Consider the following 54,650-nt stretch of genomic DNA (forward strand, 5'->3'; position numbering starts at 1 on the left):
TAGTGAATAGTGAATAGTGAATAGTGAATAGTGAATAGTGAATAGTGAATAGTGAATAGTGAATAGTGAATAGTGAAAGAAGGGCGCTCTCACTGCCGAATACTGATTATTCACCATGGACGGAGCGAACAATGAACACCGACGAAGTGCTGGGCGTTTTCCGTGAAGCCGGTGCCGTTCTCGAAGGGCATTTCATCCTGACATCGGGCTTGCGTAGCCCGGTCTTCCTGCAGAAGGCGCGGGTCTTCATGCATGCTGACAAGACCGAGCGCCTGTGCAAGGCGCTGGCCCAAAAAATCCGCGCTGCCGTGTCCGGCAGGATCGATTACGTCGTCGGCCCGGCGATCGGCGGGCTGATCCCGGCTTACGAGACCTCGCGCCATCTTGGCGCACCGGCGATCTGGGTCGAGCGGGAAGCGGGCGAGTTCAGGCTCCGCCGCTTCGAGATCGCCAGCGGGTCGCGCGTCGTCATCGTCGAGGACATCGTCACCACCGGCCTGTCGATCCGCGAGACCATCGACTGCCTGCGCGCGCTTGGCGCCGAGGTGGTTGCCGCTGCCTGCATCATCGACCGCTCGGCCGGCAAGACCGATGTCGGCGTGCCGCTGATCGCGCTCGCCGAATATGAGGTTCCGGCCTACCCGGCCGACAGGCTGCCGCCCGAGCTTGCCGCCATACCGCCTGTCAAGCCGGGCAGCCGCAACATATAAGGCATGTCGCCCAAAAGCATGCCCTCCTTGGGCTTGAACCGGGGCTTGAATCGAGGGTTCGCAGCGGTTTGGGGACACGACCTGCCAAAACAAACATTAACTGAGGCGCTACGTTGATTGCCGGTATCGATCATTTCGTGCTGACGGTTAGCTCCGTCGAGGACACCTGCGCCTTCTATCAGCGCGTGCTCGGCTTCAATCGCCTCGACGAGCCGGACCGGCCGACGGCGCTGCTGTTTGGAACGCAAAAGATCAATGTGCATGAGGCAGGCCACACTTTCGAGCCGAAGGCCAAGGCGCCGACGCCGGGCTCCGCGGATTTTTGCCTGGTCGCCGCGCGCCCGCTCGCAGAGGTATGCGCCAGCCTGGCTGCCAACGGCGTTGCGGTCGAAGTCGGGCCGGTCGAGCGGATCGGAGCCCGTGGCCCGATGATGTCGGTCTATTTCCGCGATCCGGACGGCAATCTCGTCGAGATCAGCTGGTACAACAGGTAACCGGGATTTTCGGCGAGAACGAAGTGCATTGGCAAGGTCGGCTTGCGGGCAACCGTGTTCACGCCTGCCGCAGCCATCGTCCAGGTGCGACGCGCTTTAGTTTGCCAAAGCCACAGCTCAGGCCAGTTCCGCTTCCACAGGGCAGTCGAGGCAAGCGGTATAGTTGCAGAGCCGGCAAATACGGTATGCATGGTCCTCGGTGCTGACGAGCCCACGCAACAGCTTGGCGGCAAGATTACCGAATTCCTGCAACTCCTCCTGACTTAGAACAGCGAGCGCTGACGCGAGCCCTTTCTGGCGAGCAGAAAGAATAGCACTGCAGGTCGTCTCGCCCAGAGGAGTGAGCCTTAGCGCTACCGCGCGATGGTCGTCAGGCGCCGAGAACCGAGCCGCCAATCCATCCGCGACCAGTCGATCGACCAGTCTGACGGTGCCCGAATGGGACAGTGACAATGCGCGGCGCAGCCTCTCGATCGACAGGCCCGGTACGTGGCCAATGAGGGTGATCGCGGAAGCCGCCGGGCCGGGCTCCGGTGCTTTGGCCTGAGCGTCCCGCTGCAACGTGTCCGCAAAGGCGAGCGCTAGAGCGCCAATCACATTTTCAATCCTGGAATCGGTCATCGCCAAAAAATATATGCTCGGAGCATATACATCAAGGTCGAATTATTATATGCTTGGAGCATACAAATCGAAAGGAGAAGGCCATGTTTACCTCTGCAACCGCCAACGCTCCGTTCGTGGCGCGCATCAATCAAGCTGGCTACCACCTTGCTGCCGTCGGTCGCGCGGTAACCCTTTTGGGGGTGGTGCTTCCTCTGCTGTTGATCGGCATTTTGAAATTTACTGCAATCGAGATCGAGGCGCTTAGGCCATTCGTCGAGAATACGCCTTGGCTGGCATGGCTCTATCCCGCATTCGGATTTGCGGGAGCCTCCTACTTCCTGGGCGTGGTCGAACTGGTCACAGCGCTTCTGCTGATAGCATCTGTCCGTAGCGTCTGGACTGGCCTCGTGGGGGGTGCCATCGGTTCAGTCATCTTTGCGCTGACATCCTCGACAATGCTCACCCTGCCGATCTGGGAAACGGGATCCGGAGGGTTTCCTTTCCTCAACGGGTTAGGTGCCTTTCTGATCAAGGATGTCGCCTTGCTCGGAGTGAGCCTGGTCATATTGGGGAGCAGCCTTCAGCAACTCGTATCCGACCTCGGCCGAAAAATTGATCATGGTGATGAACAACGAATCGAGAGGTGAGAGCATGTCTCTACTCGCTATCTGGCGCAGGACGGACGAACCAGGGCACGATGTCGTGCAGCTAAAGCAGACAGACCTCGGCTGGCACTTGAATGGAGCCGCTGTATACCTGTCGGATGCGGGCCCGGCACGCTTGGACTACACTGTGCAACTGGCCGAAGATTGGACGACCAAATCCGGCAGCGTTCGCGGGTTCATCGGTTCCCAGTCAGTTGATCTCACAATCATCCGCAATGAGACCGGCATCCGCAACGAGACCGGCATCCGCAACGAGACCGGCATCCGCAATGATACCGGCTGGACTGTTAATGGGCAGCCGCAGCCGGCGGTTCAGTCGATGGTGGATCTGGACTACGGCTTTACGCCGGCAACGAACCTGCAACAAATTCGCAGAATGAACCTGAAGGTCGGCGACAAGGCGGATTTTCCGGTGGCCTGGCTGGTTGCCGGCGCGTCGAGTTTGGTTGTTCTGCAGCAAAGCTACCATCGTGTGAGTGAGACCGAGTACACCTACGAGGCTCCCACAGTGCCATACCGTGCTACGCTGCTCATTTCCGAGGCTGGCTTTGCTCAAGATTACCCCGACGGCTGGGTTTTCGAGACCGGCAACGCCGGCGGTGCACTGTAGGATTGCGGCTGAAGCTTGGCTGCTCGCAAGTTGGCATCCATGCAATTTGCTGCTTCGGGGCGAGGCGAACCCGTCGCATTTGCTTACCTCCTGTGGCAGACCATCGCGGCAGCGATTCGTTGTCTTAGGGCCTGGGTGTCGCTATATCGAAGCCTTGATTGCCTTCCGGCGTGCTTGCAGCGCAAGATGTGAAGTCACGCGGCTACCGGGTGGCCGGGCCGGCGTAGTGGATCAGGACAGGGACAGAGTGCTTTTTCGACGCCGCAAGCCTGATGGTCTTCTCGACCGGGTGCGTACCTCTCTGTGGCCACGCCGCTGTTTCTCGCGCTCCATGCGCCTGACGAACAGAGCTGGAATAACCGGACGGGAAGTTGCCGCCCAATGATCATTGGCATCGGCAGTGACCTGATCGATATCAGACGCATCGAAAAATCGCTGCAGCGCCATGGCCAGCGCTTCATCCAGCGCATCTACACCGAGGTCGAACAGGCCCGCTCCGAAAACCGCGGCGCTCGCACTGCCTCTTATGCCAAGCGTTTTGCAGCCAAGGAGGCCTGCGCCAAGGCGCTGGGCACCGGTATGGCGCAAGGGGTGTTCTGGCGCGACATGGGTGTCGTCAATCTGGCCAGCGGCAAGCCGACCATGGCGTTGACTGGCGGGGCGGCGGCGCAACTGGACAAGATCCTGCCTGAAGGGCACAGGGCCGCGATCCACCTCACCATCACCGATGATTTTCCGCTTGCTCAAGCCTTTGTGATAATCGAGGCGGTGCCCGTCGAATAAGCGCCATATTGATCGCATCTGACCACCGGCATGACGTTGCCCAGCGCGCGCCGAGACTCTATACCAACCAACGCATAATCGAGGACGACATGAGCGTGGCTGAAAAATCCCAGAAGAAATCCGGCGGGCTTGGCGAAACCGTCAGCGTCATCGTCCAGGCGCTGTTGCTCGCTCTGGTCATCCGCACGCTTCTTTTCCAGCCATTTTCTATACCGTCCGGGTCGATGCGACCGACCTTGCTCGAAGGCGACTATCTCTTCGTCACCAAATGGTCCTATGGCTTCTCGCGCTATTCGCTGCCGTTCGGGCCGGATCTGTTTTCGGGCCGCATCTGGGGCGCCGAGCCGAAGCGCGGCGACGTGGCGGTGTTCAAGTTCCCGCCGGACCCCTCCGTCGACTACATCAAGCGCGTCGTCGGCCTGCCGGGCGACAAGATTCAGGTCAAGGATGGCCAGCTCTTCATCAATGGCGCCGGCGTGCAGCGCCAGAAGGTCGGGCAGATCGACAATCGCGACATCACCGAGGAGAGCGGGCCGGTCGACGTCTATCGCGAGACGTTGCCGAATGGCGTCAGCTATGACACGCTCGACCTGATACCCAACTCGATCGGTGACAACACCCAGGAATTCGACGTGCCGCCCGGCCACTACTTCATGATGGGCGACAACAGAGACAATTCCTCGGACAGCCGCTTCACCGTCGGTTTCGTGCCCGACGAGAACCTGGTCGGTCGCGCCAACCTCATCTTCTTCTCGATCGGTGGCAGCGCCAGCCCGCTCGAAATCTGGAAATGGCCGTCGCAGATGCGCGCGTCGCGCCTGCTCCATTTCGTCAAATAGGTCATGGTGGCGACAAAACGGCTGACCGTCGACGCGCTCGCCGAAGCGCTCATGCAGCGCACCGGCCACGCCTTTGCCGATCGACAGCGCTTGCAGCGCGCGCTGACCCATGCCAGTGCCCGCAGCAGCCATGCCGGCATCGACTATGAGCGTTTCGAATTCCTGGGCGACCGCGTCCTCGGCCTGGTCGTCGCCGACATGCTGCTCGCGGCGTATCCTGATGCTGCCGAAGGTGAGCTGTCGCTCCGGCTCAACGCGCTGGTCAATGCCGAGGTGCTGGCGGAGATCGCCGAGGAGATCGGCCTGCCGGAGCTGATCCGTGCCGGCTCGGACGTACGCGGCCTGGACGGGCGCAAACGCGTCAATCTGCGGGCTGATGCGCTGGAATCGCTGATCGCCGTGCTCTATCTCGACGGCGGGCTGGAGGCGGCCCGCGCCTTCATCCACAAATACTGGTGGCCGCGCTCGCAGGCCATCGGTGCCGCCCGCCGCGATGCCAAGACCGAACTGCAGGAATGGGCGCATCAGGCGGCAGGCGCCGTGCCGGTCTACATAATTGACAGCCGCGAGGGACCGGACCACGATCCGCTGTTCACTGTCAGCGTCAAGGTCGGCGCCTATCCGCCGGCGACCGGCAGCGGGCGCTCCAAGCGCGAGGCCGAGCAAACCGCCGCGACTGCACTGCTGTTGCGCGAAGGCGTCTGGCTGAATAAGGGGAGCGCGGCATGACCGCCACCGAAGACGTCCCGCCGGCAACAGAAGCCGCCACCACGCATTCCGGCTTCGTCGCGCTGATCGGCGCGCCCAATGCGGGGAAATCGACGCTGGTCAACCAACTGGTCGGCGCCAAGGTGTCGATCGTCACCCACAAGGTGCAGACGACGCGCGCCATCGTGCGCGGCATCGCCATCCACAACAACGCACAGATCGTCTTCGTCGACACGCCGGGCATCTTCAAGCCGAAACGGCGGTTGGACACGGCGATGGTGACGACCGCCTGGGGTGGCGCCAAGGACGCCGACATCGTGCTGCTGCTGATCGACGCCGAGCGCGGCATCAGGGGCGACGCCGACGCGATCCTCGAACGGCTGAAGGATGTCCGCCAGCCGATGGTGCTGATCCTCAACAAGGTCGACCGGGTCAAGCCCGAGGCGCTGCTGGCCCTGTCCGCGGCAGCGAATGAAAGAGTGCCCTTCAAGCGCACCTTCATGGTCTCGGCGCTGACCGGGTCGGGCTGCAAGGACCTGCTCGACTATCTCTCGGAAACCCTGCCTGCCGGCCCCTGGTATTACCCGGAAGACCAGATCTCCGACCTGCCGATGCGTCAGCTGGCGGCCGAGATCACTCGCGAAAAGCTCTATCTCAGGCTGCATCAGGAACTGCCCTATTCCTCCCATATCGAGACCGAGAAATGGGAAGAGAAGAAGGACGGCTCGGTGCGCATCGACCAGACCATCTATGTCGAGCGTGACAGCCAGAAGAAGATCGTGCTCGGCCACAAGGGCGAGACGATCCGTGCCATCGGCCAGGCGGCGCGCATGGAGATATCCGGTATCCTCGAACAGAAGGTGCATCTTTTCCTGTTCGTCAAGGTGCGCGAGAACTGGGGCGACGACCCCGAGCGCTATCGCGAGATGGGGCTGGAGTTTCCGCATTAGAGCATGTTCCCGAAAATGGGAGCCGGTTTTCGGAAAAGATCATGCTCGAACCAGAAGTCACTATCGACACAGCCCTCGTGAGCCGGTTGGTCGCCACGCAATTTCCTCGATGGAAGGATCTTGCAGTCCGGCCGGTTGCATCAGGCGGATGCGACAACAGGACCTTTCATCTCGGAGACCATATGTTGGTGAGGCTGCCGAGTGCGGCGGCCTATGCCTTGCAGGTCGAAAAGGAACATCGCTGGCTGCCAAGGCTTGCGCCTCTGCTGCCGCTGCCTGTCCCTGTCCCGCTGGCGATCGGAGCCCCGGTCGATGACTATCCCTGGCATTGGTCCGTCTATCGCTGGATCGAAGGCGAGACGGCGACGCTGGAGCGTATTGCCAGCCTGCCGCAATTCGCGGCCGGCCTGGCCCAGTTCCTGGTCGCCCTGCAACGGATCGATCCCGCCGGTGGACCGGCGCCAGGGCAGCACAATTTTTTTCGCGGCGGACCACTGAGCGTCTATGATGGTGAAACCCGGCAAGCAATTGCAGACCTCGACGGCAAGATCGACACAGGCGCCGCGAGCGCGGTGTGGGAAGTAGCGCTTGCCGCGACATGGCACGGCGCGCCCGTCTGGTTCCACGGCGACGTCAGTTGGGGCAACCTGTTGGTCAGGCAAGGTGCTTTGAGCGCGGTGATCGACTTCGGAACTTCGGGCGTGGGCGATCCTTCGTGCGACTTGGCAATTGCGTGGACGCTCTTGGAAGGGAAAAGCCGAGAGGTGTTTCGCGGCGGCCTTCAGGCCGATGAGGCAACCTGGGCGCGAGGCCGTGGCTGGACGCTATGGAAAGCGCTGATTACGGTCGCCGGCCATATAGACATCAATCCAGTCGAGGTTGAAAAGTCGCGACGCGATGAAGTGCTTGCCGATCACCTCCGCGCGGACCGCCGCGGAGGGCACCGACACAGCGCCTGAAAAACTTGATTTCGCCACCGAAGCGGTGACAAGCTGCGTTCATGGAATGGCGCGACGAGGGAATTATTCTCGGCACCCGCAAGCATGGCGAAACCAGCGCCATTCTTGAGGTCATGACGCGTGCGCATGGCCGCCACCTCGGCCTTGTGCGCGGCGGCCGCTCGCGCAAGCAGCAGCCGGTTCTGCAGCCCGGCAACCGCGTCGACCTGTTGTGGCGGGCGCGGCTCGACGAACATCTTGGCATCTTCCAGGCCGAGGCGATCGAGATGAACGCCGCCCGGCTGATGGACAGCGCCGTCGCCATCTATGGGCTGCAGACCATGGCGGCGCATCTGCGCCTGCTGCCCGAGCGCGACGCGCATGACGGCCTCTACGAGACGCTGGCCGTGATGATCGCCCATCTCCACGATGCGGACGCCGCCGGCGAGCTGGTGGCGCGCTTCGAATTGCTGATTCTCGACGAACTCGGCTTTGGCCTCGATCTCAGCCAGTGTGCCGCGACCGGCGCCAGGCAGGACCTTGCCTATGTCTCGCCGAAGTCCGGGCGCGCCGTGTCGCGCCAGGCCGGCGCGCCATGGCGCGACAAGATGCTGGTGCTCCCCGCATTCCTGCAGCGCGGCTCCGGGCTGCGCGCCGATCCGGCGGCGATCGAGGACGCCTTCCGGCTGACCAGCTTCTTTTTTACCCGCCATGTCTACGAGCCGCGCGGTATCGAGGCGCCCGGTGCCCGCGCCGGCTTCCTCGCCGCCTTGCGCAAGCACCACGCGGCGGGCAAGGAGATTGGCGCCGAGACCGCCGCCGGAGAAATCATTACATGAGCGACGTGGAACTCTATCCAGGCCGGGTTTCGCCGCCCGGCCTCGGCACCATTCCACACGCCGACATCGGCTGAATATACCGGCCTGGAGTTGCTCCAGCGCATTATCGACAGCAAATACAAGGCGCCGCCGCTGGCTTTCGGCACCGAAACGTGCTCGATCTTTCCGGCCGCCAATCTGGCGGAGGGCTGACTCGGCTGGCCGTCTGGCCGCCGTATTTGTCGGTCACTACTGGCTTGGTTTGGGGGAACCGCCATGTTCGAAAGCCTGATCGGCCTCGTCGCGATCATCGCGCTGTTCGTCGTTATCTCGCGCCAGCAGAGCCGCATCGGCCTGATCGAGCGCGAACTCGGTGCGCTGCGCAGCCTCGTGCTTTCGGGCGTCCATGTGGCCCCGCCGCAGGCCAAGCCGGTAGAACAGGCCGCAAACGACAGCATGCCGGCAGACGCGGCAATTGCGGCCGTGACCGACATTGCCCCGCCATCGGCGGGCGAAGCTGCTGCTGAGGAAAAGCCGCCCACGCAGGTTGAAGCCGGGGAGGCTGCATCCGGACCGTGGACTGCGGGTGAAGCGGCGCCGGCTGGGCCTGCACCTGCGCAACCGGTGGCCGCGACGGCGAAACCGGCCCAAAAACCCGATATCGAAACGGCGCTCGGCACCCGCTGGGCGGTCTGGGTCGGCGGCATCGCGCTGGCGCTGGGCGGGCTGTTTCTGATCCGCTACACCATCGAGGCCGGCATTTTCGGTCCCGGCGTGCGGCTGAGCATGGCAGCAATGCTCGGGCTGGTGCTGGTCGCCGTCGGCGAGTTCATCCGCCGTACCGGCTTCAAGGTGCCGGTGCAGGGAGTCGCCGGCGCCTATATTCCGGCGATCCTGACGGCGGCCGGTGCTTTCATCCTGTTCGGCACGGTTTATGCCGCGCATGGCGTCTACGGCTTCATCGGGCCGGCGCTCGCCTTCACGCTGCTCGGCGCCATCGGTGTGGCGACGATCGCAGCAGCCCTCGTCCATGGCCAGGCACTGGCCGGCGTCGGCCTGCTCGGCGCAGTGGTGACGCCCATGCTGGTCGCCTCGCAGGCGCCGAATCCTTGGGCGCTGTTCGGCTATTTGGCGATTGTGCTCGCCGCTACCGGCGTGATCGCCCGCCTGCGCGACTGGAAATTGCTGATGGCGGCAGCGTTCGTCGGCACCGGCCTGTGGACCATTCTTTACATGACCGACGCGTCGGGCACCAACCTGCCTGTCGTCCTCTTTATCAGCGCGGTGACCCTGGCCGTGCTCGCCCTCGTCTGGCTCGGCCGTCGCGGTGGCGAAGCAGGACCCGCCAGTGGCTTCGACTGGCCATCGGTCGCGCCTGGCTTCTTCGTCGGCCTTTCGGCGATGGCGCTGTTCGTCGACCCCGCATACGCTGCCGGCGATGCTCTGCCGGGAGCAGCCCTTATCGCAGCCCTGGTCGCGGTAGCGCTCTACCGACCGCTGGCGCTGGCGCTTCTGCACGCCGCAGGGCTGGCGACGGTTCTGGTCTATCTCGGCATCATTCCGCCAACCTCCGTCGTTTCAGACTTTTCAGGTGGCGCTCTCGGCGTCGATGGCCTGCCGGCGGCAGTTGCCGATACGCTGGTGCTCAGGATCGGCATCTTTCTCGGACTTGTGTTCATCGCAGCCGGCTTCTGGGCAGCGCGCAAATTTGCTTCATCGGCTCACATCCGTGCCGCCTCATGGGCGGCATGGGGCGTTGTCGCACCGCTGGTCATTCTGTTGGCGCTCTGGTTCACCTTCGGCAATCTCGACCGCGATCTTGTCTACGCGGCGGTTGCAGCCCTTCTGGTGGTGGTCTTCGCCACCGGCGGCGAGTGGATTGCGCGCGGTGAACAGCCGCCGCTGCAGGGCGGTGCGGCCATCTCGTTCGCGCTTGGCGGGGCAGCAGTCGCTGCCTTGCTGATGCTCTATATGGCCTTTGGGTCCGGCTGGACGACCATGCTTCTGGGTGCCGCGGCCATCGTGCCGGCGCTGGCCACCCGCTGGCGCGCCTACCCGGTGCTCGGCTGGATTTCGGTCGCTGCGGTCATCGCGGTGCTCGGCCGCATCGCCTTCGATCCGACAATCGTCGGCGCTGAATTCCTGTCGAGGACGCCGGTGTTCAACTGGCTGCTGCTGGGCTACGGCGTGCCGGCGCTTGCCTTCGGCTTTGCCGCCTGGCAACTCGCCCGCACCACAAATGGCCGGCCACGCCTCGCCATGGAAGCGGGCGCAGCACTGTTTGCAGTGCTCACGGTTGCCATATTGGTGCGCCATGCCATGCATGGCGGCGTCATCGACACGGGTGCTGCGACGCTCGCCGAGCAGGCGATCTACACGCTGATCGCCATCGGCGCCGGCGCCATCCTGGTCGCCATCGACATGCGCTCGCCAAGCTTGGTGCTGCGCTATGGTTCGCTTGCCGCGGGCGTCGTCTCGGTCGCCTTCATCGTCATCCAGCATTTTGTGGCGCTGAACCCGCTGTTTACCGACGAATCAACCGGCCGGATCCCGGTGTTCAACCTGCTGTTCCTCGCCTATCTCTTGCCGGCCATCGCTGCCGGCGGGCTCGCGCTCTACGCCCGTGACAAGCGGCCGAAATGGTATGCCGCGATGCTGGCGCTGATGGCGGCGCTGCTCGCCTTCGTCTATGCGACGCTATCGGTGCGGCGGCTGTTCAAGGGCGAGTTCATCGGCCTGTGGAGCGGCCTCGGCCAGCTCGAGACCTACACCTATTCCGCGCTGTGGCTGATCATTGGCGTGGCGCTGCTCACCGCCGGCGTCTGGCTGAAGTCGCAGGTGCTGCGCGTTGCGTCGGCCGCCCTGATCTCGGTCGCGGTGTTGAAGGTGTTCCTCTTCGACATGTCGGAACTGGAAGGCGTTCTGAGGGCGCTGTCCTTCATCGGCCTCGGCGCGGTGCTGATCGGCATCGGCCTGTTCTATCAGCGGCTGCTGACAAGAGCAGCGAGAGGAACCTAAAGGTCTGTTGTTTGGATATTCAAAATGAAATATTTGAATATCCCGAAGGAGACTTTCAAGTGCCGCTCTATATTCGCGATGACGAAGTGGATGCGTTGGCCACGAAACTGCAGCGAGAGATCAACGCCGCCAGCAAAACGGAAGCCGTGCGGATTGCGCTTTTGCATGAACTTGAGCGTAACCACGCCTGCAAGCCTTTACGTGACAGGATTGCGGTGTGGCAGGAGAAGTGTGCCGCGTTGGGGCCATCCGATCCCAACTTCGACATGAAGGCATTTACTGACGAGGCATGGGAAGACTGACGCTGGCGAGCCCGGTCTGGGCGGTTCAACTGTGAGTCCCAATACGGCGTGGGATATTTCGCAGCGCTGGAGGGGTGCGAAGGAACTCGGCGGCTCGCTGCGCCTTCCGCACATGCCACGGCGGGTTATCGGGGCCCGCGATGAGAGGACTCTGCGTTGCCTCTCAATCCCACCGGGAATAAACCGGTCCGCGCCAGCGTTATTGCATTGCTTGGGTGGCCGGGCGGCGGACCGCTTCGCGCTGGCCGCTTGCGCCGCGCCGTGAAGGCGCGTTCAATCGGATGAACAAGGGCGACCTCAGAACCAGCGGTCATGGACGAAAAGAAGGCAGCAATCCTTGGCGAGATACCACGCCTGCGCCGTTACGCGCGCTCGCTGCTGCGCGATCGCGATTCCGCCGACGATCTCGTTCAGGACTGTCTCGAACGGGCGCTTGTGCGGCTCGACAATTGGCAGACTGGAGAAAGCCCCAGGAGGTGGCTGTTTACGATCATGCATCATTTGTTCATCGACCAGATGCGCAAGGTGAACCGGCGCGGCGAAGCAGCGATCTTGCCGCTGGAAGCGCGCGAGGCGCAGGCAGCGCCCGCTGAGCAGGTGGAGAGCATCGCCTCGCGCGAGATCATCGACGCGTTGCAGGCGATCAGCCCCGATCGGCGCGCAGCACTGGTCATGGTCGCCATCGAAGGCTTTTCCTATGCCGAGGCCGCCAACATCCTCGGCGTTCCGGCCGGCACGCTGATGTCGCGCATCGCGCGCGGGCGTGACGAGTTGCGCGGGTTGCTGGATGATGCCGCGCGTCGCCGGGCGATAAGGATCGTCGAGAAATGACCCGGCGCGACTTTTCCGAACGCGACATCCATATGGCCCTCGATGACGAGCTGCCGGTTGACGAGCGCGTGGCTTATGACGCCTGGCTCGAGGCCAATCCTGAAATGAAGGCGAGGAGCGTCCGCTATGTCGCCGACCGCGCAGCACTTCGTGCCGCCTTCGCCGGCGTGCTCGACGAGCCGGTGCCGGCGCGGTTGCAAAATATCGTGTTCGGCGAGGGGCCGGTCAAGACGGCGGCATCGAGCTCGCGCTGGTGGCGGGCGGCCGCCGCAGCGGCGATGCTGGCCATCGGCGGTGTTGGCGGCTATGTCGCCGGCATCGACCATCTCGGTCTGGAAGATCCGGCCGAGGACCAACTCGCCGAACAGGCGATCGCAGCCCATGTCCTCTATGCCGCCGAGCAGCGGCATGCGGTGGAAGTGCCGGCCAGCGACAAGGATCATTTGCAGACCTGGCTGTCCAATAGGCTCGGCCTGAAGCTGGTCGCACCGGATCTGGCGGCGCAAGGATTCCAGCTCATCGGCGGTCGGCTGCTGCCCGCTGGCGAGAGCAAGGCCGCGATGTTGCTTTATGAGGACGCCAAGGGCGAGCGCATCTCGCTGTTCGTCACAGCGGAATCGGCCGAGAAGACCAAGGGCACTTATGGATCGGAAGAAGACGGCCCCGAGGCGATCTACTGGTTGGACAAGGGCTATGGCTGCGCCGTCGTCGGCTCGCTGCCGCGCGCGCAGCTGACTGCAGTGGCGAAGAGCGCCTACAGCCAGCTTGTCGCCGGGCTTGCCAGCTGAGCTGCGCTGTTTTTCAAAGCTTGCGTCTACAGCGCCGCGTCTTTGGACACGCAAAGGCTGCGGCACTTAATTTTTGCGCATGATACTTTCCGAAAATCGATTTCGATTTTTTTGGGGGTCATGCGCCGCCGAAACTGTCACAATTCAGCCCGAATCGAGGTGCGATAGCGCTTGACGGATGCTGGCGCTTCGGCTGTGTTGTCGACACTTCTGACCAGGCCTTTCCAAGAATCCAATCGAGGTTTTCCAAGCCCGCATGCCTGCCGAGATTCGCACGGCCCGCGCGTCCGACGTCGATGACCTCGCGGCGATCGAAAAAGCTGTTTTCTCTGGCGACCGCATTTCCCGCCGTTCCTTTCGTCAGTTGATCGAACGCGAGACCGCCGAGATGCTGGTTGCCGAAAACGACGGCCGCATCGCCGGCTATGCGGTCGTGCTGTTTCGCAAGGGCAGCGGAGTCGCGCGGCTCTATTCCATTGCCACCGGTCCGTTTTCCGGCGGGCTCGGCATTGGCCGCATGCTGCTGGAACGGGCCGAGGAAGCCGCCTTCGAGCACAACCGCATGATGCTGCGTCTCGAGGTGCGCGAGGACAACAGCCGAGCCATCCGCATTTACGAGCAGAGCGGCTACCGCAAGATCGGCCGCGAACCGGGCTATTACGAGGACGGCGCCACGGCGCTGCGCTACGAAAAGACCCTGCGCGGCGACATTCCGGTCGCCACCAGGGTGCCGTTCTACCAGCAGACCTGCGATTTCACTTGCGGCCCGTGCTGCCTGATGATGGCGATGGCCAATTTCGATGCCGGCTTCGTGCCCGACCCGGTGATGGAAATCCGTTTGTGGCGCGAGTCGACCACCGTTTTCATGATGTCGGGGCCGGGCGGCTGCGAGCCGTTCGGCCTCGCCGTTGCCGGCCACGAAAGTGGGCTGTCTGCCGAGATATATGTCTCCTTTCATGGTGCGCTGTTCCTGCAGTCGGTGCGCAGCCAAGACAAGCGCCGGGTGATGGAACTGGCGCAGGTCGACTTTCGCCGGCGCGCGGAACGTTACGGCATCCCGGTGAATTACCGTCCATTCGCCATAGACGATATCCGCACCGCAATCGCAGAAGGAAAACTGGTGTTGGTCCTGATCAGCGGCTTCCTTATGTTCGGCAAGAAGGTTCCGCACTGGGTGCTGGCCATCGGCGACGATGGCGACCATATCCTGATCCACGATCCCTGGGTCGAAGACGAGAGACAGGAGACCATCCTTGATGCCGCCAACATTCCGGTGCCTTACGGCATCTTCATGAACATGGCGCAATTCGGCCGCGATGGATTGCGTGCCGCCATAATCCTCGGAAAGCGCTGAAGACAATGACCTGGGTCATCCTTACCGGCCGGCAGAACGATCTCGATCAGGTGGCGACACCGCACAAGATCATCACCAATCGCGACTATCTTGCGCATCCGGCGCTGTTTCGCGGCCAACGGCCGAAAGTCATCAACCTGTCGAACAATTACGGCTACCAAAGCCGCGGCTACTATGCCTCGCTGCTCGCCGGTTCGCGCGGTCACAAGGTCATTCCGACGGTCGAGACGATGATCGACCTGTCCGAGCGCAAGCTCTACGAGCATGCGCTGCCGGAACTGGAACTCGCGCTCAACAAATGCCGCAAGGATCTGGGCGGAGCCTTTCCGCAAAAAGTCTGCATCTTTTTCGGCATCGGCTCGTCGAAGATTTGGGATCGCTTCGCCAAGCTTTTGTTCGACTGGTTCCGGGCGCCGGCGCTGGAAGTCCATATCACGGACAACGCCGAATGGGCGTCGATCCGCAAGATCGGCTTCCATCCGCTGGCCAGGATGACCGAGGACGAAGAAAAGCGCTTTCTTCAGTGCCTCGAGACCTACACCAGCCGCGAGTGGCGTGACACCAAGGGCCGCACGCCGGCGCGCTACACCTTCGCCACGCTGGTCGATCCGCATGAGGAGTTGCCGCCATCGGAGATCTCGTCGCTGCGCTATTGGGCCAAGATCGCCGAGAAGATGGGCGTCGAAATCGAGCCGATCACCAAAAAGGATCTGGCCAAGCTCGCCAACTACGACGCGCTGTTCATCCGCGAGACGACTTCGATCTCCAATCACACCTACCGCTTCGCGCGCCGCGCCCAGCAGGAAGGCATGCCGGTCATCGATGATCCGCTGTCGATGATCCGCTGCACCAACAAGGTCTATCTCAACGAGCTGATGACCTACAACAAGGTGCCGGTGCCGCCGACGGTGATGATCGCCGGCATCTCGGACCTTGAAGTGGCGGCGCAGACGCTGGGCTTTCCGCTGGTGCTGAAAATCCCGGACTCGTCGTTTTCACGCGGAGTCAAGAAATGCGCTACCTTTGAGGAGTTGAAGACGCTTGCCACCGAATGGCTGGAGGATTCCGATCTCCTGATCGCACAGAAATTCATTCCGACCCAATATGACTGGCGCGTCGGCGTGCTCGGCGGCCAGCCGCTGTTTGCCGTGCACTACCTGATGGCCAAGAAGCACTGGCAGATCGTCAACCACAAGGCCAACGGCAAGCCTGACCAGGGCGGCATCAAGACCTTCACCTTGAAGGAGGCGCCGGCCCATGTCGTCGAGACGGCGGTGAGGGCGGCGCGCTGCATCGGCGATGGCCTCTACGGCGTCGACCTCAAAGAGACCAAGGACGGTGTCTTCGTCATAGAGGTCAACGACAATCCCAACCTCGACCATGGCTGGGAGGACTCTGGCGAAAAAGATGAGGTCTGGGTGCGGCTGACGCAGTGGTTCCTGGAGCGGCTCGACCGACAGGGACGGTAGCAGGGGTTCTATCCGATCGAAGCCCCAGCCTTCTATCCGTCGCGGCAGGCTCACACCTTCGGCTCCCCGCCCGAACACGGCGCTGTATCCCCTCAGCGTTTTTCAGTCGGCCGGCTGCACTGTTTGGCGCCGCGATTTCTCGATTGCCGCATACCGTTTGAGAAACGCGTTTTGCGCCCAGGTCACCGAACGCGGGGTGAAATCGAAGCGGTCGGCATTGAATCCGCGCGGCCGGCCGAAGAATTCGGTCGCCTCGGCGGTCGAAAAACCGGCAAGCAGCGTCGCCTCGAAATAGGCGGCGATCTGGTCGGCGCGCTTGATCTCCTTGCGCAGGCCCGCAACCGGTTCGACCGGCAGCAAAAAGCGCAGATGGATGGCACGCTGCAGCCTCAGCTCGCACTCCTTGTAGCTGCCGCCCATGACCGATTTGAACGGTGAGATCATGTCGCCGATGACATATTCCGGCGCGTCGTGCAGCAAAGCCGCCAGCCGCGCATCGGCTGGGGCGTCCGGCACCAGCTCGCCGAAAAGCGCCTCGACCAGCAGCGAATGCTGGGCGACGGAAAAGGCGTGATCGCCGATGGTCTGGCCATTCCAGCGGGCGACGCGGGCAAGCCCATGGGCGATGTCCGAAATCTCGATGTCGAGCGGCGAGGGGTCGAGCAGATCGAGCCGCCGGCCCGACAGCATGCGCTGCCAGGCGCGCGGCGGCGCGCCGGGACGGTCAGCCGCCATCAGGCCTCCTCCGCGCCGACGGGTTCCTGCGGGAAGATGAATTTCGCCCAGGCCGGGATGGTGAGCGACACAGGGACGTCATCCGCCATGATCGGCTGGCCGGAGTCGAGCGCTGCCTTGACGCGGTCGATGCGGGCTATGGCGAGGCCCGCCGTGCCGGCGGCCGTGCCAAGCGTGCCGACCGGTCGCCCTGCAACTGTCAACTCTGTGCCAGGAGCGGGCAGGGGCCGTTCGGCCGAAACGATCAGCACCCGCCGTCTGGCGGTGCCGCGATGCTGCATCCGCGAAACCACTTCCTGGCCGACATAGCAACCCTTCCTGAAGCCGACGCCGCCGGTCTCGTCGAGCAGCACATCATGCGGGAAGGCGTCGCCGAGCTGATAGTCGCTGCCACTTTCGGCAATCCCATGGGCGATGCGCAGAGCTTGCCATGCGGCCGGGTCGCCGCCAGCGGCAGCGGCGCCATAAAAGCGATTGACGACTGCGTCGCGGAACCGTGCATCGGCAACCGGCGTTGAATCAAACTGCGAAGCAGTTGAATCATCCCCCCAAACAACAGCGACAAGTCCCTGATCTGCCTTGGCGATCTCGACCTTGGCGCGCAATTTGTAGAGCATCAGCCGGCGTATGAAATCGTCTGATATATCGGATCGGCATTCGAGGCGGAACAAATTCTCGCCAGCGCGGGAGATCAGGAAGTCGAACAGAATCTTGCCTTGCGGCGTCAGCAAAGCGCCCGGCTTTGCCTCGCCGGCAGCCAGCGCGTCGAGGTCGGTGGTCTGAATGTTCTGCAAAAAACTCTCGGCATCCGGGCCTGACACGGAAACGAGCGCGCGGTCTTTCAACTGGGCAAAGGGCATGGGCGGAAAAGAACCTGATCTTGCAAAACGGTCGGCCATTACGTAAGCCGCTGGCACTCCCCCCGCAAGAGACCGGATCAGCATGGCCACGACCTACGACCTCATCCTGACAGGCGGCACGGTGGTCAACCACGACGGCAAAGGCCGGCGCGACATCGGCATCAACGGCGGGCGCATCGCCGCTATCGGCGATCTCGGCCAGGCTTCCGCTGGCGAAACGGTCGACTGTCGCGGCCTGCACATCCTGCCGGGCGTCGTCGACAGCCAGGTGCATTTCCGCGAGCCGGGGCTGGAGCACAAGGAAGATCTGGAGACAGGTTCGCGGGCAGCGGCGCTGGGCGGCGTCACCGCCGTCTTCGAGATGCCCAACACCAACCCGCTGACCACGAGCGAAGCAGCGCTTGCCGACAAGGTTCGGCGTGCCACCGGCCGCATGCATTGCGACTTTGCCTTCTGGGTCGGTGGCACCCGCGAGAACGCAAAGGACGCCGGCGACCTTGAGCGGCTACCCGGTGCTGCCGGCATAAAAGTGTTCATGGGCTCGTCGACCGGTGACCTTTTGGTCGAGGACGATGAAAGCGTCGCCTCGATCCTGAGGAATACGCGCCGCCGTGCGGCCTTCCATTCCGAGGACGAATTCCGGCTGCGCGAGCGGCTCGGCGAACGCATCGAGGGCGACCCGGCCTCGCATCCTGTGTGGCGCGACGAGATCGCCGCCTTACGCTGCACCGAGCGCCTGGTGCGCATTGCGCGCCAGGTTCGCGCCCGCATCCACGTGCTGCACATCTCGACCGCCGAGGAGATTGTTTTCCTCGAACAGCACAAGGACGTCGCGACCTGCGAGGCGACGCCGCATCATCTGACGCTGAGCGCGGACGATTATGCGCAGCTTGGCACGCTGATCCAGATGAACCCGCCGGTGCGCGCATCGCGCCACCGCGACGGCATCTGGCGCGGCATTGCGCAAGGCATTGTCGATGTGCTGGGTTCCGACCACGCCCCGCACACGCTGGCCGAGAAGGCGAAACCCTACCCGGCCTCGCCGTCGGGCATGACCGGCGTGCAGACGCTGGTGCCGATCATGCTCGATCACGTCAATGCGGGCCGGCTGACGTTGCAGCGTTTCGTCGACCTGTCCAGCCACGGCCCGCAGCGTATCTTCGGCATGGCCAGGAAAGGCCGCATCGCCGCCGGCTACGACGCCGATTTCACGATCGTCGATCTGAAGCGCCGCGAGACCATCACCAATGCGCAGGCAGGCTCGAAGGCCGGCTGGACGCCCTACGACGGCCGGCAAGTCACCGGCTGGCCGGTCGGCACGATCGTGCGCGGCCGGCGCGTGATGTGGGAAGGCGAGATCGTCACACCCGGACAGGGCAGTGCGGTAGAGTTTTCCGAGACGCTGGCGGTATAGAGCGGCGGACTTTCAAATCGCATCGTCCCGCCGCTTATCTTCTGTTTGAGCATCGGATTTTCCCAAAACCGGTATCCACTCCGATGCTCTGCGCGGGCTTGAGGATAGGAGAGGCTATGCCGCTCAGTCTCCGGCGACGAAGAACGTCCACTGTCCATCCGGGGTGATGCCGACGCGGTAGAAGATGTAGGCGCCGAACTGCTTCATGCTGTCGTAGTCGCCGGCGGTGACGATCTTGAACAGCTCGACCCGCTGCCTGGCGTTGAGCTTGTCCAGCGGCAGCGCGAAGAAATATGGCCAGACATAGAGCTCCTGCGGCGTGCCGACATCGACATGGACATAGCCGGCACTGAGCACCTCTTCCAGGATGGCGAGGATTTCCTGGCCTTCCGCGTCGCCCGAAAGCCCTTTCAGGAAGGTGATCGGATCGCCTTCGATCTCGGCCAGCGACAATTGGGTCATCGCATCGCCCTGGCCGATCAGCGGCCGGAGTTTTTCGATGTCGCCGCTCTTGCAGGCCCCGATAATCAAATTGTGCATGCGCCTGACCGGCTCCGGCAGCTTGCCGAGATCGTAGACGACCTCGGGCAAGGGTTCATCCGGGTCGACTTGCGGATTGGCTATGCCACCATCGTCTGTTGGCCCGCCCGGTTCGACCTGTTCCCGTTCGTCGGGTGGCGTCGGTTGGCTCGCCGCAGGCGGCGTCGCGCCGAGCGGGCCGGGCGTCGGCACCGCGGTTCCGGGCGGCGACATGTCGTCGTCGGCGGGCGGCGTGACTGGCGAGGGCAGGTCCTCGCGCTTGATTTCACTCAAAGCATAGGCGGGGCTGATTGCGAGGCAAAGCGCCAGCGGAAACGCGGCGCAAAAAGCGGCAAGCCGGATGCTGAGGGCCAAGCCACGCGGCTGGCCTGACGTCGAAAAATTCACCGCCTGCCTCTCCATGATTCCGTCCAGCTGCCCGGGCCCTTACAGGTGCCCAGGCCCGCCCAGGTGCCCGGGGCATGACGCCCAAGCGGCACGCCGTCATCGAAGAGCCTGATGCCAATCAGTGCCGCAGCCGTCCCGGCTCGAAGGCCCCAGCTATCACCTTTTCACGCATGCGGTCGAGCAAGGCAAGGGCTGAGGTCTCGCCATTGGCGCGCAGCATCTCGCCGAACGCGGTTTCGAGGGCCGCCTCGGCGATGATTTCCGTCTCGATTCCGGCCGAAAGCCCTTCCGCCCAGGCCTCGCTGTGGCTTTCCACTGCAGTCAGGCGCTTTTCTTCCCTGACCAGCGCGTCGATGTCGTTGACGCCATGTTCCATTGCGATGTCCACCCTTTTCAAGCGGCGATCCGGCGGATGCGGATCAGGCTTGGGCTGTCCCTTTTACTCGCAGGTTAAGTAAGTACTTGTAAATACGACATTTCTGGGGTCGTTTCGACAAGGGTTCGTCACGTTTTGCAAACCTGCGTTCGATCCGATTCAAAACTTAGCCGATTAGGCCGGCGAGCGGGATGAAAACCTTCAGTTTGAGTTAATTCCACATCCGCGCCGTAACGTTTTGTTAACACCGTTGCAGAAGTGCAACACAACATTTGCACCAAGACGCCACCAGACACAAGCGGGCCGGGACACAAGCAGGGGGAGCCAGGCCAGGCTCAGTTGCCGTAGCGCGAGGCGATGTCGCGCGACAGCGTCTCGCCTTCCTTCATGTAGCGGCTGATGGCTTCGGTCGCCGAGGCGGTACACTGTGTGTAGGTGCCGCCAAAGGAGCGGTAGCCGCGGTTGAAGCTGGCGATGAAGCGGGCGCGCCGCTCCGGGTTCGGGTTTTCCGAAGCAATCAGCTTCTCCATCTCGACCCGCCATTGGTCGCCCTTCTCGCCGCACAGATTACGCAGGAAATGCAGCGAGCCAAGCACCTCGGCCAGCCGCATCAGCCCCGGCTCGAACGGCGACTCGGTGGCCATGGCCGGCCGCGTCCCGATTGCCGTACTGGCGGCGAGGCAAGCTGCAAGGAAAACCGATGCGCGGATCATAAATCTATGTGGCCAAACAATTTGTCGCCTGCAAGGCGATTTTGGAGGTTACGCGCCTGTATTCCTGAGCAATTCGTCGGCAACGGCAAATACCGAAGCGGCAAGCGGCAGCGCCGTCATTTCGCTGAGTGTATAGAAGGCGGCGGTCTCGGCGTCGTCGCTGGCCACGGGCTCGCCGCCGGCATAGGTGGCGCCGAATACCGTCAGCAGATAGTCGACCGGATGCCCGTCGCTGCCGCCGTCGATGTGGATTTCCCGAAGGCGGCGGTAGTTGTGCGCATGCAACCCGGTTTCCTCCAGCAATTCGCGCTGCGCGGCTTGTTCCAGCGTTTCGCCGGCCTCGACCTTGCCGCCTGGAAACGCGTAGAATCCTTGCGAAGGCTGCCGCGCCCGCTTGACCAGCAGCACCGTGTCGCCCCGGACAATGGCGACCGATACAGCCGGGAGTATTTTGCGCATCTCGTCCATGGATCTTCGATCGCCATTTGCCGCAGCCGGTGTGGACCGGTCGGCGAGAGCAAGCATTAGCGGTTGCGCAACGCCGGTTCCATCGCCACCTTCACATCCGACCAATCCAACGAGTTTCAGCATATGTGCGGACGCTTCGCCTTGACCGCCACGCCGGACCGGGCCGCCGCTTTTCTCGGTCTGCCAGAACTGGAGGATTTCCCGCCCCGCTACAACATCGCACCGACGCAGCCGGTGCTGATGGCGATTGCAGGCTTGCCGCGAGCGCCAGGCGCGAACCTGCCAGACTCGAACCTGCAAGACCGGCAGCCGATGCTGGTGCGCTGGGGGCTGATCCCGGCGTGGGTGAAGGACACGCGTGCGTTTCCGTTGCTGTTCAACGCGCGCGCGGAGGGAGCAGCGCAAAAGGCCTCGTTTCGCGCCGCCATGCGCCATCGCCGCGCTTTGGTGCCGGCTTCCGGCTTCTACGAATGGCGTCAATCAGGCGACAAGCGAGGACAGCCCTATTGGGTGCGGCCGAAGCATGGCGGGCTTGTCGCCTTCGCCGGACTGATCGAGACCTATGCCGAGCCGGGCGGCTCGGAGATGGACACGGGCGCCATCCTGACCGTCAACGCCAATGCCGACATTGCCCATATCCACGACCGCATGCCGGTGGTGATAGATCCGCAGGATTTCGCCCGCTGGCTGGATTGCCGCACGCGCGAGCCGCGCGACGTGGCCGACCTGCTCAGACCGGCACAACTCGATTTCTTCGAGGCCGTCCCGGTTTCCGACCTCGTCAACAAGGTCGCCAACACCGGGCCGCAGATTCAGGAAAGGTGGCCGGAGCGCAAGAAGGCCAGGCGCCGGAAGCCGGGCGCCGACGACAGTCAGATGAGCTTGTTTCAGCAGTAGCTGCTATTTTCTGGGGCGCCTCAGCGCCTTCATTGCCGGCGCTGCCATTTCCTGGCGAACGGCCGGCCGCACGTCACATCAGGCAGCGCGCGGCGAGGTGATCTTCTGCGCCGGCTTCTTCTTCTTCGCTGTGTGGAGAAGGGCGGCGACGATCGCGGCCGGGCCGATCGCCCGGTATTGGGTGGCGAGCGCCGGTTGCTTGGCGCTGCTGGAGTCCTGCTTGGCTCGAGGCATCTTTCTCTTCCCTGGTAACGTCTTCGTGTCCGCGTTTGCTGGTCGAATCCGACCAAATCGTGACATCTGCTGATCTAGCCGGTGAATGTTTCATGACTGTGCCGAGATGTTTAATAAAATGTTTCACCGCGTCATTACCTGTGATCCAGCGGCTCTTTTGCCGAAAGTTGCGACTTGACGGCAACACTGGCTGAGGCGATAAAGCCGCTCATGAGAACGTCTTTCGCCATTTGTGGCATCTGCATTATTGGCTAGCTTCGCGCTGGTCCGGACGTTTTCGCCTATCTTCCTTCTAGAGTGGACAAACGCCCCGGCCAGCAGGCTGGTGGCTGATTTGCGTCTCGGCGCAAGTGGCCCCAACCAAAAAAGTAACGCACCGGGAAGGCACGAATGTCTGACACATCGAAGGGCCTGCGCCTCTACAACACGCTGACGCGGACCAAGGAGGATTTCTTCCCGATCGATCCGCGCAATGTGCGCATGTATGTCTGCGGCCCGACGGTCTACGACTTTGCCCATATCGGCAATGCGCGACCGGTGATCGTCTTCGACGTGCTGTTTCGTCTGCTGCGCCATCTCTACGGGCAAGCGCACGTCACCTATGTGCGCAACATCACGGATGTCGACGACAAGATCAACGACCGCGCGCTGCGCGATTTCGGCACCGAGATTGCCTCGGGAAAGCTGTCGCTGAACGAGGCGATCCGGCGGGTCACCGAAAAGACCGCTGACCAGTTCCACAAGGATGTGGCGACGCTCGGCTGCCTGCAACCTACGGTCGAGCCGCGGGCCACTGAATTCGTCGAGCCGCGCGCAGATGGCAAAGTCGACATGATCTCCTTGATTCAACGCTTGATCGAACGCGGCCATGCCTATGTTGCGGCAGGCGAAGTTCTGTTCGACACGGCCTCGATGCCGGACTACGGCCAATTGTCGAAACGCAATCTCGACGAACAGCAGGCCGGCGCTCGCGTCGCCGTCGATCCGCATAAGAAGAGCCCTGGCGATTTCGTGCTGTGGAAGCTGTCCTCGCCGGAAGAGCCGGGCTGGGACAGCCCGTGGGGCAGGGGCCGGCCGGGCTGGCACATCGAGTGCTCGGCGATGTCGGCCGCCTATCTCGGCGAGGTCTTCGACATTCATGGCGGCGGGCTCGACCTGATCTTCCCGCACCACGAGAATGAAATTGCACAGTCGCGCTGCGCCCATGGCACCGAGGTGATGGCCAAGGTGTGGATGCACAACGGCTTTCTGCAGGTCGAGGGGCAGAAAATGTCCAAGAGCCTGGGCAACTTCCACTCGATCAACGAGTTGCTGGAGACGGAGACCTTTGGTGGCCGCAAGTGGCCAGGCGAGGTGCTCAGGCTGGCGATGCTGATGACGCATTATCGCGAGCCGATCGACTTTTCCGTGCGCAAGCTGGAAGAGGCGGAAAATACGCTGCGCAAATGGAAGCGGGCGGCGGACCTGGCACCGGCGGCGGCCAAGCAATTGCCGGTCGAAGTGGTGGAAGCCTTGTCGGACGATCTCGCAACCTATTCCGCGTTCCAGGTGCTGACGCAACTGGCCGGCGAGGCTGTGGATTCCAATGCTGCCGGTGGCGGCAACGCCGCCGCGGGAAACCATGCTGCCGCTTCGCTGAAGGCGGCACTGTCGTTCCTCGGCTTCGACGTTGCGCCGGCCAAGGTTGATGAAGATGCCACCGCCAGGGCCATCGCCAGGCGCCTGGAACTGATCGCCGCCAAGAACTGGGCCCAGGCCGACCGCATTCGCGACGAGCTTCTGGCGCAAGGCGTGCAACTGAAGGACGGCAAGGATCCCGCCACCGGCACCCGCATCACCAACTGGGAGGTAAAGCGGTGAAGGTGGCGCGAGGCACCCCCCTCTGTCCTGCCGGACATCTCCCCCTCAAGGGGGGAGATTGGCAGCTTCGCCGGAAGCGCCCAATCACCAACGACGGCGATTGGCGAAAGCCGAAGTGCCGTCCAATCTCCCCGCTGGAGGGGGAGATGTCCGGCAGGACAGAGGGGGGCGAACCGCGATGACGCATTTCCCAGTACCCGCCAACAACCGCAGCAATGCGCGCAAGATGCGCAGCGCTATGACCGAACCCGAGCTGAAGCTTTGGAATGAGATTAGAGCGCACAGGCTGATGGGACTAGCCTTCAGGCGGCAGATGCCTATCGCCCACTATATCGTCGATTTCGCCTGCCCCGCCAAAAAGCTGATTGTCGAACTGGACGGCTCCCAGCATGCCCGGTCTGAACCTTCGGCATCCGATCTGGCAAGAAGCGCGAAGCTAGAGGCGCTGGGCTGGACCATCCTGCGTTTCTGGAACGACGACGACATTCGCGACATCGACAACGTCTGCCAGCACATTGTCATCGAAGCCGGCCTGGCCGCTGCCGGAATGCCGGCCGGCGAAGCAGCGAGGGAGGTAGTTCCATGATCGACCATCTTGGCATCACCGTTTCCGATTTCGACGTTTCGAAAGCTTTCTACGACAGGGCGATGGCGCCGCTCAGTGCCTCGCTGCTCTACATGGTGCCGCAGGAATACACCGGTGGCGCCAAGGTCGGCGGCTATGGCCGCGACCGGCCGGTGTTCTGGCTGCATCAAGGCAAGGACAAGCCGAAGGACCGCCAGCATGTCGCCTTCACCGCGCGCAGCCGCGCTGAAGTCGATGCCTTCCACGCCGCCGCCATCGCCGCCGGCGGCAAGGATAATGGTGGGCCGGGCCTTCGTCCGCACTATCACGCGAACTACTATGGCGCCTTTGTCTTCGACCCCGACGGCAACAATGTCGAAGCCGTCTGCCATGCCCCGGAGTGAAGTGATGAGCCTGGATAACAGACCGGTCTACACAGGCGGCTGCCAGTGCGGCGCCGTGCGTTTCCGTGTCGAAGGCGCGCTGGGCGACGCCTCCGTCTGTCATTGTCGCATGTGCCAGAAAGCAAGCGGCAATTTTTACCTGCCGCTGGTGTCGGTGCGTGGCGCAAAACTCGACTGGACGCGCGGCGTGCCCAAACGCTTTCGTTCCTCCAACGCCGCCTGGCGCGGTTTTTGCGCCGATTGCGGCACGCCGCTGACTTTCGAGGCGCCCGACGGCATCGCACTCGCCATCGCGGCCTTCGACCATGCGGAGGAGATCGCGCCGACCATCCAGTGGGGCACCGAAGCAAAACTCCCCTATGTCGATCACATCCACGAATTGCCTGGCGAGGAGACGATGGCCGATGTTTCGTCGTCCTCCTATCTCGCCGATCTCGTTTCTTACCAGCACCCCGACCACGACACCGAACAATGGCCGCCGGAGGAAAGATCATGACCGAAACCGTTCGAACCGGCGGCTGCCAGTGCGGCGCCGTGCGTTTCCGCATTCGTGGGGCGCTTGGACGCCCTTCCATCTGCCATTGCCGCATGTGCCAGAAACAGTTCGGTTCATTCTTCGGCGCGCTGGTGACGGTGCCGAATGACGGTGTCGAATGGGTGCGCGAGGAGCCGAGCTATTTCCAGTCGTCGGTCAACATCGATCGCGGCTTTTGCAGCCGCTGCGGCACGCCGTTGACCTACAGGCAGCCTGGCGGGCTTGAGATCGCCATCGGCGCCTTTGACGATCGCTCCGACCTCGCACCGCAGATCCAGATCAACTATGCCGCCCGGCTGCCTTGGGTGGAGAAGATCTTCGACGCGCCGGTCCATGACGATCCTGACTACTACACCCGGCAGGAATCGATCATCTCCTTCCAGCATCCGGATCACGAGACGGCCAATTGGCCGCAGCAGGGCCTGAAATTATGAGCAATGACCTGCGCACCCTCTATCCGGAGATCGAGGCCTTCGACTCAGGCATGCTCGATGTCGGCGATGGCCATCAGGTCTATTGGGAGCGTTCCGGCACCAGGGGCGCCAAGCCGGCCGTGTTCCTGCATGGCGGACCGGGCGGCACCATTTCGCCAAAGCACCGACGGCTGTTCGATCCGAAGCTTTACGATGTCATCCTGTTCGACCAGCGCGGCTGCGGGAAGTCGACGCCCAACGCCTCGCTCGAGGCCAACACCACCTGGCATCTGATCGCCGACATCGAGCGCCTGCGCGACATGTGCGGCTTCGACAAATGGCTGGTGTTCGGCGGCTCGTGGGGGTCGACGCTGGCGCTGGCCTATGCCGAGACGCACCCCGAGCGGGTCAGCGAACTGGTCGTGCGCGGCATCTACACGCTGACGCGCGCGGAGCTCGACTGGTATTACCAGTTCGGCGTCTCGGAAATGTTCCCCGACAAATGGGAGCGCTTCCTGGCGCCGATCCCCGAGGGCGAGCGCGGCGACATGATGGCCGCCTATCGCAAGCGGCTGGTCGGCAGCGACCGCAAGGCGCAGGTCGAGGCCGCCCGCGCCTGGAGCCTGTGGGAAGGCGAGACGATCACGCTGTTGCCCGATCCGGAAACCAGCAGCCGGTTTGGCGAAGACGATTACGCCGTGGCCTTCGCCCGCATCGAGAACCATTATTTCGTCCATGCTGGCTGGCTTGAGGAAGGGCAGCTGCTGCGTGATGCCTTCAAGTTGAAGGACATCCCCGGCACCATCGTCCATGGCCGCTACGACATGCCGTGCCCGGCGCGCTATGCCTGGGCGCTGCACAAGGCGTGGCCGAAGGCGGACTTCCATCTGGTCGAGGGCGCCGGCCATGCCTATTCGGAGCCGGGCATCCTCGACCGGCTGATCCGGGCGACGGATAAGTTTGCGGGGAAATGATCATGGGCCGCGAGCGCCTCTATCTCTTCGACACCACACTGCGCGATGGCCAGCAGACGCCGGGCATCGACTTTTCGGTCGAGGACAAGATCGCCATCGCCGGGCTGCTTGACGCGTTCGGCGTCGACTATATCGAAGGCGGCTATCCCGGTGCCAACCCGACCGACACCGCCTTCTTTGCCAAGCACCGCACGGCAACCGCCAAATTCGTCGCCTTCGGCATGACCAAGCGGGCAGGGGTGTCGGCTTCGAACGATCCAGGCCTTGCCGCATTGGTCCAGTCGAAGTCGGACGCCATCTGCTTTGTCGCCAAGAGCTGGGACTACCATGTCCGCGTTGCGCTGGGCTGCACCAACGAGGAAAACCTCGAGGCGATCAAGGCGTCAGTCGAAGCGGCGATTGGCTCGGCCAAGGAAGCATTGGTCGACTGCGAGCATTTCTTCGACGGCTTCAAGGCCAATCCCGATTATGCGCTGGCTTGCGCCAGGACCGCTTACGACGCCGGCGCGCGCTGGGTGGTGCTGTGCGACACCAATGGCGGCACGCAGCCGTCGGAAGTGCGCGCCATCGTCGAAAAGATCATCGAGGCAGGCATACCGGGGGACCATCTCGGCATCCATGCCCATGACGACACCGGCCAGGCGGTGGCAAATTCGCTGGCCGCCGTCGAGGCCGGCGCGCGCCAGGTCCAGGGCACGCTGAACGGCATCGGCGAGCGCTGCGGCAACGCCAATCTGATCTCGATCGTGCCGACGCTGGCGCTGAAGCCGGCCTTTTCCAGCCGCTTCGAGACAGGCATCTCGGCCGAAGCGTTGGCCGGCATATCGCGCCTGTCCCGCGCCTTCGACGAATTGCTGAACCGCGCGCCGGAAGCGCAGGCGCCCTATGTCGGCGCTTCCGCCTTCGCCACCAAGGCCGGCATCCATGCCTCGGCGCTGGCCAAGGAGCCGGCCACTTACGAGCATGTGCCGCCGGAAGCGGTCGGCAACCGCCGCCGGGTCATGGTCTCGGACCAAGGCGGCAAGGCCAATTTCCTCGCCGAGTTGAAACGGCGCGGCATCGAAATGCCGAAAGACGACCACCGGCTGGACGCGCTGATATCAGTGGTCAAGGAGCGCGAGGCCGAGGGCTATGCCTATGAAGGCGCCGATGCCAGCTTCGAGCTGCTGGCGCGCAAGATGCTGCATGGCCTGCCGGAATTCTTCAGCGTCACCTCGTTCCGCTGCATGGTCGAGCGCCGCTTCGACGCCAATGGCCAGCTGAAGACGGTCTCAGAGGCGATCGTCAAGGTGCTGGTCGATGGCGAGGAGAAGATGTCGGTGGCGGAAGGGCACGGCCCGGTCAACGCGCTCGACATCGCGCTGCGCAAGGATCTTGGAAAATTTCAGAACGAGATCGCCGACCTCGAGCTCGCCGACTTCAAGGTGCGTATCCTCAATGGCGGTACCGAGGCGATCACTCGCGTGCTGATCGAATCGCACGATGCAACCGGCGCCCGCTGGTGGACGGTCGGCGTCTCAGAAAACATCATCGACGCTTCATTCCAGGCGCTGATGGATTCGATCGTCTACAAGCTGATGAAGAACCGCGAGATGGCCGGGCTGGTCGCGGCGGAGTAGGATTGAACCATCAGCGAAAGTCCATTGATCCATCAGAACTTTGCGATGGTCTTGGCCCGGCGGCTGGCGCATAGCGTTGGGCGATGGCCACGGACGCAATTCAGCTCGAAGCAGACTCAAAGGCCCGGCGTGGATTCCTGCTGGCGCTGGGCGCCTATCTCCTGTGGGGGTTGCTGCCCTTCTATATGAAGGCGGTTGCACATCTGCCACTGGCCGAAGTCATCGCGCACCGCATCGTCTGGTCGGTGCCGATCGCGGCGGCAGTTTTGATCTGGGCCGGCCGCACGGCGGATTTCAAAGCGGCGTTGCATTCGCCGCGCATTATTTCCATGGCGGCGCTGACGGCGGCGCTGATTTCGGTCAACTGGGGCATCTATGTCTGGGCCATCGCGGTCGACCGTACCATCGAGACTGCGCTTGGCTACTACATCAACCCGCTTGTCAGTGTCGTCGTCGGCGCGCTGCTGCTCAGCGAACGGCTCGACCGGCTGCAAATCGCGGCGGTGGTGCTGGCGGCCATCGCGGTCGCGGTGCTGACGATCGACGCCGGCAAGCTGCCCTGGGTGTCGCTGGTGCTGGCGTTTTCCTTCGCCGCCTACGCCTTCTTCCGCAAGACGCTGCCGATCGGTCCCAGCCAGGGTTTCTTGCTTGAAGTGCTTTTGCTGTCGATGCCGGCGCTCGGCTACATCATCTTCCTCATCGTCACCGGGCAGGACCATTTCGTCTCCAGTTCCCTGAACGATACCGCACTGCTGATCGGCTGCGGCCCGGTCACCGCCATACCGTTGCTGCTGTTTGGCTTCGGGGCCAAGCTGCTGCGTCTCTCCACCATCGGCATCATGCAGTATATCGCGCCGACCATTGTGTTCCTGATCGCCGTGCTGATTTTCGGCGAACCCTTCGGCAGCACCCAGGCCATCGCCTTCGGCCTGATCTGGGCGGCGCTGGCGATCTATTCCTGGTCGATGTTCCGCGGTCGCGAGATCCGGCCGGCAATGCGTTAGAGCAAGGATTTTCGATGTACGTGCTGCACATAGCAAACAAGAATTATTCCTCGTGGTCGCTGCGGCCATGGGTGCTGATGCGGACATTGGACGTCGCCTTCGAGGAGCGGCTGACACCGTTTCCGACCGGATCGAGTTGGAGCCTCTACCGGCCGTTCTCGCCCAGCGGCCTCGTACCGTGCCTGATTGACGACGGCTGGGCAGTCTGGGATTCGCTCGGCATCACCGAATATCTGGCCGAGCGCCACGCTGGCGTCTGGCCTGCCGAGCCGAAGGCGCGAGCCTGGGCGCGGTCGGCAGCGGCCGAAATGCATTCGAGCTTCACCGCCTTGCGCGGCTCCTGTCCGATGAACTGCGGTGTCCGCGTCGCGCCGGTGCCGATGTCGGATGCGCTGAAGCACGACCTTTTTCGCCTCGGCGATCTCTGGGACGACGGGCTTCGCCGCTTCGGCGGACCGTTCCTGGCTGGCGATCGCTTCACTGCCGTTGACGCCTTCTTTGCCCCGGTGGCGTTTAGGGTTCAGTCCTACGGACTGTCCTTCGAGGGCGCGGCTGCCACCTATCCGGCGCGATTGCTGGCTCTGCCGGCGATGCGCGAATGGTACGCGGCAGCCCTTGCAGAGGAGTGGCGCGAGCCGAACCACGAAGCGGAGGCGCGCGCCGCCGGCACTGTCATCGAGGATTTTCGCGCGACCTTGTAACGGTTGCCGCTACATCCCGCGCCCCAGCCGCCTGACGAACAGATAGACGACCACCGCGACGGCGAGCGATATCGCCGACGCCACCCAAAAGCCCACCGGCGTGTCGACCAGCGGCAGCCCGCCGACATTCATGCCGAACAGGCCTGAGACGATCGTCATCGGCAACAGCACCGCGGTCATCACCGACAGCATGTAAAGCAACTGGTTCGACTGCGTCGTCAGCTTGGCCATCAGCTCGTCCTGCAAGAGCCGGGCGCGGGCCCGCAATTGCTCGCCGTCATGATGCAACGTATGGGCGCGGTGCGAAAGCCGTGCCGCCATGTCGTTGATTGCGTCCGGCAGGTCATTGCGATGCGAATGGTCGAGATGGCGGAACAGGCTGGTCAGCGTCGCCATCTGCCGATGGATCACCACCAGTTGCCGGCGCGCATCGACCAGCGCCTGCCGCTCATTGTGCCATGCATCGCAGACGATGCGGTCCTCGATGCCATCGAGCGTGTCGCCAAGGCCAGCGAGTTCCGTCGTCATGCCGTCGAGCGACTGGCCCATGACAGCCTCGATCAGTTCGGCCGGAGAGCGGAACTTTCGCGATCCGTTGTCGATCGCCTTGCGGATTTTGTCGACCGATTGCAGCGGTTGCTTGCGGCCGCCGATCAGCATCGTGTCGTTGAAGGCGAAGCGGAAATGGCCAAGCCCGCGCGCCTCCGCCGAATAGTCGTGGCGCAGGTCCGGCAAATCGCCATACAGCCAGTCGCCCTCGAGGTCGATATGGCAGCCATGGCCGGCCGACAGGAAGGCATCGCGCACCGGCGGCGGCAAAGCCGGCTCGGTGGCGATCTCGTGGCGCGCGCGCATGTCGGAAAGCTGGTAGCTGCGCCATGTCCAGCGTGTGGCGGTCGCGTCTTTGGTTCTCGTGCCTTCGGCGGCGAAGTGATAGACGAAGAACAGCCCGTGCTCGTCCGGCAGGTAAGGCGACAGATCGCTGCCGTCTGGATTGAGAGGGATGTTCATGATCGCGTCGCCAGTCTCTCGAATACGCCGCGTGGCGGCGACCTAGACTGTGATTATTAGCACGGGCGAACCGTTTTCGTGTGACTGTTTTGACGGTCATCCGAGGCGGCGTACCAACGCCGTTGTTTGGAGCCAGTTTGGAATAATACGTCGTTGACTCGCGTTTGCGTAAAGAGCACGACGCAATCCATGCGGAGGACGTCCGATGCATGCCGGCTTCCCACGAAGCCTACTCATAGCGGTATTGGGAGCCGTCATTGCCGGCTGCGCTGGCTTTTCGGCGCAGAAAACGGGGGCAATAATCGGCTATGGCCCCAACCCAACCTTACCGAAACCAAGACCGACGCTGATCCCGACCGTCAACATCGCCGAGGCGAAAGGCTGGCAGAAAGGTGGTATGCCGACCCCGGCGAACGGGCTGACGGTGAACCCCTACGCCACCGGCCTCGACCATCCGCGCTGGCTGCACGTGCTTCCGAACGGGGACGTGCTGGTTGCCGAAACCAATGCCCCTGCCAAGCATGACGAAGGCTTCAGCCTTAGAAAGGTCTTTATGGACCTCGCTATGAAGCGCGCCGGGGCCGCGACCAAAAGCGCCAACCGCATCACGCTCCTGCGCGACACCAATGGCGACGGCATTGCGGATGTGCGCAGGACGTTCGCAGAAGGCCTCAATTCTCCCTTTGGTATGACGCTGTCCAAAGGCATTCTCTATGTAGCGAATACCGACGCGCTTGTCGCTTTCCCCTACTCCAATGGCCAGACCCAAGCCACAACGCCGCCGGAAAAGATCGTCGACTTACCGGCCGGAGATCTCAACCATCATTGGACCAAAGATGTGATCGCAAGTCCGGATGGACGCAAGCTCTATGTCACCGTCGGCTCCAACAGTAACGTTGGAGAAAACGGCATGGCCGCGGAGAAGAACCGCGCCGCCGTCCTTGAAGTGGACCGGTCGACCCGCCGTACCCGGGTCTTCGCGTCAGGGCTGCGCAACCCGAACGGGCTCTCCTGGAACCCTGAAACCGGCAAGCTTTGGGTCGCCGTGAACGAGCGTGACGAGATCGGCGACGATCTTGTGCCGGACTATATGACCTCGGTTCGTGACGGCGCTTTTTACGGCTGGCCCTACAGCTATTTCGGACAGAACGTCGACGAACGCGTCAAGCCGCAGCGCCCCGGTCTCGTGGCTAGGGCGGTCAAGCCCGACTACGCGCTGGGTTCCCATACCGCCTCGCTGGGACTGACCTTCTCCAAAGGGGCGTCGCTCGGCCCAGCCTACGGCAACGGCGCGTTCGTTGGTCAGCACGGCTCGTGGAACAGAAGTGTGCTCAGCGGTTACAAGGTGATCTTCGTGCCGTTCCGCGGTGGTAAACCGAGCGGTCCCCCGAAAGATGTGCTCGCTGGCTTCGTCGGGCGTGACGGCAGGGCGATGGGCCGTCCGGTCGGCGTTGCTATCGATCAGAGCGGCGCACTGCTCGTCGCCGACGATGTCGGCAATGTCATCTGGCTGGTCAGTAGGGCAGTAGGGCAGTAGGGCAGTAGGGCAGTAGGGGGCAGTAGGGCAGTAGGGCAGTAGGGCAGTAGGGCAGCGCCTCATGAGCGCGGCATGCACTACATACTCCACTATACCCTAAAGCTTGTCGATCACCGACTGCACGCCTTCGGTCGGTGCGTCGACCGACGATCCCGCGACCATGATGGCAGCGACGATCGCTTCCGGATCGTCGACCACCAGCGGCCTGACCCGCTGCGCGGTGTGGATGAAGCCTTCGGCCATCATATGGTCGAGCAGCGCCAGCATCGGGTCCCAGAATCCTCCAACGTTGCCGAAGACGATCGGCTTGCGATGATGGCCGAGCTGGCCCCAGGTCATGATCTCGATGATTTCCTCGACAGTGCCGATGCCGCCCGGAAGCGCCACAAACGCGTCGGATTTCTCGAACATCGTATGTTTGCGCTCGTGCATGTTTTCGGTGATGACGAGCTCGTCAAGCCGGTCAAGCGCGGTTTCGGTGGCCTCCCTGTTGATCAGGAAGCGCGGAATGATCCCCGTCACCTTGCCGCCGGCCCGCATTGCGCCCTCGGCGACGGCTCCCATGATGCCCCTGGTGCCGCCGCCATAGATCAGACGCAGGCCGGACTTGGCGATCGAACGCCCAAGCAGGTGTCCGGCCTTGGCATAGGTTACATCGCGGCCCGGCGACGAGCCGCAATAGACGCAGATGGATCGAATCGTGTTCATGAGATGATTGGTGATTGGGTCTTTATTCGCGGTCAAGCCCGGGCGGGTTTTTTCTTGTCGGCCCCGTTTATTCGTGTCGGCCCTTTTTCCTGTCGGCCCCCCTTGTTCTTGTCGCCTTGGGCAAAACAGGCTAGACCGCATTAGGTGGCTAAGGGCAGGGAAATATGGCAATTAATCCTTTGAAGGCGTTTTTGTTCGTCGTCGGCGGCTCCGTCGCCGCGGCGGGAACCGCCTATGTGTCGGGCGCGCTCGATCCGTATCTCACTCGCACGCCGCCGGCGGGAGTGGCATCGCTGACGCCGCCGGTGGAGACGCCGGCCGAACCAGTGACCGATGCACCGCCGCCGCCGGCGCCTGCCGCTGGTGCGATGGCACCGGCAGCGCCGGCGGCGGCCGATGCGATTGCGCCGACTTTCGACATCGTTCGGGTCGAGATCAAGGGCTCTATTGTCGTCGCCGGCAAAGCCGCACCCAACGCCAAGGTCGAGATTCTCAACGGTTCGACGGTTCTCGGCTCGACGGTCGCCGGTGCCGATGGCGCTTTTGCCATCGTTCTCGACGATGCGCTGAAACCCGGCGATTACACGATCGCGCTGCGCTCGATGACCGGCAATGTCGTGACCCCCTCGGCGCAGACGGCTATCGTCTCGATTCCCAAGAGTCCTGCTGGCCAGGTGCTGGCGATGATCGAGGAGCCGGGCAAGGCCTCCGAATTGCTCACCGTTCCTTCACCCGAGACAAAGCCTGAATCGCCGCCTGCCGGCGACAAGGCGGCCGCCCCGGCTTCCGAGGACTCCGCTGCCGGGGACCCCGCTGCCGCAGCACCAGCCGCACCGGCTGCCACCGCGCCGGCCACCGTCGAAGCCGTCCCCGCGCCCGCTCCGGGCGGGCCGGCCGCACCAGCGACACCAGCTGCAGGGCCAAAGGTCGTCGTCGAAGCGATCGAGATCGACGGCAACAAGATCTTCGTCGCCGGCCTCGCCGACCCCGGCCGCAAGGTGCGCGCCTATGCCAACGATATCTTGCTCGGCGACGCGAAGACTTCGCCCGACGGCCATTTCCTGGTCGAGGCGACGCGCAACATTCCGGTCGGCACCTACACGATCCACGTCGACGCGCTCGATGCCGACGGGGTCAAGGTGGTGGCCCGTGCCGCCGTGCCGTTCGAGCGCGAGCCGGGCGAGTCGATCGCCGCCGTGGCGCCTGCCGAGGCAAAGCCGGCCGCGCCGACAACCACGCCTGCGGCGCCCGCGGCCGAGGCGCCAGCCGATATGGCGGCTGCGACGCCCCCGACCGGAGTGCCCGAGACCGCGGCGCCGAAGCTCGAACACGCCGACAGCGCCGTTATCATCCGCCGCCGCGATACGCTGTGGCGGATTTCGCGGCGCGTCTACGGCCAAGGCGTTCGCTACTCGACCATCTACCTCGCCAATCAGGATCAGATCAGGAATCCCGACCGCATCTGGCCGGGGCAGGTGTTCAAGGTCCCCGGAAAATCGCAGGAAGGCGAAGCCGCCAACCTCAAGGCGATGGGCGACCAGATGACGACGGCCCCGACAAAGGCCAACTAGAAATCCTTTTCTTCTCTAGCGGGCTCTTGCGGAAAGTTCATTCATCGTCTATCGCCGATAGACGATGAACGCTCCCTTGACCGAGAAGACCTGCGGCTTCGCCGACAGCCAGGCCGTCGCCGCGAAGCTCGCCGCGCTTTCGCATCCGGCCCGGATCGAAATTCTCCGGCACCTTTCGGCCAGCCGCTCCTGCTGCTGCCGCGAGGTCGTCGACCATCTCGACCTAGCGCAGTCCACCGTTTCGCAGCACCTGAAGATACTGGTCGAAGCCGGGCTCGTCCGCTACCAGCCGGATCGGCAACGCTCGCGCTATGAAGTCGACAGCGATGCGCTCGAAGATGTTTCCGCATCGCTGGCCGCTCTGGTCAATTCGTGCTGCTCCGGCCGCTAGACCATCATCCCGAACCGAAGGACCGTCTCAGCGAAAAGTGGAAGCCGGTTTTCGGAAAAGATCGTGGTCAAGCAATAAGAAATACGAAAAGGCGATAAAATGGCCGAAAAAACCGTCTCCGCCGATTCTGGCTCGACCTTCAAGACATTGCGCAATCTTTGGCCCTATATGTGGCCGGCCGACCGTGCCGATTTGCGGGCGAGGGTGGTGTGGGCGACCGTGCTTCTGGTCGTCGCCAAGCTGACGCTGGTTGCCGGTCCCTACTTCTTCAAATGGGCGACCGATGCGCTGGCTGGTGACGCCAAGTCGGCGCCGCCGCTGCCGGCCTTCATGCTGGCGCCAGTCATGCTGGTCATCGCCTACAATGTCGTGCGGCTGGTGCAACTCGGTTTCAACCAGCTGCGCGACGCGCTGTTTGCCCGCGTCGGACAATACGCGGTGCGCCAACTCGCCTTCCGCACTTTCATCCACATGCATCGATTGTCGCTGCGCTTCCATCTCGAGCGCCGCACCGGCGGCCTGTCGCGCATCATCGAGCGCGGCACCAAGGGCATCGAGACGATCGTCCGCTTCACCGTGCTCAACACCTTGCCGACCATCCTCGAATTCGCGCTGACAGCCGGCATCTTCGCGGTCACCTATGGCTGGAAGTACGTGGCTGTGGTGGCGGTGACGGTCTGGCTCTATATCTGGTTCACCATCAGGGCGAGCGACTGGCGCATCGTCATTCGCCGCGACATGAACGACAGCGACACCGATGCCAGCACCAAGGCGATCGACTCGCTGCTCAATTTCGAGACGGTCAAATATTTCAACAACGAGGGCATGGAAGCCGAGCGCTTCGACCGTTCGATGGCGCGCTACGAGACCGCTGCCACCAGGATATGGACCTCGCTCGGCTGGCTGAACTTCGGCCAGGGCGTCATCTTCGGTCTCGGAACGGTTATCGTCATGTGCCTTTCGGCGCTGGAGGTGCAGGCCGGCACGCAGACGGTTGGCGACTTCGTGTTCATCAACGCCATGCTGATCCAGCTTTCGGTGCCACTCAACTTCATCGGCTTCATCTATCGCGAAATCCGCCAGGGCCTGACCGACATCGAGCAGATGTTCGGTCTGCTGGATGTGCCGCAGGAGATCGTCGACAAGCCGGGGGCCAAGCCGCTGGTCGTCGGCTCCGGCAAGGTCGAGTTCCGCGACGTGCAGTTTTCCTACGATCCCAACCGCAAGATCCTGAAAGGCATCAGCTTCGAAGTGCCGGCCGGCAAGACGGTTGCCATTGTCGGGCCATCGGGCGCCGGCAAGTCGACCATTTCGCGGCTGCTGTTCCGCTTTTACGACATCCAGGGCGGCAAGATTCTGATCGACGGCCAGGACATTCGCGACGTGACTCAGCAGAGCTTGCGCGCGGCGATCGGCATGGTGCCGCAGGACACCGTGCTGTTCAACGACACCATCGCCTACAACATCCGCTACGGCCGCGTCGATGCCAGCGAGGAGGATGTGCGCAAGGCGGCAGAACTCGCCCAGATCGGGCCGTTCATCGAGCGGCTGCCCGACGGCTACCGTTCGATGGTCGGAGAGCGCGGACTGAAATTGTCCGGCGGTGAGAAGCAGCGCGTGGCAATCGCCCGCACCATTTTGAAGGCGCCGCCGATCCTGATGCTCGACGAGGCGACCTCGGCTCTCGACAGCCATACCGAACAGGAGATCCAGGCGGCACTCGACCTAGTCAGCAAGGGTCGCACCACCATCGTCATCGCCCACCGGCTGTCGACGGTGATTTCGGCCGACGAGATCATCGTGCTGCAGGACGGCCAGATCGCCGAGCGCGGCACGCATGCCGCCTTGATGCGCAAGGCCGGCCTGTACGCGTCGATGTGGGATCGCCAGCGTGAGGCAACCGAGGCCGAGGAGCGGTTGCGCATTGCTCGCGAGCGCGACGAGTTCGGCGTTGTCGTCCGCCGCCGCCCCTCCGAGGTGTCGTAGCCCCTACGGCCAGCCAGCGCCCGGCGCGGAAGCTTCGATGCTGAGCACCTGGCCGGTGCGCGCATCGCTGATCATGTGCTCGAAGCCGCGCCATTCGGCGGCGACGATGAACAGCGTCTTGCCGTCGGCGCCGCCGAGCATGCAGGCAAAGCAGCCGCGATCGGCATCGACACTGTCGAGCATCGCCCCGCCCTCGCGCACCCGCACGCAGTGCCGGTTGGGGACGTCGGCATACCAGATGGCGCCTTCGGCATCGAGGCAGATGCCGTCGGGAAAGCCGTTGCCGAGGTCGGCCCATCGCCGCCGGTTGGCAAGGCCGCCATCGGCGGCGATGTCGAAGGCGGTCAGCCTGTTGGCGTGGGACTCGGCGACGATCAACGTCTTGTTGTCAGACGACACCGCCATCCCATTGGCGAAGGCGATCTTGTCCGCCACCTGCCGCACCGACCCGTCCGGTGCAATCAGCACGATGGTGCCGGGGCCGAAATGCTGGCCGGGAACCGGCGCTGGCCCACCGCCATTGACGTAGATGTTGCCGCGCCCGTCGACGACGATCTCGTTCCAGGCGTTCCGTGAGAGGTGTCGCAGATCGGCGTGGGTGACCAGCGTCCCGTCTGCTTCCTGCCGCAGCACCAAGCCCTCACGCCCGCAGACGACGACCAGGCGACCGTCCGGCAGCCAGTCGACCGAATAGGGCAGGGTGGCCGGCACGGTGAGCATGACCTCACTGTTGCCGTCGGAATCGACGGCGATGATCTGGCCGGTTCCCCAGTTGCAGATCCCATGCCAGCGCGGCGATTCGCCGAACGCCAGACCGTTCATCACGACCCGCGCTTCCTTTGCTGCTGATTTCCGTGACAGCATTTGTTGCCTCCAGCTTTCGTTCGGCGGGCGCTTTGACAAGGCCCGTATCTCCAAGGACGCATGAGGCCGGTTCGCCCCGACACCAGTCATGCTTTTTTGGACAGGCTCATTGGACCCCTTCCAACGCCCGCGATCGGCTAATGCGGACGAGAACGCCGGATCCGGCGTTCCCTCATTGTCGCGTTGCGGCCACAGGGTGTTTCCGCTATTGAGGCCGGACCTGAAACTAGGCTGTTTCCATTCCATGGACCTCGTCGACACGATCAAGAAAACGTTGGTTCCGATCCATCGCGAAGGCTATCCGTTTATCGCCGCCTTCGCAGCGGTGACGCTTTTCCTCGGCTATTTCTCTTCGATCCTGTTCTGGGTCTGCCTCATCCTGACGGCCTGGTGCGTCTATTTCTTCCGCGATCCCGAGCGCGTCACGCCGGTCGACGACCGGCTGGTGGTGAGCCCGGCCGACGGCATCATCACGGCGGTCGGTCCGGCAGTGCCACCGCGCGAACTTGGCCTCGGGGGCGGCGAGATGACCCGCATCTCGGTGTTCATGGACGTCTTCTCCTGCCACGTGAACCGGGCTCCGGTGCGCGGCCGCATCACAAGGATAGAGCATCGGCCCGGCCAGTTCCTCAACGCCGCACTTGACAAGGCGAGTGCCGACAACGAGCGCAATGGCCTGGTCATCGACAGCCCGAACGGCACGGTGGCCGCGGTGCAGATCGCCGGCCTGGTGGCGCGGCGCATCGTCTGCTGGGCCGAGACCGGCGGCACGATCGGCATCGGCGAGCGCTTCGGGCTGATCCGCTTCGGCTCGCGCGTCGATGTGTTCCTGCCGTCGACCGCAACGCCGCGTGTCGCCGTCGGCCAGACTGCAGTCGGCGGTGAAACCATACTGGCCGAATTCGGCGGCGTTGCCGCAACGCCGCTCGTGCGGGTGTCCTGAGCCGTGGGCGCGCCGTTCAAAAAATTCGAGGCGCATGGCAGCGGCGGCCCGCGCATCCGTGAAATTCCGATGCGCATGGTGCTGCCCAATCTTGTCACAGTGCTCGCCATCTGCGCCGGCCTCTCGGGCATCCGCTTCGGCTTCGAAGGCCGTTTCGAGCCGGCAGTGGTGATGGTGCTGCTGGCCGCCTTCCTCGACGGCATCGACGGCCGTCTGGCACGCATGCTGAAGGCGACGTCCAAATTCGGCGCGCAGATGGATTCGCTGGCCGACATCGTCAATTTCGGCGTAGCACCCGCGCTGGTGCTCTATGCCTTCCTGCTCGACCAGGCCGGCTCGCCGGGCTGGATTGCCGCGCTGCTGTTCACCATCGCCTGCGGGCTGAGACTCGCTCGCTACAACGTGCTCGACGAAGAAACTGATCGCCCGCAGTGGCAGACCGAGTATTTCGTCGGCGTGCCGGCGCCGGCGGGCGCCGTGCTGGTGATGCTGCCGCTTTACCTGTACTTCCTGCGGCTTGGTGTGGAGCCGTCCCGCCCTGCCGCCTTCATCGCCGCCGGTTTCACCGTTCTGATAGCCTTCCTGCTGGTCAGCCGGCTGCCGGTCTATTCCGGAAAAAGCCTGAAAGTCCCGGGCGACAAGGTGCTGCCGATCATCCTCGGTGTCGTCCTCTACATCCTGCTGTTGATGACCTATCCCTGGTACACGCTGACGGCGTCGGTTGCCGGCTATCTGCTCTTCCTGCCGCTCAGCATCCGCGCCTATTCCAGGCGCGCCAAGCGCGAAGGCGAGAAGGTGCCGCCTTCGGACTTCGGCTGACAGATCTGTCGCCAATTCGCTGATAGTTCAACTAGTTCAAGTCGGACGCATCCCGCTCTAGCGGGAACCTGCCGGCGTCTTGACCGTTCTGTCTCAGCGGGCGAGGCGAGCGACGTCGCGAACGCCTCGCTATCAGTCCTTGAAGCTGCTGTCCCAGGCGCAGGAGCTTGAAGAAGAGTGAGGAGAAATGGCTGTCGTCCTCATTGGCGCGTTGCTCATTGTCGCTGGCATTGTGTATATGGCCGGCGCAGCCCTTTGGCGTGGGCGGCTCAGCGATCCGGCGCCTGCTCGCGCGGCGCCGGATCGCTCGACGCCAAATCTTGCAACGCCAGGCCCGACACTTGAGCCGCGGCGGCGCGGCCTCGGTTTCCTCGGCCTGTCGCAGAACTGGCCGGGCCTGCTGATGATGGCGGTCGGGTTCATCCTGCTGTTGTCGGTGGTGGTCCTCTAATGCATGTCGCCCAAAAGCATGCCCTCGGGCCTGACCCGAAGGTGCGCAGCGGTTTTGGGACAACGAGATGCATTCAAGCAAGAACTTAAAGCGCGTCGCATAAATCCCTCCAGACGCGACGCGCTTTAGGCGCTAGGCCGCCGCGCTGAGCCCCAGTCGGTCAATCGCCAGTTTGCGGGTCGAGACGTAGTCGGTCTTGCCAGAGCCCAGCACCGGGATTTCCTCGACCTTGACGATGTCGTTCGGCACCATCAGATCGGCGGCGCCGGCTTGTCTGCCGAATTTGCGCAATTCATCGGGGTCGGCGTCATCGGCGGTGGTGACCAGCACGATACGCTCGCCGCGGCGCTTGTCCGGCACCGCGACCACAGCGTGGTGCTCTTCCGGCCACAGCGACTGCACCAGCATCTCGACCGCGCCCAGCGACACCATCTCGCCGGCGATCTTGGCGAAGCGCTTGGCCCGGCCGCGAATGGTAATGAAGCCCTCGCGGTCGACAGAAACAATGTCGCCGGTATCGTGCCAGCCGTCGAGCGGCTGCAATTCCCCGGGCCGATCTGAGGTCATGTAGCCCATCATCAAATTCGGCCCCTTGAGCAATAACCGTCCGGCGCCGCTGATGCCCTCGACCGACTCGAGCTTCATGCGCATGCCCGGCAACAGTCGCCCGACCGTGCCGTCGCGGCCGTGGATGGCGGTGTTGACGGCAACGACGGGCGCTGCCTCGGTCAGCCCGAAACCCTCGATGATCTCGGCCTGGAAGCGCTCCCGGTAGACGCGGCGCGTCTCCGGTTTCACCGCCTCGGCGCCGGCGACGATGAAGCGCAGGCTGGAGAAATCGCCGTCCTTGGCGGTGCGCGCATAGTTGGCGAGGAACGTGTCGGTGCCGAACATGACCGTCGGCCTTGCCTTGCGGGCGATCTCGGGGATCAGCTTGTAGTGCAGCGGCGAGGGGTAGAGGAACAGTTTCACGCCGGTGACCAGCGGCAGGATGGTGCCGCCGGTGAGCCCGAACGAGTGGAACACCGGCAGCACGTTGAGCAGGATGTCGGCCGGCGAGATGGTGATGCGGGCCTCAGCCTGCATGGCGTTGGCGAGAAGATTTCTGTGCGACAGGACCACCGCCTTCGGCGTGCCTTCCGAGCCTGAGGTGAACAGGATCACCGCTGGTTTGGCCGCATTCTGCGGCTGCAGCGGCCAGCGCCACAGCAAGGCGGCGGCGAGCTTGTCCAGTACGGTTACGCTGGCCCGCACATCCTCCAGCCACAACAGCCTGGCGCCGCCTTCCTCTACCGCCGCGACGATGTCAGCGAGGCTGGCCTTGTCGACAAAGGCGCGCGACGAGACCACGGTGCGGATCTCCGCCGTGCGCACGGCGGCGGTGACGCTGGCCGGGCCTGCGGTGTAGTTGATCATCGCCGCCACCCGGCTCGCCGACAACAGGCCAACGAGTGACAGCACGACACCGTTGGCGTTGGGCAGCAGCACTCCAACCGCTTCATTCGGCGCCGTCACCGCCTCGAAGCGGCGGCCCAGCACCCGCGCGCCGATGAACAGCTTTCTGTAATCCAGCGTGCCGCTGACCACGTCTTCGACGATAGGATGCGAGGCGCCGACTCGGTCGGCGGCGTCGCGTATGGCGAGGAACAGGCCGCGGTCAAGATCGCTGCCGAAAAGCCGGGCTTCGGCGAAACGGTCGAACAGCGTATTGGTGTTCGAGGACTGATCAGGGTTTCGCGCCACCAGCTCGGCGATGGTCATCGGCTCCAGCACGCTGATCGACAGGAGCGGAAACCAGCGCCGGGGCGCCTTGTCCGCCGCAGTCAGCGATACCGGCAGAGTGCGCGCGCCGGCGACGAAGATCGGCACGATGCGGGCATCGGCCTGCATGGCGATGCGGGTGACGGCGCGAAACAGGCGAAATGTCTTGATATCAGGCTCCACCGCATCCGGCAGATAGACGGCAAGGCGGCCCTTGCCCTTCAGCACCCGCACCAGCCGGCGGCTGACGAAGACATGCTCAGCGTTGAAAGCGATAGTGCGGCCAAGCTCGCGCCATGGTTCGAGCCAGGGCGATCGCGCCGAGACCCCGTCGAGGATGTGCAGCGTGTCTTCCGGCAGCAGTGACAGCATCAGCGCCGGTTCGAGGCGCGACTGGTGCGAAATGACGTAAATGACCGGGGCGGCTGTTCTGCGGGCGATCTTGATACGATCGTCGGCAATCCGGTAGGCGAGCTTGAACGGCACATAGAGCAGCGCCTGCGTGAAGCGCAGGCCGAGGCGGAATTTTTCAACCACGCCGATCAGCAGCCAGGCCGCGACGAGACCCGCAAGCAGCGCCAGTGTCAGGATCATGCCGCGTCTCTCCCAACAGATTTTAACCTCGCGGCTCTTCCTGACCGCTTCGATGAGAACCTAGACGAAGTGGGCTCAACGTCAATGCGGAGGTGCGGTACCTTCGCATTACTGGCCTGGCCGGCCATGAAAAGTGCGGTGTCTATGTTTCCTTGCGGCAGAGAAAGCGCCTGCGGCATGAGCCTGGATTGATGGGGGCGGATCACGCCGCCTTCAATCTCCCGCTGATGAAGCGGAATTCCTGTGTCTTGCCACCATAGCCATAGGCGGCGGCCGGGACTTCATGCACGAAGGCATAGCTCTCCTCATGCACCTTGCCCAGCAGGCTGCCAAAGCCAAGGAAGAGCGCCTTGAGATAGGCCTCCAGCTCAAGCTTGGTGTTGGTGCCGTCGACCACCTTGATGTCGAGCCAGAAACTGTTGGCGTCATGCTCGGCCAACGACTTGCCGCCGGCGAACCAGTGCTCGGGGTCATGGTAGGAAATGGCCACCGCTGTGATCGTCGCATCCTTGCGCAAATGCGTGGCGGTCAGTTCGGTCACCTGCCTGGCGATGGCGGCGGACAAAGCGGCATCGGGCTTGCCCGTGACGCTGACACTGATGATCGGCATAATTTCTCTCCTCGGGTTACGCGGCGTCTCTTCGCCGTCGGAGATCATTGCCATCGCTCTTGCGTTATGAATATCGAATGGTTTTCAGAAAAAACTTTGATACTATCGAATTATGCTCGACCCCGACCTCCTCAAAACCTTTCTCGCCTTCGTCGATAGCGGCTCGCTGGCGCAGGCGGCGTCATTTGTCGGGCGCTCGGCGTCGGCGGTGACCACGCAGATGCAGCGGCTTGAGGATAGTGTCGGCGAACCACTTCTGGTGCCGCAGGGAAGAGGGCGCGTCCTGACGCCGGCGGGCGAGGATCTGGTCGGTCATGCGCGGCGCATCCTTGCTGTGCATCGCGAAGCGTGGCTGGCCCTCAAGGGCGTGCGAGCGGATGGGCGCGTGGCGATCGGCACGACACAAGATTTCGCCGACAGCGGCCTCCCAGAGCTGCTCAGGGCCTTTGCCGCGAGCTATCCGCGCGTCAGGATCGAACTGCGCGTCGGCCGCTCCGCCGAATTGGCCGAGGCACTGCAAACCGGCACCCTCGATCTGATGGTCGCCATGCGACAGGCTCCGGCGCCGGACGAGATCGGCGTGCTCCGCGAGCCGATGATGTGGCTCTGTTCGCAAAGAGGCTTGGCCACACGCCAGGACGAACTGCCGCTGGCGCTGCTCGATCCGCATTGCGGCTTTCGCGAAGCGGCGATCGCGGCACTCGACAGGGCAGGCCGCCGCTACCGCATCGCCGCCGGCAGTGCCAGCCTGGCCGGGCTGCGTACGGCGGTGAATGCCGGCATCGCTCTGACGCTGCGGACGGCGCGCTTTGCCCATTCCGGCATCGTCGAGGCACCGCGCGACTTTGGCCTGCCTCAGGTTCCCATCGCCGAGTTCGCCATCCGGCTGCGCCAGGATGCCGAGCCCCCGGCCCAGGATCTGGCTGCGCTGTTCAGCGGCAACCTTGCCTTGCCAGGCGCACCCAGCTGATTTCGCAAAAGAAAAAGCCGACCTTGCGATCGGCTATAGGTTAGACGGGCCGAGGGGTTTGGGGGGACTTGGATGACCCGTCAAAGCCAACAATGCCTGAACCTGTTGATGGTTCCATGACCTTGCTAATTTATTTGCACCCGCAGTTTTATTTTCGGGGGCAAATTTTTCTCAGGCAGAGCGCTGCCTGGCCGCTTGCCAGTCGCGCCCGCCATGGGCGAACACCGCGCAGAGCACGATGGCGCCGCCGATCATGCTGGCGGCTGGCGGGACCTCGGCCAGGAACAGGAAGGCGAACAGGATCGCGAACGGTACTTCAGCCGAGCCCAGCAGGCCGGATTCGGCAGCCGGAATGAGCCGCGCGCCCTCCGTCCACAGAATAGAGGCCAGCGCGAACGACGTGCCGAAGGCGACGAGCAACACTGCGTCCCTGGCCGAGACGGCCAATGGATCGGTGACGGACCAACCGAGCACGAACAAAAGGAATGCCGACACCGCCCCGGCCCACACCACCGGCGTGTCGCGGAAAGCGCGCACCATGATCATGTAGAGCGCGCTGCCGATTGTCATCAGCAGCGCCAGCCCGTCGCCGAACAGATGGCCGGCGCCGAAGCCGGACCAGACCATGATCGCCACGCCGCTGAGCGACACGGCGGCGGCGGCAAGCGTCTGCAGCCGGAAGCGCTCACGAACCAGAATGAAGGCAAGCAGCGCGGTGACGAAGGGCGCAGTGGCGTAGATGATCGCAACATTGGCGACGAAGGTGAACTTGAACGCCGAGATGAAGGCGATGCTGGCTAGCGCGCCCTCGCTCGCCAACAGCCAGCCGCGCCAGCCGAGGCGCAGGCTTTCACGCCCACCGGATTGACGGCGCCGCCAAAGCACATAGAGGGTGATCAGGATCGACCCAACGAAGCCCCGCCAGCAGGTGATGGTCAGCGGATCGGCATGGATCGATTTGGTTAGCACGCCGGTGAGGCCGAAGACGGCTGCCGACGCCGAAACCAGGATGATGCCAAGGGTGCGCTCGGCGGCGGTGTCAGGCATGGTTGGGAATCCGGTCATGTCACCAGACTATGCTGCCCTGTCCTGACATCGTACTGTCAGCAGGGGGTGCCGTATCCTGCAGCCGCTGCGGAAAAGCCCTTTTGCAAGTCGATTCATCTCATCAAAGCCGATGTGTCAGTTCGACACGAAGTGGTCTTGCCTCTCCCACGGCTCCTGCGGACCGCGAACATCCCTGTTGACTCAGCCCCAGGGTCAGCCCCGATAGAAAGGCGGTCGACAGCAACAAGGTGATTCATGAACTCTTCCGCCCAGTGCCTGAACGCTTCCGAAGCCGCCGGCCGGCTCGGGGTGTCGGCCAAGGCCCTGCGGCTTTATGAGCAGCGCGGCCTGATCGCTCCGATCCGCACTGCGGCCGGATGGCGCGCCTACGGTCCTGTCGAAATGAGCCGCGCCGCCGAGATCGCGGCCCTGCGCGCGCTTGGCTTCAGCCTGGCCCAGCTGGCGCGGGTGATGGAGGGTGACTCCCGGGGCATGGAGCCGGCCTTGGCCGCACACCAGGCAGTACTCGAGAGCCGGCTGCGCCAGCTTGTCGGCGTAATAGAGAAGATCGGTAGCCTGCGGGACGACCTCGCGCGAGGCGAAGCGCCAAGCGCCGGGGAACTGGCGCGCTGCTGGCGCCAGAGGCTACGCTCAGCGTCGCTTTCGACCTTCCCTGGCCTTGGGGAGGCGAGCGGTTCGAACTGGGACAGATCCGACCGCTGAACTACATCATCGGCCCGCTGGGCAGTGGCAAGACCCGGCTGGCTCAGCGCCTGGCCGAGACATTGCCTGACGCCGCCTTCCTTGGCTTGGATCGACTGGCGAATGGCTGTGCGGCGGCTCTGGCTCGTGTGGACGCCGACCCCGCTCTCAGGTCGCGGGTCGATCAGACGCTGGCCTGGCTCGTCGAGGACGGTGCCGCGGTGTCCGACGCAATGATCGCTCTACTCGTCGGATTGGAAGCCGAAGGTCCGGCCATCCTGGTCGTCGACATGATCGAACAGGGGCTGGATCAAGCCTCGCAAGAAGCCCTGATTGCCCATTTGCGTCGCCGCGGCCCCGGCGGTCGACCGCTTTTTCTGCTCACGCGCTCCTGCGCGATACTCGACCTGGCGGCTGTCGGCACCGACGAAGCGATCATCCTCTGCCCCGCCAATCACAGCCCGCCAACGTACGTCGCCCGGTACCCCGGCACTCCCGGCTACGAGGCCGTCGCCACCTGCCTGGCCTCACCCGAGGTGCGGGCGCAAACGGACGGCGTCATCGCGTGTCGGCCCCAGGCCGCATGAAAGGCATCAAGTCTAACGACGCAGCAATGTCTGGACAGCTTGTCACTCCGATCCAAATGTCGTGAAATCAAGGTTTAGGCCGTACCGGTTCTATTCGAGTATCGTGACGAGCGATGAAAATGACTGCCGAAAAGGGTTGGACATGGACACCACCGGACTGAAGGCCATGCAGGCGCCGCTCAAGGAGGCGTATCGCGACGACGCATCGCGCGCGCTGATCACGCTTCGGGCCAAGGGCTCGGTCGACGACCAGTCGATCGCCTGCAAGGTCGAGACCGGCAGGGCGCTCGCCGTTGCCGGTCTGCATCCGGCTACTGGCGGTTCCGGGCTCGAACTGTGCTCGGGCGACATGCTGCTGGAGGCGCTGGTCGCTTGCGCTGGCGTAACGCTAAAGGCAGTGGCGACGGCGCTGGAGTTCAAACTCGGCGCCGCCACCGTGGAGGCCGAAGGCGATCTCGATTTTCGCGGCACCTTAGGCGTGGCAAAAGATGCGCCGGTCGGCTTCCGCGCCATCCGGCTGGATTTCAACCTCGACAGCGACGAGCCACAAGAGCGCGTCGACACACTGCTCAAGCTGACCGAACGCTATTGCGTAGTGTTTCAGACCATCAATACGAGGCCGGAACTGACGGTCAGCGCTCAGCGCTGAACGCGCGCCGCCGGCTACTCGCTTTCGCCCTCGTCGGCGAACGGCGAGGCGCTCGGCACGCACTGCACCGACCAGCCGGCCGGCGTTGGCTGCTTCTGATATTCGGTGACGGCGAAGGCGCACTGTTCGCGAGTGTCGAACGTGCTGGGCAGCACCACCATGCCGCCTTGCGGGCCGGCAATCACCAGATACCAGACCAGCGCTACGCTCGGAGCCGCCATGGGATTCCTCGTTTGTTGTGGGAGTCGGGCGATCCTATCAATTCTGGGCAACCGACGAAAGCTCGGCCGGGCGCGGTGGGTCGCCACAGCCGCGTGATGTCCTGCATTTGTTGGGCCGGCTCAGTTTACGGCAAAGCAGTAGAACAGGCCGTCGCCGCCGGTGCTCCTCAGTGCCTCCTGACTGCAGCCGCCGCGTGAAGCGTGAGAGGAATTCCACGATTTGGCGGCGGCCGAATCGTCGAGACCGGTGCGGTCGTGATGGCCCGTCATTACCGCACCTTCCGCTCCGCTGAGCGTCCAGTCGCCGCAGGTCTGGTCGGCAATTTTCGTGCCGTCGGGCTTGGAGCCGGTCAGCACGTCGTGCCGGTTGGGCTTGTCGCTGCGGCCGTTGACCACTTCGCCCTTTTCGTTGAGCGCCGTCTGCTTGGTGATGGCGTTGGCATCGCTATGCAGCGAAGCGACATCGTCGGCAATCTTGACGCCCTTGGCGTTGAACCACGGTCCCGTGCCAATGCGATCGCGCGCATCGGTGTCGCTGGTCGAGAGATAGGCGCGCCATGTCTTGCCCGCAACGCCCGCGGCTTCAGCCAGCGAGGCGCAATGCGCATCGGCGCCCGCGAGGCCGCCGAGATCGGCGCCCTTGCCCGAGCCGACGCTGGTGACGAAGAAGCTCATCGTCGCGTCCTGCGAGGATGCGACGCCGATGGCTGCCAGCGATGCAGCGGCGGTGACGAGAAGCAGTCTGCGCATAGTGGTCCTCCGTTTCGGAAAATCTGGCATTCCAATAACGTCGGCGGCGGCGCAATTCTTCCGTCGAAATGCGCGATGCATCTACTCCGGCTGCCGGTAGGCAACAAAGCGGTTGTGCTTGGCCTGGAAGATCAGCCCGGTTTCCTTAAGCGCCGGGCTGGCCAGCGGCACGATGCGTTTGGCGATCTCTGAAGGATGCGGCAGCGTCTCCGGATCCTCACCGGGCACCGCCTGCGCACGCATGGCGGTGCGGGTGGCGCCGGGATCGGCGGCATTGACCCTGAGGGCCAGGTTTTCCGTCTCATGCGCCCAGGAACGCATCATGGTCTCGACTGCCGCCTTCGACGCCGCGTAGGGCGCCCAGAAGGCCCGCGCCGAATGGGCGGCATTGGAGGAAAGCACGATGGCACGGCCTGCGTCGGAGAGCCTGAGCAACGGGTCGACCGAGCGGATCAGCCGCCATGTCGAGGTAACGTTGATGGTCATGACTTTCTCGAAAGTCTTGGCCTCGACATGGCCGATCGGCGAGATGACGCCGAGCACCGCCGCATTGGCGACCAGGATGTCGAGCTTGCCCCATCGCTCATGGATGGCGCCGCCCAGCCGGTCGATGCCGGCCATATCGGCGAGGTCGAGCGGCACCAGGGTCGCCTGTCCGCCCGTTGCCTTGATCTGGTCGTCGAGATCCTCCAGTCCGCCGACGGTGCGGGCAACCGCGATGACGTGGGCTCCAGCTGCGGCAAGTTCCAGGGCGATGAAGTAGCCGATGCCGCGCGAGGCGCCGGTGACGACTGCGACGCGGCCGGAAAGGTCGAGGCCAGGGGTGGGGATCATGCGAGGGCCTCCGTGAGTAGGCGTGAAACTCGGGAAGGCAATTGGTGTTCCGGCAATCCTACGCCCCGCCCGCCGCCAGCAGCGACAGCGTGCGCACATTGTCCGAACCTTCGAAATCGGCAAGCCGGGTCGGATATTGCCCGGTGAAGCAGGCGTCGCAGAATTGCGGCTGCTCATTGTCGCGGCCGGCCTCGCCGACGGCGCGGTAGAGCCCGTCGATCGACAGGAAACCGAGCGAATCGACGCGGATGAACTCGGCCATCTCTTCCACCGACATGCGCGACGCCAGCAGCTTCGACTTCTCCGGCGTATCGACGCCGTAGAAACAGGAAGCGCGCGTCGGCGGCGAGGCGATGCGCATGTGCACTTCCTTGGCGCCGGCATCGCGCACCATCTGCACGATCTTCTGGCTGGTGGTGCCGCGCACGATCGAATCGTCGACCAGCACCACGCGCTTGCCTTCGATCATGCGGCGGTTGGCGTTATGCTTGAGCTTGACGCCCATGTGGCGGATCGAATCGCCGGGCTGGATGAAGGTGCGGCCGACATAGTGATTGCGGATAATGCCGAGCTCGAACGGGATGCCCGCGGCCTGCGAAAAGCCGATCGCCGCCGGAGTGCCGCTGTCCGGCACCGGCACGACAATGTCGGCCTCGACCGGGCTTTCGAGCGCCAGCTCAGCGCCGATGCGCTTGCGCACCTCGTAAACGTTGCGGCCCTCGACCGACGAATCCGGACGCGCGAAATAAACATATTCGAAGATGCAGAAGCGGGTCTTCTGCGGCTCGAACGGAAACAGGCTCTCTATGCCTTTGGCGGTGACGACGACCATCTCGCCGGGCTTCAGGTCGCGCACGAAACGCGCGCCGATGATGTCGAGCGCGCAGGTTTCGGAAGCCAGGATCCAGGCGCCGTCGAGATCGCCGAGCACCAGCGGCCGGATGCCGAGCGGATCGCGGCAGCCGATCATCTTCTTTGAAGTCATCGCCACCAACGAGAAGGCACCTTCGACCTGGCGCACCGCATCGATGAAGCGCGAGTTGAGATCGCGTTCCCTGCTGGTGGCGACCAGATGCAGCAGTGTCTCGGTGTCGGAGGTCGACGAGAAGATCGCGCCCTGTTTCTGAAGCGCGCGCTGCACCGTCATGGCGTTGGTGAGGTTGCCGTTGTGGGCGACGGCGAAGCCGCCATCGGCGAGCTCGGCGAAAAACGGCTGGATGTTGCGCTGGCCGGCGCCGCCGGTGGTGGCGTAGCGCGTGTGGCCGATGGCGCGGTTGCCTTGCAGGCTGTCGATGACGCGCTGTTTGGTGAACGTATCGCCGATCAGGCCGACATGATGTTCGACATGGAACTGGGTGCCGTCATAGGAAACGATACCGGCCGCTTCCTGGCCGCGGTGCTGCAACGCATGCAGGCCGAGCGTGACGATAGCCGCAGCGTCCTGCCGGCCAAAAATACCGAACACGCCGCATTCGTCATGGAAATGATCGTCAGCCTCGGCGGAAAGCACGTCGTCTGCGTCTGCCATCTTCAGCTCCGCTAAAGTCGCTATATAGTGTGATGACGGCTCGAGAGCAACGTAGAGTTTGCGGCCTTCACATGATCGTCAGTTTGCCGGCGCCGGATTGGCCGGTGCATTGTCGGCCGGTGGCGCGTCGGTTTCGCTGCCGTCGGGCGCCGGAGCATCGTCGCCAGTTGCCGGTGCGTCCGCCGCGGGTGCATCCGCTGCCGGAGGTGTCTCGGCGCCGGTCTCGGGTGCCGGCTGATTCGGATTGAGCCTGTTGAGGATCGCGTTTTCCGGATCCTCGGGCAGCAGGCTTTCGAGCTTGGCGCCGATCGATTCGAGCAGCGGCCGCGACTTGGCATCGGCGACCCAGCCCGGAGCCTTGGGGCCGGCCAGCCAGTTGAAGAACAGCAGGGCCACCGCGACGACCAGGATGCCGCGCGCCGCGCCATAGAGGAAACCAAGCGTGCGGTCGAGCGCGCCGACCCTGGAATCGATGATCCAGTCGGCGAGCTTCATGGTGATGATCGAGACGACGATCAGCGCGACGATGAAGACGATGCCGGCGGCCACCACCATGGCAATCTTCTCATTGTCGACATGGGGCTGAACGTAAGGCAGGACCGGTTGATAGAAAAAGAACGCTGCCGCGGCCGCCGCTATCCAGGAGATGACGGATAGGACCTCGCGCGAAAAGCCGCGAACCATGGCGAGCATCGCCGAGACCAAGGTGAAGCCGACGAGAATTCCGTCAAGCAGCGTAATCGGCATGTCTTTTGCCCCACTTCATGAGCCGCGTCATTCTTGCTCGTCGGCGCGGCTGCGCCGTGAGCCGGCTATGCGCGCCACGAGATCGGCAAGCTCGGTGGGCTGGAAAGCGCCGGCCCCTATCCCCCCGGCAAGTTCCTCGCTGCCCAAGGGCAGAACCGCGCTTCCAAAACCCAGCTTTTCGGCTTCCTTCAGGCGCTGCTGCGCGTGCGCAACCGGCCTCACGGCGCCCGAAAGGCTGATTTCGCCGAAATAGACGCAATCGGCGGGAAGGGCAAGACCGGTGAGCGAGGAAACCAGTGCGGCCGCCACCGCCAGATCGGCGGCCGGCTCCGAGATACGGTAGCCGCCGGCGACGTTGAGATAGACGTCATGCGTGCCAAAGCGGACCCCGCAATGGGCTTCGAGAACGGCGAGGATCATCGACAGCCGGGCACCGTCCCAGCCGACGACGGCTCGACGCGGCGTGCCCAGCGACGACGGCGCCACCAGCGCCTGGATCTCGACCAGCACCGGTCTGGTGCCTTCCATGCCGGCGAAAACCGCGGCGCCCGGCGCTTTCGCATGGCGTTCGCCGAGAAAAAGCTCGGATGGATTGGCGACCTCGCGCAGGCCCATATCAGACATTTCGAACACGCCGATCTCGTCGGTCGGTCCGAAGCGGTTCTTGACCGTGCGCAGGATGCGGTAGTGGTGGCCGCCTTCGCCCTCGAAATAAAGCACCGCGTCGACCATATGCTCGACGACACGCGGCCCGGCGATCTGGCCTTCCTTGGTGACGTGGCCCACAAGCACGATCGCCGCGCCTGTGGATTTGGCATAGCGGATCATCGCCTGGGCGGCGGCACGCACCTGGGTGACGGTGCCGGGCGCCGAATCGGCCATGTCGGTCCACAACGTCTGGATCGAATCGAGGATCACCAGGTCCGGCCGCTTGCCGTCGGCGATGGTGGCGAGGATGTCCTCGACATTGGTCTCGGCGGCAAGCTCCACCGGAGTATCGGCGACGCCGAGCCGCTGCGCACGCAGCCTGATCTGGGCGACCGCCTCTTCGCCCGAGACGTAGACGATGCGGTGGCCCTTGGACGCCAGTGCTGCGGCGGCCTGGGTCAACAGCGTCGACTTGCCGATGCCGGGATCGCCGCCGACCAGCAGGGCCGAGCCGCGCACGAAACCGCCGCCGGTGGCGCGGTCGAGCTCGCCGATGCCGGAAACGATGCGCGGCGCGTCCTCGATGTCGCCGGACAAAGTCGTGAGCACCACGGCGCGGCCCTTGCGCGCATTGCGGGTATTGGCCGGGCCCGAGCCGATGCCGCCGGACGTGCCTTCCTCGACCAGCGTGTTCCACTCGCCGCAGGCATCACATTTGCCAGCCCAGCGCTGATGCACCGAACCGCAATTCTGGCAGATGAACTGGACGCGCGATTTAGCCATGAAATCTCGCATACCTTAGAAGGGAAGCGGATCGAGAACGTCCGCATTTTCGGCCGGGATTTGGCGAGCGCGGATACAATTCAGTGTTTCTTGGCGAGAGCGCGTACATTCGGCAAGCGACTCATCGAGCAACTGCGGATTGGGCGATAGCATCTGGCTGTCGTAAATGGAGATCATGCCTTGTGTTTGGCCTGCAAACTCAGGCTGCGTTTTTCGCGTCTCCTCATCAATCGCGTCGACGTAAAACAAGAAATTTTGCCCAGCCAGAACAGGTACGCCGCATCCTCCCATGATCAAAGTGGTCGTGGAGATCACACCATTCGGTTCCGGGTTGCCCTTGAACACCTCCATTGTCTCATAGCGAACGTTAACCAGTATCCGACCATCACCCTCATCGGCTGCGACAATTCCAAGCTTTGTCGGACTAAGCTCTGTGGCTGTCACCAAGCCTCGGAACACCAGGGCCGCCTCAGCAAATGCTCGTTGTGGCGTCCAGTTTGCAGGCATTGAACAAGCGGAAGCGACGTCAGGCAGGACAGCCGCGCTGACGAGCACGAGAGTCAGGCGGACCGAAAACCTGAAACGCTTACCCATACCTACTCAAACCTCTCAGCAATATGATGCTCCTCGGCGAGGTCGGAGAAGCGGGTGAACTCGCCCTGGAAGGCGAGGCTGACCGAGCCGGTCGGTCCATGGCGCTGCTTGGCGACGATGACCTCGGCCTTGCCGCGCATCTCGTTCATCTCGTGTTCCCATTTGATGTATTCGTCGGTGCCCGGCTTCGGCTCGCGGTTCTTCAGGTAGTATTCCTCGCGGTAGACGAACATCACCACGTCGGCATCCTGCTCGATCGAACCCGATTCGCGCAGGTCCGAGAGCTGCGGGCGCTTGTCGTCGCGGCTTTCGACCTGACGCGACAGCTGCGACAGCGCGATGATCGGCACGGCAAGCTCCTTGGCCAACGCTTTCAGGCCGGTGGTGATCTCGGTGATCTCCTGCACGCGGTTCTGCGAGGATTTGGCGCTCGACCCTTGCATCAGCTGGATATAGTCGATGACGATGACGTCGAGGCCGCGCTGGCGCTTCAGCCGCCGCGCCCGCGCCGACAGCTGGGCGATCGAGATGCCGCCGGTCTGGTCGATAAACAGCGGGATCTTCTGCATGGTCTGCGAACAGGCGACCAGCTTTTCGAAATCCATTTCGCTGATCTCGCCGCGGCGGATTTTCGACGACGGGATTTCGGTCTGTTCGGAAATGATGCGGGTGGCGAGCTGTTCCGACGACATTTCGAGCGAGAAGAAGCCGACGACGCCGCCATTTGCCGCCTTGAACGAACCGTCGGCCTGTTGTGCCGGCACA

Annotated in this window: 60 protein-coding genes (1 of these 60 running past the window's edge); 38 read left to right on the forward strand and 22 right to left on the reverse strand. The window is 63.5% G+C overall.

The features are described from left to right. Positions 1–131: 131 nt before the first annotated feature. Together pyrE and AC0L28_RS10920 are read left to right on the forward strand one after the other, a co-directional pair. Positions 132–710, forward strand: coding sequence for an orotate phosphoribosyltransferase (gene pyrE / locus AC0L28_RS10915; RefSeq protein WP_023800770.1), 579 nt, complete (start codon positions 132–134; stop codon positions 708–710). Between the two features lie 113 nt (positions 711–823). After that, positions 824–1,204 carry a VOC family protein gene (locus AC0L28_RS10920; protein ID WP_027152729.1) on the forward strand — a complete coding sequence of 127 codons (381 nt, stop codon included), beginning with the start codon at positions 824–826 and terminating at the stop codon, positions 1,202–1,204. Positions 1,205–1,321: 117 nt separating this feature from the next. Here AC0L28_RS10920 and AC0L28_RS10925 read toward each other — a convergent pair whose 3' ends face one another. Then, positions 1,322–1,825, reverse strand: a complete 504-nt coding sequence (locus AC0L28_RS10925) for a MarR family winged helix-turn-helix transcriptional regulator (protein WP_473477502.1) — start codon at positions 1,823–1,825, stop codon at positions 1,322–1,324. A gap of 83 nt (positions 1,826–1,908) precedes the next feature. On the opposite strand from AC0L28_RS10925, the gene AC0L28_RS10930 reads away from it, so the two are divergent. The 14 genes from AC0L28_RS10930 (at position 1,909) to AC0L28_RS10995 (ending at position 15,880) form a co-directional block, all read left to right on the forward strand. Next, complete coding sequence (locus AC0L28_RS10930) at positions 1,909–2,454, forward strand: DUF417 family protein (protein WP_473477332.1); 546 nt, start codon at positions 1,909–1,911, stop codon at positions 2,452–2,454. Next, the gene (locus AC0L28_RS10935) at positions 2,426–3,082 is read left to right on the forward strand and encodes a putative glycolipid-binding domain-containing protein (RefSeq protein WP_473477335.1); all 657 of its coding nucleotides are present in this window, start codon (positions 2,426–2,428) and stop codon (positions 3,080–3,082) included. The genes AC0L28_RS10930 and AC0L28_RS10935 overlap by 29 nt, the downstream gene beginning before the upstream one ends. A gap of 381 nt (positions 3,083–3,463) precedes the next feature. Beyond that, positions 3,464–3,865, forward strand: coding sequence for a holo-ACP synthase (gene acpS, locus AC0L28_RS10940; RefSeq protein WP_473477504.1), 402 nt, complete (start codon positions 3,464–3,466; stop codon positions 3,863–3,865). A gap of 89 nt (positions 3,866–3,954) precedes the next feature. Continuing rightward, entirely contained in the window at positions 3,955–4,704 is a 750-nt protein-coding gene (gene lepB / locus AC0L28_RS10945; protein ID WP_287285314.1) for a signal peptidase I, read from the forward strand. A gap of 3 nt (positions 4,705–4,707) precedes the next feature. Further along, a complete protein-coding gene (gene rnc / locus AC0L28_RS10950; RefSeq protein WP_473477337.1) occupies positions 4,708–5,433 on the forward strand; it encodes a ribonuclease III in 726 nt (241 codons plus the stop codon). Then, the gene (era, locus tag AC0L28_RS10955; protein ID WP_473477340.1) at positions 5,430–6,362 is read left to right on the forward strand and encodes a GTPase Era; all 933 of its coding nucleotides are present in this window, start codon (positions 5,430–5,432) and stop codon (positions 6,360–6,362) included. Before rnc ends, era begins: the two co-directional genes overlap by 4 nt. Positions 6,363–6,403: 41 nt before the next feature. Continuing rightward, on the forward strand, positions 6,404–7,321 hold the full coding sequence (locus AC0L28_RS10960; protein ID WP_473477342.1) for an aminoglycoside phosphotransferase family protein: 918 nt from the start codon (positions 6,404–6,406) through the stop codon (positions 7,319–7,321). A gap of 41 nt (positions 7,322–7,362) precedes the next feature. Beyond that, the gene (recO, locus tag AC0L28_RS10965; RefSeq protein WP_473477344.1) at positions 7,363–8,139 is read left to right on the forward strand and encodes a DNA repair protein RecO; all 777 of its coding nucleotides are present in this window, start codon (positions 7,363–7,365) and stop codon (positions 8,137–8,139) included. Positions 8,140–8,394: 255 nt separating this feature from the next. Continuing rightward, complete coding sequence (locus AC0L28_RS10970) at positions 8,395–11,136, forward strand: DUF2339 domain-containing protein (RefSeq protein ID WP_473477347.1); 2,742 nt, start codon at positions 8,395–8,397, stop codon at positions 11,134–11,136. 59 nt (positions 11,137–11,195) lie between these two features. Then, complete coding sequence (locus AC0L28_RS10975) at positions 11,196–11,438, forward strand: type II toxin-antitoxin system VapB family antitoxin (protein ID WP_023800757.1); 243 nt, start codon at positions 11,196–11,198, stop codon at positions 11,436–11,438. 312 nt (positions 11,439–11,750) lie between these two features. After that, positions 11,751–12,269 (forward strand): sigma-70 family RNA polymerase sigma factor, encoded by a 519-nt coding sequence (locus tag AC0L28_RS10980; RefSeq protein ID WP_023800756.1) that lies wholly within the window; start codon positions 11,751–11,753, stop codon positions 12,267–12,269. After that, entirely contained in the window at positions 12,266–13,057 is a 792-nt protein-coding gene (locus tag AC0L28_RS10985; protein WP_023800755.1) for an anti-sigma factor family protein, read from the forward strand. The genes AC0L28_RS10980 and AC0L28_RS10985 overlap by 4 nt, the downstream gene beginning before the upstream one ends. A gap of 256 nt (positions 13,058–13,313) precedes the next feature. Further along, on the forward strand, positions 13,314–14,411 hold the full coding sequence (locus AC0L28_RS10990; RefSeq protein WP_031255527.1) for a peptidase C39 family protein: 1,098 nt from the start codon (positions 13,314–13,316) through the stop codon (positions 14,409–14,411). A 5-nt stretch (positions 14,412–14,416) separates the two neighbouring features. Further along, positions 14,417–15,880 (forward strand): RimK family protein, encoded by a 1,464-nt coding sequence (locus tag AC0L28_RS10995; RefSeq protein WP_023800752.1) that lies wholly within the window; start codon positions 14,417–14,419, stop codon positions 15,878–15,880. A gap of 102 nt (positions 15,881–15,982) precedes the next feature. On the opposite strand, the gene AC0L28_RS11000 is transcribed toward AC0L28_RS10995, so the two are convergent. Both AC0L28_RS11000 and ygfZ read right to left on the reverse strand, forming a co-directional pair. Then, positions 15,983–16,615 carry an HD domain-containing protein gene (locus AC0L28_RS11000; protein WP_128170814.1) on the reverse strand — a complete coding sequence of 211 codons (633 nt, stop codon included), beginning with the start codon at positions 16,613–16,615 and terminating at the stop codon, positions 15,983–15,985. Then, positions 16,615–17,475, reverse strand: coding sequence for a CAF17-like 4Fe-4S cluster assembly/insertion protein YgfZ (gene ygfZ / locus AC0L28_RS11005; RefSeq protein WP_473477350.1), 861 nt, complete (start codon positions 17,473–17,475; stop codon positions 16,615–16,617). Before ygfZ ends, AC0L28_RS11000 begins: the two co-directional genes overlap by 1 nt. Positions 17,476–17,557: 82 nt before the next feature. On the opposite strand from ygfZ, the gene AC0L28_RS11010 reads away from it, so the two are divergent. Continuing rightward, positions 17,558–18,889 (forward strand): dihydroorotase, encoded by a 1,332-nt coding sequence (locus AC0L28_RS11010; RefSeq protein ID WP_473477353.1) that lies wholly within the window; start codon positions 17,558–17,560, stop codon positions 18,887–18,889. Between the two features lie 123 nt (positions 18,890–19,012). Here the strand turns inward: AC0L28_RS11010 and AC0L28_RS11015 are convergent, their stop codons facing one another. The 4 genes from AC0L28_RS11015 to AC0L28_RS11030 all read right to left on the reverse strand — a co-directional run bounded on the left by AC0L28_RS11015 (position 19,013) and on the right by AC0L28_RS11030 (position 21,373). Continuing rightward, on the reverse strand, positions 19,013–19,816 hold the full coding sequence (locus AC0L28_RS11015) for a hypothetical protein (protein ID WP_473477506.1): 804 nt from the start codon (positions 19,814–19,816) through the stop codon (positions 19,013–19,015). A gap of 118 nt (positions 19,817–19,934) precedes the next feature. After that, positions 19,935–20,192, reverse strand: a complete 258-nt coding sequence (locus AC0L28_RS11020; RefSeq protein WP_023800747.1) for a hypothetical protein — start codon at positions 20,190–20,192, stop codon at positions 19,935–19,937. Positions 20,193–20,527: 335 nt separating this feature from the next. Further along, positions 20,528–20,905, reverse strand: a complete 378-nt coding sequence (locus tag AC0L28_RS11025; RefSeq protein WP_287312045.1) for a TIGR02301 family protein — start codon at positions 20,903–20,905, stop codon at positions 20,528–20,530. 48 nt (positions 20,906–20,953) lie between these two features. Beyond that, a complete protein-coding gene (locus AC0L28_RS11030; RefSeq protein WP_128187865.1) occupies positions 20,954–21,373 on the reverse strand; it encodes an NUDIX hydrolase in 420 nt (139 codons plus the stop codon). 123 nt (positions 21,374–21,496) lie between these two features. Between AC0L28_RS11030 and AC0L28_RS11035 the strand changes: the two genes are divergently transcribed. Further along, a complete protein-coding gene (locus AC0L28_RS11035) occupies positions 21,497–22,270 on the forward strand; it encodes an SOS response-associated peptidase (protein WP_473477507.1) in 774 nt (257 codons plus the stop codon). A 78-nt stretch (positions 22,271–22,348) separates the two neighbouring features. Here AC0L28_RS11035 and AC0L28_RS11040 read toward each other — a convergent pair whose 3' ends face one another. After that, positions 22,349–22,504, reverse strand: a complete 156-nt coding sequence (locus AC0L28_RS11040) for a hypothetical protein (protein ID WP_128248329.1) — start codon at positions 22,502–22,504, stop codon at positions 22,349–22,351. Between the two features lie 390 nt (positions 22,505–22,894). On the opposite strand from AC0L28_RS11040, the gene cysS reads away from it, so the two are divergent. The 9 genes from cysS (at position 22,895) to AC0L28_RS11085 (ending at position 30,579) form a co-directional block, all read left to right on the forward strand. Continuing rightward, on the forward strand, positions 22,895–24,364 hold the full coding sequence (cysS, locus tag AC0L28_RS11045; protein WP_473477356.1) for a cysteine--tRNA ligase: 1,470 nt from the start codon (positions 22,895–22,897) through the stop codon (positions 24,362–24,364). A gap of 178 nt (positions 24,365–24,542) precedes the next feature. Continuing rightward, positions 24,543–24,950, forward strand: coding sequence for an endonuclease domain-containing protein (locus AC0L28_RS11050; protein WP_473477358.1), 408 nt, complete (start codon positions 24,543–24,545; stop codon positions 24,948–24,950). Further along, entirely contained in the window at positions 24,947–25,333 is a 387-nt protein-coding gene (locus tag AC0L28_RS11055; protein WP_473477360.1) for a VOC family protein, read from the forward strand. The genes AC0L28_RS11050 and AC0L28_RS11055 overlap by 4 nt, the downstream gene beginning before the upstream one ends. A gap of 4 nt (positions 25,334–25,337) precedes the next feature. After that, positions 25,338–25,829 (forward strand): GFA family protein, encoded by a 492-nt coding sequence (locus AC0L28_RS11060; RefSeq protein ID WP_023800739.1) that lies wholly within the window; start codon positions 25,338–25,340, stop codon positions 25,827–25,829. Next, positions 25,826–26,302, forward strand: coding sequence for a GFA family protein (locus AC0L28_RS11065; RefSeq protein ID WP_473477363.1), 477 nt, complete (start codon positions 25,826–25,828; stop codon positions 26,300–26,302). The genes AC0L28_RS11060 and AC0L28_RS11065 overlap by 4 nt, the downstream gene beginning before the upstream one ends. Then, complete coding sequence (gene pip, locus AC0L28_RS11070) at positions 26,299–27,255, forward strand: prolyl aminopeptidase (RefSeq protein ID WP_473477365.1); 957 nt, start codon at positions 26,299–26,301, stop codon at positions 27,253–27,255. The genes AC0L28_RS11065 and pip overlap by 4 nt, the downstream gene beginning before the upstream one ends. 2 nt (positions 27,256–27,257) lie before the next feature. Continuing rightward, complete coding sequence (gene cimA / locus AC0L28_RS11075; protein ID WP_287196429.1) at positions 27,258–28,874, forward strand: citramalate synthase; 1,617 nt, start codon at positions 27,258–27,260, stop codon at positions 28,872–28,874. A gap of 83 nt (positions 28,875–28,957) precedes the next feature. Then, positions 28,958–29,878: an EamA family transporter RarD gene (gene rarD, locus AC0L28_RS11080; RefSeq protein ID WP_473477367.1), complete on the forward strand. Its 921-nt coding sequence runs from the start codon at positions 28,958–28,960 to the stop codon at positions 29,876–29,878. Positions 29,879–29,892: 14 nt separating this feature from the next. Continuing rightward, entirely contained in the window at positions 29,893–30,579 is a 687-nt protein-coding gene (locus AC0L28_RS11085; RefSeq protein ID WP_473477369.1) for a glutathione S-transferase family protein, read from the forward strand. Positions 30,580–30,588: 9 nt separating this feature from the next. Here AC0L28_RS11085 and AC0L28_RS11090 read toward each other — a convergent pair whose 3' ends face one another. Further along, complete coding sequence (locus AC0L28_RS11090) at positions 30,589–31,590, reverse strand: transporter (protein ID WP_473477372.1); 1,002 nt, start codon at positions 31,588–31,590, stop codon at positions 30,589–30,591. A 205-nt stretch (positions 31,591–31,795) separates the two neighbouring features. Between AC0L28_RS11090 and AC0L28_RS11095 the strand changes: the two genes are divergently transcribed. Continuing rightward, on the forward strand, positions 31,796–33,127 hold the full coding sequence (locus AC0L28_RS11095; RefSeq protein WP_473477375.1) for a PQQ-dependent sugar dehydrogenase: 1,332 nt from the start codon (positions 31,796–31,798) through the stop codon (positions 33,125–33,127). Between the two features lie 96 nt (positions 33,128–33,223). Here the strand turns inward: AC0L28_RS11095 and AC0L28_RS11100 are convergent, their stop codons facing one another. Beyond that, positions 33,224–33,835, reverse strand: a complete 612-nt coding sequence (locus AC0L28_RS11100; RefSeq protein WP_027152697.1) for an LOG family protein — start codon at positions 33,833–33,835, stop codon at positions 33,224–33,226. A gap of 164 nt (positions 33,836–33,999) precedes the next feature. Here AC0L28_RS11100 and AC0L28_RS11105 point away from each other — a divergent pair, with 164 nt between their 5' ends. The 3 genes from AC0L28_RS11105 (at position 34,000) to AC0L28_RS11115 (ending at position 37,783) form a co-directional block, all read left to right on the forward strand. After that, complete coding sequence (locus AC0L28_RS11105) at positions 34,000–35,406, forward strand: Ig-like domain-containing protein (protein WP_473477378.1); 1,407 nt, start codon at positions 34,000–34,002, stop codon at positions 35,404–35,406. Between the two features lie 64 nt (positions 35,407–35,470). Then, positions 35,471–35,797, forward strand: coding sequence for an ArsR/SmtB family transcription factor (locus tag AC0L28_RS11110; protein WP_091590509.1), 327 nt, complete (start codon positions 35,471–35,473; stop codon positions 35,795–35,797). Between the two features lie 99 nt (positions 35,798–35,896). Continuing rightward, positions 35,897–37,783 (forward strand): ABCB family ABC transporter ATP-binding protein/permease, encoded by a 1,887-nt coding sequence (locus AC0L28_RS11115; RefSeq protein WP_091590511.1) that lies wholly within the window; start codon positions 35,897–35,899, stop codon positions 37,781–37,783. 3 nt (positions 37,784–37,786) lie between these two features. On the opposite strand, the gene AC0L28_RS11120 is transcribed toward AC0L28_RS11115, so the two are convergent. Continuing rightward, the gene (locus AC0L28_RS11120; protein WP_473477381.1) at positions 37,787–38,647 is read right to left on the reverse strand and encodes an SMP-30/gluconolactonase/LRE family protein; all 861 of its coding nucleotides are present in this window, start codon (positions 38,645–38,647) and stop codon (positions 37,787–37,789) included. Between the two features lie 244 nt (positions 38,648–38,891). On the opposite strand from AC0L28_RS11120, the gene AC0L28_RS11125 reads away from it, so the two are divergent. The 3 genes from AC0L28_RS11125 to AC0L28_RS11135 all read left to right on the forward strand — a co-directional run bounded on the left by AC0L28_RS11125 (position 38,892) and on the right by AC0L28_RS11135 (position 40,860). Beyond that, a complete protein-coding gene (locus tag AC0L28_RS11125; protein WP_023800728.1) occupies positions 38,892–39,590 on the forward strand; it encodes a phosphatidylserine decarboxylase in 699 nt (232 codons plus the stop codon). Positions 39,591–39,593: 3 nt separating this feature from the next. Next, positions 39,594–40,409: a CDP-alcohol phosphatidyltransferase family protein gene (locus AC0L28_RS11130; RefSeq protein WP_023800727.1), complete on the forward strand. Its 816-nt coding sequence runs from the start codon at positions 39,594–39,596 to the stop codon at positions 40,407–40,409. A 187-nt stretch (positions 40,410–40,596) separates the two neighbouring features. Continuing rightward, entirely contained in the window at positions 40,597–40,860 is a 264-nt protein-coding gene (locus AC0L28_RS11135) for a hypothetical protein (protein ID WP_091590516.1), read from the forward strand. A 132-nt stretch (positions 40,861–40,992) separates the two neighbouring features. Here the strand turns inward: AC0L28_RS11135 and AC0L28_RS11140 are convergent, their stop codons facing one another. Then, positions 40,993–43,215, reverse strand: a complete 2,223-nt coding sequence (locus AC0L28_RS11140; RefSeq protein ID WP_473477384.1) for an AMP-binding protein — start codon at positions 43,213–43,215, stop codon at positions 40,993–40,995. A 202-nt stretch (positions 43,216–43,417) separates the two neighbouring features. Next, on the reverse strand, positions 43,418–43,825 hold the full coding sequence (locus AC0L28_RS11145; protein ID WP_287260691.1) for a tautomerase family protein: 408 nt from the start codon (positions 43,823–43,825) through the stop codon (positions 43,418–43,420). Positions 43,826–43,937: 112 nt separating this feature from the next. Between AC0L28_RS11145 and AC0L28_RS11150 the strand changes: the two genes are divergently transcribed. Further along, on the forward strand, positions 43,938–44,795 hold the full coding sequence (locus AC0L28_RS11150) for a LysR substrate-binding domain-containing protein (protein ID WP_473477386.1): 858 nt from the start codon (positions 43,938–43,940) through the stop codon (positions 44,793–44,795). 171 nt (positions 44,796–44,966) lie between these two features. Here the strand turns inward: AC0L28_RS11150 and AC0L28_RS11155 are convergent, their stop codons facing one another. Then, entirely contained in the window at positions 44,967–45,842 is an 876-nt protein-coding gene (locus AC0L28_RS11155) for a DMT family transporter (protein WP_473477388.1), read from the reverse strand. 255 nt (positions 45,843–46,097) lie between these two features. Between AC0L28_RS11155 and AC0L28_RS11160 the strand changes: the two genes are divergently transcribed. The 3 genes from AC0L28_RS11160 (at position 46,098) to AC0L28_RS11170 (ending at position 47,780) form a co-directional block, all read left to right on the forward strand. Next, positions 46,098–46,565, forward strand: a complete 468-nt coding sequence (locus AC0L28_RS11160; RefSeq protein WP_473477390.1) for a MerR family transcriptional regulator — start codon at positions 46,098–46,100, stop codon at positions 46,563–46,565. 62 nt (positions 46,566–46,627) lie between these two features. Then, positions 46,628–47,131, forward strand: a complete 504-nt coding sequence (locus tag AC0L28_RS11165) for a hypothetical protein (protein ID WP_473477393.1) — start codon at positions 46,628–46,630, stop codon at positions 47,129–47,131. Between the two features lie 142 nt (positions 47,132–47,273). After that, positions 47,274–47,780 (forward strand): OsmC family protein, encoded by a 507-nt coding sequence (locus tag AC0L28_RS11170; protein ID WP_473477395.1) that lies wholly within the window; start codon positions 47,274–47,276, stop codon positions 47,778–47,780. Positions 47,781–47,794: 14 nt separating this feature from the next. Here AC0L28_RS11170 and AC0L28_RS11175 read toward each other — a convergent pair whose 3' ends face one another. The 8 genes from AC0L28_RS11175 to AC0L28_RS11210 all read right to left on the reverse strand — a co-directional run. Continuing rightward, a complete protein-coding gene (locus AC0L28_RS11175; RefSeq protein ID WP_091590527.1) occupies positions 47,795–48,001 on the reverse strand; it encodes a hypothetical protein in 207 nt (68 codons plus the stop codon). 120 nt (positions 48,002–48,121) lie between these two features. Beyond that, on the reverse strand, positions 48,122–48,751 hold the full coding sequence (locus tag AC0L28_RS11180; protein ID WP_473477398.1) for a hypothetical protein: 630 nt from the start codon (positions 48,749–48,751) through the stop codon (positions 48,122–48,124). Positions 48,752–48,832: 81 nt separating this feature from the next. Beyond that, positions 48,833–49,585 (reverse strand): SDR family NAD(P)-dependent oxidoreductase, encoded by a 753-nt coding sequence (locus AC0L28_RS11185; protein WP_473477400.1) that lies wholly within the window; start codon positions 49,583–49,585, stop codon positions 48,833–48,835. 58 nt (positions 49,586–49,643) lie between these two features. Continuing rightward, positions 49,644–51,113 carry an amidophosphoribosyltransferase gene (gene purF, locus AC0L28_RS11190; RefSeq protein ID WP_023800717.1) on the reverse strand — a complete coding sequence of 490 codons (1,470 nt, stop codon included), beginning with the start codon at positions 51,111–51,113 and terminating at the stop codon, positions 49,644–49,646. A 78-nt stretch (positions 51,114–51,191) separates the two neighbouring features. After that, positions 51,192–51,860, reverse strand: a complete 669-nt coding sequence (locus AC0L28_RS11195) for a CvpA family protein (RefSeq protein ID WP_473477402.1) — start codon at positions 51,858–51,860, stop codon at positions 51,192–51,194. A gap of 27 nt (positions 51,861–51,887) precedes the next feature. Then, entirely contained in the window at positions 51,888–53,291 is a 1,404-nt protein-coding gene (radA, locus tag AC0L28_RS11200; protein ID WP_023800715.1) for a DNA repair protein RadA, read from the reverse strand. A 15-nt stretch (positions 53,292–53,306) separates the two neighbouring features. Next, a complete protein-coding gene (locus AC0L28_RS11205; protein ID WP_473477404.1) occupies positions 53,307–53,885 on the reverse strand; it encodes a hypothetical protein in 579 nt (192 codons plus the stop codon). A gap of 2 nt (positions 53,886–53,887) precedes the next feature. Next, positions 53,888–54,650, reverse strand: the 3' portion of a protein-coding gene (locus AC0L28_RS11210; protein ID WP_023800713.1) for a replicative DNA helicase. It continues 728 nt past the right edge of the window; only the last 763 of its 1,491 coding nucleotides appear in the window; its start codon lies beyond the right edge, outside the window; its stop codon occupies positions 53,888–53,890.

Source organism: Mesorhizobium sp. WSM4847, from assembly GCF_055811335.1.

Excerpts from the sequence above, each read along its gene's own strand:
- AC0L28_RS11035 (WP_473477507.1), top strand. The coding sequence starts at position 21,497 with ATGTGCGGACGCTTCGCCTTGACCGCCACGCCGGACCGGGCCGCCGCT.
- AC0L28_RS10930 (WP_473477332.1), top strand. The coding sequence starts at position 1,909 with ATGTTTACCTCTGCAACCGCCAACGCTCCGTTCGTGGCGCGCATCAAT.
- pyrE (WP_023800770.1), top strand. The coding sequence starts at position 132 with ATGAACACCGACGAAGTGCTGGGCGTTTTCCGTGAAGCCGGTGCCGTT.
- AC0L28_RS11020 (WP_023800747.1), bottom strand. The coding sequence starts at position 20,192 with ATGGAACATGGCGTCAACGACATCGACGCGCTGGTCAGGGAAGAAAAG.
- AC0L28_RS11060 (WP_023800739.1), top strand. The coding sequence starts at position 25,338 with ATGAGCCTGGATAACAGACCGGTCTACACAGGCGGCTGCCAGTGCGGC.
- AC0L28_RS11175 (WP_091590527.1), bottom strand. The coding sequence starts at position 48,001 with ATGGCGGCTCCGAGCGTAGCGCTGGTCTGGTATCTGGTGATTGCCGGC.
- radA (WP_023800715.1), bottom strand. The coding sequence starts at position 53,291 with ATGGCTAAATCGCGCGTCCAGTTCATCTGCCAGAATTGCGGTTCGGTG.
- AC0L28_RS11155 (WP_473477388.1), bottom strand. The coding sequence starts at position 45,842 with ATGCCTGACACCGCCGCCGAGCGCACCCTTGGCATCATCCTGGTTTCG.
- ygfZ (WP_473477350.1), bottom strand. The coding sequence starts at position 17,475 with ATGCCCTTTGCCCAGTTGAAAGACCGCGCGCTCGTTTCCGTGTCAGGC.
- AC0L28_RS11010 (WP_473477353.1), top strand. The coding sequence starts at position 17,558 with ATGGCCACGACCTACGACCTCATCCTGACAGGCGGCACGGTGGTCAAC.
- AC0L28_RS11150 (WP_473477386.1), top strand. The coding sequence starts at position 43,938 with ATGCTCGACCCCGACCTCCTCAAAACCTTTCTCGCCTTCGTCGATAGC.
- AC0L28_RS11145 (WP_287260691.1), bottom strand. The coding sequence starts at position 43,825 with ATGCCGATCATCAGTGTCAGCGTCACGGGCAAGCCCGATGCCGCTTTG.
- purF (WP_023800717.1), bottom strand. The coding sequence starts at position 51,113 with ATGGCAGACGCAGACGACGTGCTTTCCGCCGAGGCTGACGATCATTTC.
- AC0L28_RS11090 (WP_473477372.1), bottom strand. The coding sequence starts at position 31,590 with ATGAACATCCCTCTCAATCCAGACGGCAGCGATCTGTCGCCTTACCTG.
- lepB (WP_287285314.1), top strand. The coding sequence starts at position 3,955 with ATGAGCGTGGCTGAAAAATCCCAGAAGAAATCCGGCGGGCTTGGCGAA.
- AC0L28_RS10980 (WP_023800756.1), top strand. The coding sequence starts at position 11,751 with ATGGACGAAAAGAAGGCAGCAATCCTTGGCGAGATACCACGCCTGCGC.
- AC0L28_RS10995 (WP_023800752.1), top strand. The coding sequence starts at position 14,417 with ATGACCTGGGTCATCCTTACCGGCCGGCAGAACGATCTCGATCAGGTG.
- recO (WP_473477344.1), top strand. The coding sequence starts at position 7,363 with ATGGAATGGCGCGACGAGGGAATTATTCTCGGCACCCGCAAGCATGGC.
- AC0L28_RS10925 (WP_473477502.1), bottom strand. The coding sequence starts at position 1,825 with ATGACCGATTCCAGGATTGAAAATGTGATTGGCGCTCTAGCGCTCGCC.
- AC0L28_RS11120 (WP_473477381.1), bottom strand. The coding sequence starts at position 38,647 with ATGCTGTCACGGAAATCAGCAGCAAAGGAAGCGCGGGTCGTGATGAAC.
- AC0L28_RS11115 (WP_091590511.1), top strand. The coding sequence starts at position 35,897 with ATGGCCGAAAAAACCGTCTCCGCCGATTCTGGCTCGACCTTCAAGACA.
- AC0L28_RS10985 (WP_023800755.1), top strand. The coding sequence starts at position 12,266 with ATGACCCGGCGCGACTTTTCCGAACGCGACATCCATATGGCCCTCGAT.
- AC0L28_RS11085 (WP_473477369.1), top strand. The coding sequence starts at position 29,893 with ATGTACGTGCTGCACATAGCAAACAAGAATTATTCCTCGTGGTCGCTG.
- era (WP_473477340.1), top strand. The coding sequence starts at position 5,430 with ATGACCGCCACCGAAGACGTCCCGCCGGCAACAGAAGCCGCCACCACG.
- AC0L28_RS11170 (WP_473477395.1), top strand. The coding sequence starts at position 47,274 with ATGGACACCACCGGACTGAAGGCCATGCAGGCGCCGCTCAAGGAGGCG.
- AC0L28_RS11065 (WP_473477363.1), top strand. The coding sequence starts at position 25,826 with ATGACCGAAACCGTTCGAACCGGCGGCTGCCAGTGCGGCGCCGTGCGT.
- AC0L28_RS10960 (WP_473477342.1), top strand. The coding sequence starts at position 6,404 with ATGCTCGAACCAGAAGTCACTATCGACACAGCCCTCGTGAGCCGGTTG.
- AC0L28_RS11105 (WP_473477378.1), top strand. The coding sequence starts at position 34,000 with ATGGCAATTAATCCTTTGAAGGCGTTTTTGTTCGTCGTCGGCGGCTCC.
- AC0L28_RS11205 (WP_473477404.1), bottom strand. The coding sequence starts at position 53,885 with ATGGGTAAGCGTTTCAGGTTTTCGGTCCGCCTGACTCTCGTGCTCGTC.
- rarD (WP_473477367.1), top strand. The coding sequence starts at position 28,958 with ATGGCCACGGACGCAATTCAGCTCGAAGCAGACTCAAAGGCCCGGCGT.
- AC0L28_RS10935 (WP_473477335.1), top strand. The coding sequence starts at position 2,426 with ATGGTGATGAACAACGAATCGAGAGGTGAGAGCATGTCTCTACTCGCT.
- AC0L28_RS11000 (WP_128170814.1), bottom strand. The coding sequence starts at position 16,615 with ATGGCGGCTGACCGTCCCGGCGCGCCGCCGCGCGCCTGGCAGCGCATG.
- cysS (WP_473477356.1), top strand. The coding sequence starts at position 22,895 with ATGTCTGACACATCGAAGGGCCTGCGCCTCTACAACACGCTGACGCGG.
- AC0L28_RS11030 (WP_128187865.1), bottom strand. The coding sequence starts at position 21,373 with ATGGACGAGATGCGCAAAATACTCCCGGCTGTATCGGTCGCCATTGTC.
- AC0L28_RS11140 (WP_473477384.1), bottom strand. The coding sequence starts at position 43,215 with ATGATCCTGACACTGGCGCTGCTTGCGGGTCTCGTCGCGGCCTGGCTG.
- cimA (WP_287196429.1), top strand. The coding sequence starts at position 27,258 with ATGGGCCGCGAGCGCCTCTATCTCTTCGACACCACACTGCGCGATGGC.
- AC0L28_RS11025 (WP_287312045.1), bottom strand. The coding sequence starts at position 20,905 with ATGATCCGCGCATCGGTTTTCCTTGCAGCTTGCCTCGCCGCCAGTACG.
- AC0L28_RS11055 (WP_473477360.1), top strand. The coding sequence starts at position 24,947 with ATGATCGACCATCTTGGCATCACCGTTTCCGATTTCGACGTTTCGAAA.
- AC0L28_RS10990 (WP_031255527.1), top strand. The coding sequence starts at position 13,314 with ATGCCTGCCGAGATTCGCACGGCCCGCGCGTCCGACGTCGATGACCTC.
- AC0L28_RS11160 (WP_473477390.1), top strand. The coding sequence starts at position 46,098 with ATGAACTCTTCCGCCCAGTGCCTGAACGCTTCCGAAGCCGCCGGCCGG.
- acpS (WP_473477504.1), top strand. The coding sequence starts at position 3,464 with ATGATCATTGGCATCGGCAGTGACCTGATCGATATCAGACGCATCGAA.
- rnc (WP_473477337.1), top strand. The coding sequence starts at position 4,708 with ATGGTGGCGACAAAACGGCTGACCGTCGACGCGCTCGCCGAAGCGCTC.
- AC0L28_RS11095 (WP_473477375.1), top strand. The coding sequence starts at position 31,796 with ATGCATGCCGGCTTCCCACGAAGCCTACTCATAGCGGTATTGGGAGCC.
- AC0L28_RS11180 (WP_473477398.1), bottom strand. The coding sequence starts at position 48,751 with ATGCGCAGACTGCTTCTCGTCACCGCCGCTGCATCGCTGGCAGCCATC.
- AC0L28_RS11185 (WP_473477400.1), bottom strand. The coding sequence starts at position 49,585 with ATGATCCCCACCCCTGGCCTCGACCTTTCCGGCCGCGTCGCAGTCGTC.
- AC0L28_RS11125 (WP_023800728.1), top strand. The coding sequence starts at position 38,892 with ATGGACCTCGTCGACACGATCAAGAAAACGTTGGTTCCGATCCATCGC.
- AC0L28_RS11110 (WP_091590509.1), top strand. The coding sequence starts at position 35,471 with ATGAACGCTCCCTTGACCGAGAAGACCTGCGGCTTCGCCGACAGCCAG.
- AC0L28_RS11135 (WP_091590516.1), top strand. The coding sequence starts at position 40,597 with ATGGCTGTCGTCCTCATTGGCGCGTTGCTCATTGTCGCTGGCATTGTG.
- AC0L28_RS11050 (WP_473477358.1), top strand. The coding sequence starts at position 24,543 with ATGACGCATTTCCCAGTACCCGCCAACAACCGCAGCAATGCGCGCAAG.
- AC0L28_RS11100 (WP_027152697.1), bottom strand. The coding sequence starts at position 33,835 with ATGAACACGATTCGATCCATCTGCGTCTATTGCGGCTCGTCGCCGGGC.
- AC0L28_RS10970 (WP_473477347.1), top strand. The coding sequence starts at position 8,395 with ATGTTCGAAAGCCTGATCGGCCTCGTCGCGATCATCGCGCTGTTCGTC.
- AC0L28_RS11195 (WP_473477402.1), bottom strand. The coding sequence starts at position 51,860 with ATGCCGATTACGCTGCTTGACGGAATTCTCGTCGGCTTCACCTTGGTC.
- pip (WP_473477365.1), top strand. The coding sequence starts at position 26,299 with ATGAGCAATGACCTGCGCACCCTCTATCCGGAGATCGAGGCCTTCGAC.
- AC0L28_RS11040 (WP_128248329.1), bottom strand. The coding sequence starts at position 22,504 with ATGCCTCGAGCCAAGCAGGACTCCAGCAGCGCCAAGCAACCGGCGCTC.